This is a genomic window from Methanosphaera sp. (assembly GCF_022768985.1).
Classification (GTDB): Archaea; Methanobacteriota; Methanobacteria; order Methanobacteriales; family Methanobacteriaceae; genus Methanosphaera.
Genome location: NZ_JALEKL010000008.1, coordinates 1 through 57,671, shown reverse-complemented (window position 1 = coordinate 57,671; position 57,671 = coordinate 1). Strand labels below are relative to the sequence as shown.

Annotated in this window: 28 protein-coding genes and 1 pseudogene (1 of these 29 running past the window's edge); 13 read left to right on the top strand and 16 right to left on the bottom strand. The window is 27.9% G+C overall.

All coding sequences use genetic code 11. The features are described 5' to 3' along the window. The 3 genes from MRZ80_RS03140 to rqcH all read right to left on the bottom strand — a co-directional run. Positions 1-4,114: the 5' portion of a glycosyltransferase gene (locus tag MRZ80_RS03140; protein WP_292536093.1), read on the bottom strand. The gene continues 794 nt to the left of window position 1, outside the view; the window shows 4,114 of its 4,908 coding nt (coding positions 1-4,114); its start codon is at positions 4,112-4,114; the stop codon falls past the left edge of the window. 180 nt (positions 4,115-4,294) lie between these two features. Continuing rightward, on the bottom strand, positions 4,295-5,203 hold the full coding sequence (locus MRZ80_RS03135; RefSeq protein WP_292536091.1) for a cation diffusion facilitator family transporter: 909 nt from the start codon (positions 5,201-5,203) through the stop codon (positions 4,295-4,297). Between the two features lie 264 nt (positions 5,204-5,467). Further along, positions 5,468-7,498: a ribosome rescue protein RqcH gene (gene rqcH, locus MRZ80_RS03130; RefSeq protein WP_292536089.1), complete on the bottom strand. Its 2,031-nt coding sequence runs from the start codon at positions 7,496-7,498 to the stop codon at positions 5,468-5,470. Between the two features lie 180 nt (positions 7,499-7,678). Between rqcH and MRZ80_RS03125 the strand changes: the two genes are divergently transcribed. After that, positions 7,679-8,158, top strand: a complete 480-nt coding sequence (locus MRZ80_RS03125; RefSeq protein WP_292536088.1) for a hypothetical protein — start codon at positions 7,679-7,681, stop codon at positions 8,156-8,158. 157 nt (positions 8,159-8,315) lie between these two features. On the opposite strand, the gene MRZ80_RS03120 is transcribed toward MRZ80_RS03125, so the two are convergent. From MRZ80_RS03120 to MRZ80_RS03110, 3 genes are all read right to left on the bottom strand, one after another. After that, on the bottom strand, positions 8,316-12,224 hold the full coding sequence (locus MRZ80_RS03120) for a right-handed parallel beta-helix repeat-containing protein (protein WP_292536087.1): 3,909 nt from the start codon (positions 12,222-12,224) through the stop codon (positions 8,316-8,318). 477 nt (positions 12,225-12,701) lie between these two features. Further along, positions 12,702-15,614, bottom strand: coding sequence for a hypothetical protein (locus tag MRZ80_RS03115; RefSeq protein WP_292536085.1), 2,913 nt, complete (start codon positions 15,612-15,614; stop codon positions 12,702-12,704). Between the two features lie 21 nt (positions 15,615-15,635). Then, entirely contained in the window at positions 15,636-16,628 is a 993-nt protein-coding gene (locus MRZ80_RS03110; RefSeq protein WP_292536083.1) for a hypothetical protein, read from the bottom strand. Between the two features lie 450 nt (positions 16,629-17,078). Here MRZ80_RS03110 and MRZ80_RS03105 point away from each other — a divergent pair, with 450 nt between their 5' ends. The 5 genes and pseudogenes from MRZ80_RS03105 to MRZ80_RS03090 all read left to right on the top strand — a co-directional run bounded on the left by MRZ80_RS03105 (position 17,079) and on the right by MRZ80_RS03090 (position 24,423). Further along, a complete protein-coding gene (locus MRZ80_RS03105) occupies positions 17,079-17,339 on the top strand; it encodes a hypothetical protein (RefSeq protein ID WP_292536082.1) in 261 nt (86 codons plus the stop codon). Between the two features lie 73 nt (positions 17,340-17,412). Continuing rightward, positions 17,413-17,751: pseudogene (locus MRZ80_RS07375) on the top strand (hypothetical protein); the annotation flags it as partial. Between the two features lie 105 nt (positions 17,752-17,856). After that, positions 17,857-20,394, top strand: coding sequence for a hypothetical protein (locus tag MRZ80_RS03100; protein ID WP_292536081.1), 2,538 nt, complete (start codon positions 17,857-17,859; stop codon positions 20,392-20,394). A 356-nt stretch (positions 20,395-20,750) separates the two neighbouring features. After that, positions 20,751-23,726: a hypothetical protein gene (locus MRZ80_RS03095; RefSeq protein WP_292536080.1), complete on the top strand. Its 2,976-nt coding sequence runs from the start codon at positions 20,751-20,753 to the stop codon at positions 23,724-23,726. A 178-nt stretch (positions 23,727-23,904) separates the two neighbouring features. Next, positions 23,905-24,423 carry a hypothetical protein gene (locus MRZ80_RS03090; RefSeq protein ID WP_292536078.1) on the top strand — a complete coding sequence of 173 codons (519 nt, stop codon included), beginning with the start codon at positions 23,905-23,907 and terminating at the stop codon, positions 24,421-24,423. Positions 24,424-24,485: 62 nt separating this feature from the next. Here the strand turns inward: MRZ80_RS03090 and MRZ80_RS03085 are convergent, their stop codons facing one another. From MRZ80_RS03085 to MRZ80_RS03060, 6 genes are all read right to left on the bottom strand, one after another. Further along, entirely contained in the window at positions 24,486-27,458 is a 2,973-nt protein-coding gene (locus tag MRZ80_RS03085; protein ID WP_292536076.1) for a C1 family peptidase, read from the bottom strand. 77 nt (positions 27,459-27,535) lie between these two features. Beyond that, complete coding sequence (locus tag MRZ80_RS03080) at positions 27,536-28,099, bottom strand: hypothetical protein (RefSeq protein WP_292536075.1); 564 nt, start codon at positions 28,097-28,099, stop codon at positions 27,536-27,538. 29 nt (positions 28,100-28,128) lie between these two features. Then, a complete protein-coding gene (locus tag MRZ80_RS03075) occupies positions 28,129-28,350 on the bottom strand; it encodes a hypothetical protein (protein WP_292536074.1) in 222 nt (73 codons plus the stop codon). A gap of 226 nt (positions 28,351-28,576) precedes the next feature. Then, positions 28,577-32,845: a C1 family peptidase gene (locus MRZ80_RS03070; protein WP_292536072.1), complete on the bottom strand. Its 4,269-nt coding sequence runs from the start codon at positions 32,843-32,845 to the stop codon at positions 28,577-28,579. Positions 32,846-33,040: 195 nt separating this feature from the next. Beyond that, positions 33,041-36,067, bottom strand: coding sequence for a C1 family peptidase (locus MRZ80_RS03065; RefSeq protein WP_292536071.1), 3,027 nt, complete (start codon positions 36,065-36,067; stop codon positions 33,041-33,043). Positions 36,068-36,227: 160 nt separating this feature from the next. Next, positions 36,228-37,145, bottom strand: a complete 918-nt coding sequence (locus MRZ80_RS03060) for a hypothetical protein (protein ID WP_292536070.1) — start codon at positions 37,143-37,145, stop codon at positions 36,228-36,230. Between the two features lie 549 nt (positions 37,146-37,694). Here MRZ80_RS03060 and MRZ80_RS03055 point away from each other — a divergent pair. Both MRZ80_RS03055 and MRZ80_RS03050 read left to right on the top strand, forming a co-directional pair. Further along, a complete protein-coding gene (locus MRZ80_RS03055) occupies positions 37,695-37,907 on the top strand; it encodes a histone family protein (RefSeq protein WP_292536068.1) in 213 nt (70 codons plus the stop codon). A 232-nt stretch (positions 37,908-38,139) separates the two neighbouring features. Then, on the top strand, positions 38,140-38,352 hold the full coding sequence (locus MRZ80_RS03050; protein WP_292536066.1) for a DUF2180 family protein: 213 nt from the start codon (positions 38,140-38,142) through the stop codon (positions 38,350-38,352). A gap of 895 nt (positions 38,353-39,247) precedes the next feature. Here the strand turns inward: MRZ80_RS03050 and MRZ80_RS03045 are convergent. Continuing rightward, the gene (locus MRZ80_RS03045) at positions 39,248-39,661 is read right to left on the bottom strand and encodes a pyridoxamine 5'-phosphate oxidase family protein (protein ID WP_292536064.1); all 414 of its coding nucleotides are present in this window, start codon (positions 39,659-39,661) and stop codon (positions 39,248-39,250) included. Positions 39,662-39,951: 290 nt separating this feature from the next. Between MRZ80_RS03045 and MRZ80_RS03040 the strand changes: the two genes are divergently transcribed. The 3 genes from MRZ80_RS03040 to nifU all read left to right on the top strand — a co-directional run bounded on the left by MRZ80_RS03040 (position 39,952) and on the right by nifU (position 43,786). Continuing rightward, a complete protein-coding gene (locus tag MRZ80_RS03040) occupies positions 39,952-41,844 on the top strand; it encodes a hypothetical protein (protein ID WP_292536062.1) in 1,893 nt (630 codons plus the stop codon). A 270-nt stretch (positions 41,845-42,114) separates the two neighbouring features. Then, the gene (gene nifS, locus MRZ80_RS03035) at positions 42,115-43,365 is read left to right on the top strand and encodes a cysteine desulfurase NifS (RefSeq protein ID WP_342765197.1); all 1,251 of its coding nucleotides are present in this window, start codon (positions 42,115-42,117) and stop codon (positions 43,363-43,365) included. 40 nt (positions 43,366-43,405) lie between these two features. Continuing rightward, on the top strand, positions 43,406-43,786 hold the full coding sequence (gene nifU, locus MRZ80_RS03030; RefSeq protein WP_292536061.1) for a Fe-S cluster assembly scaffold protein NifU: 381 nt from the start codon (positions 43,406-43,408) through the stop codon (positions 43,784-43,786). A gap of 652 nt (positions 43,787-44,438) precedes the next feature. Here nifU and MRZ80_RS03025 read toward each other — a convergent pair. The 3 genes from MRZ80_RS03025 to MRZ80_RS03015 all read right to left on the bottom strand — a co-directional run bounded on the left by MRZ80_RS03025 (position 44,439) and on the right by MRZ80_RS03015 (position 56,128). Next, positions 44,439-50,975: an Ig-like domain repeat protein gene (locus MRZ80_RS03025; RefSeq protein ID WP_292536059.1), complete on the bottom strand. Its 6,537-nt coding sequence runs from the start codon at positions 50,973-50,975 to the stop codon at positions 44,439-44,441. 507 nt (positions 50,976-51,482) lie between these two features. Next, positions 51,483-51,740: a hypothetical protein gene (locus tag MRZ80_RS03020; RefSeq protein WP_292536058.1), complete on the bottom strand. Its 258-nt coding sequence runs from the start codon at positions 51,738-51,740 to the stop codon at positions 51,483-51,485. 1,046 nt (positions 51,741-52,786) lie between these two features. Then, the gene (locus MRZ80_RS03015; protein WP_292536057.1) at positions 52,787-56,128 is read right to left on the bottom strand and encodes a hypothetical protein; all 3,342 of its coding nucleotides are present in this window, start codon (positions 56,126-56,128) and stop codon (positions 52,787-52,789) included. A gap of 342 nt (positions 56,129-56,470) precedes the next feature. Here MRZ80_RS03015 and MRZ80_RS03010 point away from each other — a divergent pair, with 342 nt between their 5' ends. Then, complete coding sequence (locus tag MRZ80_RS03010) at positions 56,471-57,124, top strand: restriction endonuclease subunit S (RefSeq protein ID WP_292536055.1); 654 nt, start codon at positions 56,471-56,473, stop codon at positions 57,122-57,124. A gap of 17 nt (positions 57,125-57,141) precedes the next feature. Beyond that, on the top strand, positions 57,142-57,671 hold a 530-nt coding region (locus MRZ80_RS03005), incomplete at its 3' end, for a restriction endonuclease subunit S (protein WP_292536054.1).

Sequence of the window (57,671 nt, the reverse complement as noted above, 5' to 3'; positions counted from 1 at the left end):
CTGATTTTGATGTTGTTATAAATTCTGAACAGTTCTCAAACATCTCAGAGACAAGTTCATGCCATGTTTCATTAAATCTTTTAGCAACAGGAACACCAAGACCTAACATAACACTACATTGACCTTCATCTGGATCTTCTGTTGTCATTGGTGTACATATACCATTACAATATTTACCTTTATCATCTATAAGATTATGTGATGGGCATACAAAGTAGAAATCATGGAATGATAAAAGAACTTTAATTCCCATTAAATTTGCAACTCTTGGAAGATCAAATGTATGACGTACAAGATGACGTGTATGAACTAAGTCAATATTTAATTGTTTTAGGACATTAAAGTATATTAATTCAAATTCAGGATTTGATGCTTCAGCTATTGTGTATTTTGATTTGAAATCCCATTGTTCAATTTGCTTTAGATGTTTTTCAAACTCTCTATCATTTTCAATTCCACCATCATCTACAGATACTTTCTGATACTTAAATAGTTTCATATCTCGACGACTTGCAGTTAGAAGATAAATATTATATTCATCAGATACATGTTGCATTAAATCTACTGATGTATAGAGTGTTCCACCTTTTCCTTCATGCATTACATATAACAGATTTTTAGTATCATAATCTTCTATATTTTCAGGCTTTAATGCATCTGAAATATCTGCACGAATTTGAGCATATTTTTCATCATTAACAAGTTGTGTAATTTTAGCTTTATATGTTGGATGTTTTGCATCAAGATATTGTCTGTTTTTTTCCATTAGTTTAAGTTTTTCTTCACCAAATGAACTACTATGATTATGGAATATGTATGTTGTTGTATCTATAACATTTCTATATCCAGCATTTAATGCACGCATTGAGAAATCATTTTCCTCACAATATCCACGTCCAAAGTTAAGATCAAAAAGACCTACTTTATCAATAACTTCACGTTTAATAAACATACAAAATCCATTAGCTGTCGGTGTATCAATTGAATCAGAGCTGAGTTTTTCTATGATATTTGCTGTTGATTTAAGTCCAACTTCAGGTGCAATACAATTTGAATAATTCATAACAGGTACAGAAAATGCACCAGCCTTATTTGAAACAGGTGTTACTGTTGCAATATCACTACTTTCATATGCACAACATTTAAGTTTCATAAGCCATTTTTCTGTAACAATAGTATCACTATTTAGAAGTAATACATCATTATCATCATATTGTAATCCAATATTTACATTTTTTACAAAGCCCTTATTTACTGGATTTGATATAACATGAATATTTTCATATCTTTCCTCGAAGTCACGAAGCATTGGTTCAATACGTTCATCAGGACTATTATCATTAATAAGTAATAGTTCATATGGTAGTTTTGTATTTCTTATCACAGATTTTATACATTTTTGTGTATCATCATATGCATTATATATTGGGATGATAATTGTTGTTGGCTCTTGTAGCTTTGTAAGTATTTGATCTTTAGTTTCATTATCATAACGTAAATGTCTAAGTTTTCCATCAAACTTCTTATTTTTTGTATGTCCAAGTCTTTCAAAGTACTCATTTTTAAAGTAGTAAAGATCACTAAGATCAAATTTAAAGTTATGTTTCCAACATGCATAGTTGAAACTTAACTGGTCACGGTAGCTGTAATTTTTAACTTCATCATACCATGTATTCATTACATCAATAAGTTCACTATCTTTATGTTCACGGAAGAGTATTCCACTTGCAACTAGACCATTATGATAAGGATATCCTTCTTCTTTATACCTGTTAATCTGGTTTTCAATTTTTTCTATTGAATCTTTATTTTGATCTATACATGCTTGAGCTTCTCTATATATACAACGTCTTTCTTCATGTTCTATTGCAAGTAATTTGTTATTTTTATAGTATTTTTTAACATAATCTTTAAGAGATCCGATAGTGTTAAAGTTTCCATCTATCCAAAAGCTACAATCATATTCTGGTAAGTATTTATGTGGAAGTATTTTACATTTACGTGCTTTTCTGATATTGTCAAGATCATCTGAATCTGTAATATATCGTACTTCCCAGAAGTCAGATTTAAAGTCTTCATTATCTGTGAAACATATGTAGTCAAAGTCTTCTTCAACAACAGATGGTATTATAACATCATCATATCCACCTGTTACTGCTGTATATACTGCTACTTTTTTGTCTTTGAAGCTAAATTCATTTTTCTTATCTTCAACTATCTCATCTAGTGATTTAATAGGATTAAGTTTTTTCTCAATTAAACTTAGTAAATCTTCATGATACATTCCTTCATTAATTGTTTTAATTTCTAGTGGTTTTGCATATTTAATAAATTCATTTAAATTACTAAATTCATAACTAAGATAGTACTTAAATTGTCTTATAAACATTAGGTCATATCTCTGATTTACCAGTATATTAAAGTAAGATCTTTGTGCATCTAATTTACTTTTCTGCATTAATTTATTTGAGTATATTGGTGTGAATTTTGAGATTCCATCATATATAAATAATGCCATTCCCTCTTTATCTAATGCTAAAATATGTGTATCATATTTTTCAGCTATTTTGTAGAATTCATCTGTTATGACAGGTTGGCTGTCTTTCATTTCTGTAACAAAAAGTATTTTTTCTCCATTAGAATATGGCATTACATTCTTTTTTATCTTCTCTAGTGTATCTTGTAGGTGTGGTGTTTTAACAAAATTATCCCACATGTCATATACTTCTGGGTATCTTTGTTGTATTATTTTCTTGTTTCGTGCTTTGTAGTAGTTTGATTTTTCTGATGTGAATGATGCATGGCGTCTGTGGTATATGAATACATCTAGTACTCGTATGTTTTTCCATCCTGCCTTATGTGCTCGGCTTGTGAAGTCTGTTTCTTCTCCATATCCTTTTTCAAAGATTGTATCAAACATTCCTAGTTTTCTTATTGCTCCTCTTTTTACATATAAACAAAATCCATTTCCTGTTGGACTTTCAAGGTATGAGTCATAGTCTATTTTTGATACCTGATATGCATTTTTATTTAAAAAGAGTTGATCTTTACTCTCACCAAGTGATGGTACACTTATGTCTGATGCACTTGATAGTGGTGTTGCTGTTGCTATTGTTGAGTCACTATATGCTGCTGTTACCATTTTTGATAGCCAGCGTGGTGTTACTATTGTATCACTATTTAGTAGTACAACATCGTTGTCTGCTGCAAGTACCATCCCCTTGTTTACATTTTTTACAAATCCCTGATTTTCTTCGTTGTGGATTATGCGTACATTTTCAATTCCTTCGAGGGAATCAAGTAGTGGTTTTATGCGTTCATCAGGGCTTGCATCGTTTATTATGATAAGTTCATAGTTTGCATCAGTATTTAGTAGTACACTACGGATACAGTCACATGTTTCTTCATATGCATTATATACTGGTATTATTATTGATACCTTTTTTTCTAGGTGTTCTAGTATGTCTTTTACTGTTCCTCTTGGATATCTTTTCTTTGATATGAGTCCTGTTTGTTTGTCAAATTCATTGATAACTTTTTTATCTGTTATTTTATCTCCATATTTTATGTAGTGATATAGTGGGTTTGTCATTAGTTTGTCTGTTTTATGTTCAAGCAAGTATTTTTGTGTGTTGAAGTTTTTTGATGGGTTATATCCCATTTGTGCTCCTTTTAGTATGTAGTGTACTATTGGGTCGTATCCTTCAAGGTCTATGTTTCCATTGTGTTTTAGGTAGTAGTTTATGTCAAATAGTGGGGAATTAAATATTGTATCATAGTACTTTTTTACTTCTGCTTTGTTTGGTATGTCTAGTTTTTTAAAGTCTACTGGTGCATATCTGTATAGTCTGTCTTCATATTGTCCAAAAAGCAGGTAGTGCATGAGTGGTTCTATGTTGCTTTTTTTCACGTCTTCATAGTGGTTTTTGTACCATCCTGGGTGGAAGTATTGGCTTGGACATCTTAGTTGTGTTCTGTTGTTTTCTATGTAGTATTTTGCTGCATCCTCACCTATTGGTAGGTCTTGGTTGTGTTTGCGGTAGTAGTCTTCATTGAAGAGTTTTGTATCTTTTAGTATATGTGATAGTTTTGTGTAATTTTCATCTTGATTCATATTTTTTTATTCCCCTTTATTAAATTATTTGAAAAGTTATCCTAAATTTGAATAGTATTATTATATTTGTTTAATATTTCTATTAAAATTTTAAGATTTAATGTAAAAAAATAGTGAATTTATAGGTATTGAAAATTTTAAAAAAAGGTATAATAAGGGGGATTATGTATAGTACACACTTTATTCGTAGTGTATTTCATCTTTTAGTCCTTCTTCTGATTCAAGGTGTACTACGATGTCTTTTATTTCTGGTATTTTATCTTTTATATTTTTCTGGCATTTGCATACTATGTTATATGCATCTTTTAGTGGTAGACTTCCACATATTACAAGATGCATGTCAAGATATACCATTGCTGGTGTTCCTCTTGTTCTTATGTTGTGTACATTGATGATTTCATCTTCTTCATAGATTATGTTTCTGATCTGGTTTTCATCTAGTACTGATTTGTCCATTAGTATGTTTATGTTGTCTTTTAGTATTTCTAGTCCTGTTTTTAGGATTATTATTGCCATTACTATTGATAGTATTGGGTCAAGTATTGGAAATCCTAGTTTTATAAATACCATTCCTATTAGTATCATTAATGTTGCATATATGTCTGATTTTGTATGTTTACTATCTGATATTAGTAGGTCACTTTTTAGTTCTACTCCTTTTTTGTATTCATAACGTGTGACAAATACATTAATTAGTAGTGTTATGATTAGTACTATGAAGCTTATTAGTGTTATGTTTGGTATTCCTACTCCATAGAATCTGTCTATTGCTGATTTTACAATTCCTGCTGATACTATTAGTAGTAGTATTGCTATAAATATTGATGCAAATGTTTCAGCTTTTGAATGTCCATACTGGTGTTCTTTATCTTCTGGTTTTCTTGCAATTACTAGTGCTATTATTCCTGTTATGTTTGATATTCCATCAAAGAAGGAGTCATATCCATCTGACATCATACTTAGTATGTTAAATACTGCTCCTGTTATTATTTTTGCTGCTGCTACTATTAGGTTAAGTATTAAAATTAAAATCAGAATTTTGTTTACTTCATTGTAGTATCCATCTTTTTCATTGTTTTGATTTATCAACTTTGCTGATCCCTCCATTGATAATTTTTTAAGTATGTTTCTGTTTTATATATTTATTATATAGGGGCTTTATAAGTGTCTTTTTTTAAGTATGCTTAAATTTATATTTTAGTTGGAGTTTTTTAAAATTATACATGCTTTTTTAGTTAATTTAATTTGAAATTTAGGTTCTATTAAAAATATAACTCCGTTAAAATTAAGTTATGCCTAAAAATTATCATGAAAAGTAATAGAAAAAATAGAAAAAAAAATAAAATAGGGTGGTTAATATTTACGTAAGTATTTCTGTTCATATTCACGTTCATCTAAAATATCACACTTACCACTAGGTAGACAACGTACAACATCATCTAGCATAAATTTATGTTCAGGATCAATAATATGAAGAATTTCCTTAGATATTGCCTCTTTTTTGGTAAATCCTGGCTTAATAATTACATAATTTGCACACATCACCTTTATACATTCAACAGGACCTGCCATTACATGTTCATTACCATCATATTGAACAATTCCAATAGCAATGAGTAGTGGAACATTACGTACATAGTTACGTTTTCCACGAATAATAAATGATCCTTTCTTTATGAACTCTCCACTTTGAGGAGTTTTAGATACCTGATCCATACCTACCCAGTATACATCATATGATGAAAAGCCATCATTCCATGCACTACTATAGCTTCCAGCAAGACATGCAGCATCATAGAGTGTAGTTTCTGGAATTTCACCACCCTGGGTGTTTTGTATAACTGTTGATGGAGCACCATGAATATCACAGTGGAAGTAAATATCATTATTTGTTGAATGCTTATTTACAACCTGTTCATTACTTATTGCATCACGTCCTGCAAGAATCATGTAGCCATCACGACTAATACACCAGCGGAACTTTTCAAACCATTTAAGTTTACGTTTCTGGTTACGTTTTTTCTGTGTTTCTTCAAGTTTTTCAATTGCAACAGACTTCTTCTTTTGAAGCTTTTCAATTTCAGCTTCTGTATTTGCAATTGCCGTATTTACACCACTAATTTTACCTTTAGCCTTTTTTGCCTTATTATAGTATATGGCAGCACTCTCAGCAATTGGAATATTTGCATCAACATCAAATACTACATCATCATATTTTAGTGTTAAAACACCCATCTTACTTACAGATTCAATATGTTCAAGCTCTGCAATACCATTTTCCTTATCTTTTTTAGATTTTTTAATGATTGATGCAATTTCCTGCCAGGAATGATTAGAACGTGCCTGGTTAATAATAGCAAGTATTGATTCAATATCACTATAGTATGCATAGATCATATTTCCACGTTTCTGTGATTTTTCAATGGTATCATAAAATCCCTGCTTGGTTTCTTGTTGCATTTTAAGTCTTTTTTCAAACTTACCAATACGTTTTGCCCATGCTTTTTCTTCCTCTGATTTTATATCCTTATTTATCTGTTTGCTGTAAAATTCATCAGCTGCCTTGTTAAATGTGTCAAATGTAACACTTCTAAAGTCTGCGTATTTATTTAGGTTTATTGCAACAAAATCCTTATTTTTAGAGTTATCATCATTTGATTCTTTGATGATTTGTGCATTAAAATCATCTTCTATTTTATTAAATAATGTAGCAACAGCATCACTTAACTGTTTAATCTGTGCATCTGTAAGTTCATTTGCCATGGCATTCTTGTCAAGATCTGTGTATGTTATAATTTCTTCTGCATATAGTCCTCCAAGACCATTTGTTGCAAGAGTACGTACAATATCACGGTCAGATTCCATACAAATACTTTTTATTTCATCAAAGTTTGTATCACTTATAATAATACCCTTTTCTGGTGGATATTTATATTGCTGGTGTGCTGTTATTTTACGATCCTGCCATTGTTTATGTTTAAGTGGTGAGATAATATTCTTATCACCATCAAGAAGAATTACATTTCCTTTACTGAAAAGCTCAACAATAATGGTGTACTGTGTATCCTTCTTTTTAATGTTTATTTCTACAATTCTATCAAAATCATGCTGTTTTATTGATGTTATTATTCCACCACTAAGATGTTTTCTTAGAAGCATTGGAAAGTTTGGTGGAATTGTAGGATTTGGCTGAGGATAGTCTGTAAGATGTATACGTACACCTGCTTGCATTAGTAGGTCAACTCTTCCTTCTCCTGGTTTTCTGAGTTTTATACGTATTGTATCATATGATGGCTGATATGCCTTATCAACACGTGCTCCTGTAATTTGTTCATTTAATTCCTTAACTATTGTGTATATATCTACATTTGACATTGACTTCATAATTAATCACTTAAAAAAAAATAATAAATAAAATAATATGCTTTTTCTGTTTTTTCGTTTGTATTGTATTTCTATTATAATACATCTATAAAACATTATTAATTAAAGTAATTTAAATTTAGAAAAATAAATGATAATACTAGATAAAGTAATTAAAAAAATTAGATGAGGATATTATATATGAAAACAAAGAAGCTTGAAGTTCTAGAAATTGATGACATACTAAATGCTAGTAATGAAAACTTAAATAAAAACACAAATCACTACCTTAAAATGGTACTTTTTAATATAAGAGTAGTATTTAGACACAACAAAGATGAAATAGATTCACTCATCGATGCATACTATGAAGTTGAAGACATGCTATGTAGATGTAGGTGTGGTATTTCTGAGATAAAACAGTTAATTAAAACATTAACAAATCTAATGCTAGATGATAATAAATTTAAAGGAGAACTAGTAATATATGAATCAATCAGAAACCTAATAGATGCACTCTACATAGAAGTTGAAAACCATAAAATAGATCAGCAAAAAAGCGAAAATCCAGAATATGCAAGTAGTTTAAATAAAATTGATCCTGAAATTGAAATAAATAATCCAAAAAATCCACTAGAATATGCACAAAATCTAGCAAAAACCATGCACAATGGAATCTAATACAAAATTAAATAATGAAAAAAAGAGAATGGGGGGAAGATGAGAAGTTAGGGGGAAAGAACTTTTTCTTATTTTGAAATTTTAATTAATTAGAAATTTTAATTTTTATCATCACCACTTTTCATCCAATTCCACCCTCTTTCCTTTTTTTAAGATTTTATTCAACAGTGAGTGGTACTTCCACAACTTTCTTATTATAGACTGTATTTTCTCCTATTACTAGTGTTATTTTATGATTTCCAGATTTTAGTGTTTGTGTATCAATTGTTTTATTGATGAGTCCTGATGTAATTTCTACTCCACTTAGTTGTGTTTTTCCATCGACTTTTATTGATATTTTTGATGTTCTTGCTATTTTTTGTCCATAAATATCTTCAAGTAGTGTAGTGATTGTTGTATTTGATCCTTTTGTTATTGTTATTGGTTTTATTGTTGGATCTGCAAGATCTGTTTTTTGTGCTTTAAATGTTATGCTTGCTGCTGATCTTTCATATCCAATTGCTGAGTGTACTAGTTCTATTTTGTAGTTTCGATTTATTGTTACAGGTAGTTTATATGTTGCATCAACTACTCCATTTCTTACTTCGAAAAATACTGGTTTTAAGTTTTCATCAAGTTGTGTTTTTCCATTAATTTTAAAGAGAACACGTCCATCTATAGGATTGCCTTCCATGTCTTTTATTAGTGCATTTACTGGTATTAGTTGTGTTGTGTGTATGTCAACTATTGGTTCAATTTCAATGTTTACTTTACGTATTTGCATGTTTATTGTTGTATTTAGTGATAGGTTATTGTATATGGAGTTTTTACCAAGGATTATTTTTAGTGTGTATGTTTTATCTGCTCTGAATCTCTCTGATGATATGTTAAATGCTAGTTGTCCATCTTTAATTTCCATTTTCTGGTAGGTTTTTCCATTAAGTTTCACTACAACTTTTGTATCTTTAATTAATTTGTTACCATTTTCATCAACTATTGGAATGTTTACTGTTATTTTTTCGAGTGTTTTAGCTGTTATTGGATTAAGTTCTCCTGTAATGTCTGTTAGAAGTACGTTGAATTTAGTTGTATTTATTGCAGTGTTGTAGTATTTATTGATGTATTTTGCTGTGATATTATGCATTCCTGCTTTGTATAAGCCGAGTAATTTATAATTATATTTTACTACTCCATTTTCAACAGGGAGTTTTATTGTTTTATTATTTGTATCTTTTAGTGTTTTTGAATTGATTAATAAAACCACATATCCACCATTTAGTGGTGTTGTATTTTCATTAACATTTACTGTTATTTCAAGTTCTTCTAGTGTTTTTGGAGTGTTTGTTATGATGTTTACTATTGCATCACGATTTTCTATTGTGAGTTTTACTGTTTTATCAAGAGGATTATATTTTTCATTTCCTTTAAATTTAAATGTTAGATCATATTTTCCTGCAAGGTATTTGTCTGTTGGAATTGTAATATCAAGTTTTGAGTCTCTTGTTGTTGTATTTAAAACAGACACATTACCTAGGAATACTTCAACGTCCATATCTTGTGTTATTATATTTCCCTGAGTGTCTACTACTTGTGTGTTTATTGTTGTATTTTGTAGTGTTTTTATTGTAATATCTTTAATTTCAGCATTAATGTCATATTTTTCTACATTGAATGCTTTTGTTGTTTCTGCATAGTTTGTATATTTATCAATATATTGAACAGTAATGTCTGATTTTCCTGCTTTTATTGTTGATGGAAGTGTGTATTCTATTGATGTTTTTCCATTATCTATACTTATTGGCTCTGAGATCTGTGTTCCATTTACAAGTACTATTATTTTTCCACGATTTACAAGACCTGTCTCATCACGTATTGTTATGTTTGCTGTAAGTTCTCCTTCTACTTTTGGTGTGTTTGTATTTATTGTGATTGTTGCTGTTCTATTTTTTATTTTAAATGTTCTTGTTGCATTTGATGGATTATATATTGGTGTCTGTTTTGATTGTATTGTGAAGTTATATTCACCTGCAATGTATTTATCTGTAGGTAGTATTATTCTGTAGATTTTACCATCAACTGTTGTTATATTATGTACTTTTACTCCATTAATAAGGAAGTCAACAGGTATCTCACCCACAATATTTTTATTGTTTATTGTTTTTATTGTAGCATCAATTATTGTAAAGTTATTTAGTGTTTTTATTGTAGTGTTATAGGAGTATATTTTTATTTGTGTATCAACAGGACTTACATCCATTATAGCATTAAAGTCATTATTCTGGGTAAAAAGTGAACTAAACTTAACATTTGCAGGAATTATACCTACATTGTAGAATGTATAGTTTATCATTACCATGTTTGTTTTTTTATCTTTTGTTGTTGTAATTGTTTTATCTTCAAGTGTAAATCTAACTTCTTTTATATCAAGATTTTCCATTTGTATAGGTGATGTTATATTTACAGGCTCTGATGCATTTGCTTTATATGTATTATTGATTGTTGTATTTGATATTGTTATGTTACTTGCTGAATTTGTATATAGATATACTGATGTTCCATTCATATCATAATTATTTATAATTGTTGAGTTGTTAATTGTAATATTACAAGACATACCTGTAAATATTGCTCCTTCACGGCTAGTTGCATTGTTATTTTCAATAATTAAACCAGTCATATTCATATTTTCACCATAAATTACAATTGCACCAGCTTTTTTTGCTCTGTTATTTTTAAATATTGAGTTAATTATTGTCATGTTATGCTCAGAGTCAATAGCTCCACCTGAACCATTTAATGCTGAGTTATTTATGAAGGTTGAGTTAATTATTGTCATATTATTATCATTTTTAACAGCTCCACCATAACCATTTAATGCTGTGTTATTTGTGAATGTTGAGTTTATAATTGTTGTATTTGTAACTAACATATGACCAAAAATTGCTCCTGCTATATCAGATGCTTTGTTTCCTGTGAAGTTTGATGAAGTTATTGTTACATTTGATTCTCGGTAGTTAAATATTGCTCCTGCCCAGTTTGCCGTATTATTTATGAAGTTTGAATTTCGAATAATGTAATTTCCATTAGGTGCTTTTATAGTTTCATTGATAATATATAATGCTCCTCCGTTACGAGCCCAGTTATTTGTGAAGTTTGAATTTTCAATAACTGCATATCCACTACTATATATTGCTCCACCTGCACCATTTGGTGCTGTTGTACAGTTGTTTATTGTTGAATTTTCAATTATGAGCTTTGATTCAATATATTGATCACTTTCATAGTATCCACTACTATATATTGCTCCTCCACTTCCATTTAGTGCATGACAATTGTCTATTTTTGAGTTGATTATTGTTAGATTTGCATCGTTTCTTATTGCTCCACCACTAAAGGATTCTGTACTTTTTGATGAACAAGTATTTTTTATAATTGTGTTATTTATTGTGGTTTCACCTTCATTATATATTGCTCCTCCACCATTAGTTGATGTTGAACGATTTATGAAGCAGTGATCTATTGTTATATTGTTAAGATATAATGTGCTTCCTTTTAGTATATGTAAGAATCTGTACTTGTCTTGTCCATTTATTGTCTGGTTGTTTCCATTGATTGTTAGTTTTTTTGTATGAGCGGCATTTCCCCATACTATTGTCTCGGTTATTTTATAGTCTCCAGGATTTAGGTTGATTACTTCCTCAAGATTTGTTGAGTTTGCCTTAATATCTTCGATTTTATTATATAATTCTTGGTAGTTATTTACTGTTGTTTCTTTTATTGTATCTTGTTTTGTTTCTTTTATGGTGTTTAGTTTAGAATTTTTCTGTGTTTGTTTTATTGTATTTTCTTTAGCATTTTTCTGGGTTTTTGTTGTTTCTTTTATATTTTCTTTTTGTGTCTTATTTTGCACAATGTCTTTTTGTGATACTTCTGCTACTGAATCGTCTAATTCAGGTGATAATTTAGCAGTTGTATCTTTTTTAATATCATTTGTAGCATTTGTATCTGCTGCATTTGCTGCTGATATTATCATTATGAAAAATATTAAGATAAATATAAAAGAAAATATTTTTTTCTTATTTATCATTATTTTTTCATCCCACTTTTTTTATTAAATTGTTAAATACTTACCATAGTTTAATTTTAATTTAAGCAAATATTTTAGAAAGTACGATTATTATAAAACTTTAATTTAGTTAGTTTTACTAAAAACTTATTTATTTCTAAAATAAAGCACTTATAATTCTTAAAAATCAACTACAATTAAATAATTTCAATAAAATAATATTTAAATATTTAAAAATAAATAAAACAAGAAAATAAGCTTTAAAAAAGTGTTTAATTATAAAGAGAAAAAATAGTATACTAAAACAAAACAAGAAAAATTATAAAAAATATTTAAAATAAAAAAATAACAAACAACACCATAAACAACAAAAAAATAACAAATCAACACAAAAAATAGATAAAAAAAATCAAATAAAAAATTAAAAACAAAAATAAAATAAAAATTGAAATAAAAAAAGTAAAAAAGGGAGATTAAAGGTGTTATATAATAAAACACCTAATTTTCAACAATAATTGGAATTTCAATCCTAGCAGATGAGTATAATGAGTTTTCACCAAGTTTAACTATTATTGTATGATTTCCAACTTTCATATTGGTTGTATTAACTTTAAGTCTAAGTTTTCCATTTACAATTGCTGTAGTTATAAATGTTTTATCATCTAATTTAACTGTCACCTTGGTTGTTGCTTTAATTTTACTTCCTGCCATGTCAAATATGTCTGAATTAATAGTGAGGTCAGATCCATACTTTACAACCATACAATCAAGTGTTTCATTATTTATTATTGATTTTGTAATTTCAAGGCTTGTTTCAGCTTCTGTGCTTTCAAAGTCACTATTTCTAAATTGTGCACATAATGTGTAGTTTCCAGATCCAAGGGTGGTTGGTAGTTTATATGAAAGTATTGCTTTTGAATCAACAACTTCAGCATAAATCACATTACCTTGTGTATCTTTTAGTGTTTTACCATTAAGTTTAAATGTTACAAATCCACCATTTACACTTTGACCATCTTCTTGTACTATTACAACTATTGGTAGTGTTTGTGTGGTTTTTGTGTTGAGTGTATTTATTTTAATATCAGCTATTCTGTTTTTGATTGTTAAATTTATGGTGCATCTTTGCTGGTTGTAGAGGCTATTTTTATCAAATATTACATCTATTGTGTGTTGTTTTGCTTTTTGTGTTGATGTGTTAAGTTCAAGGTTTAATATTCCATCTGTTGTTTTAGTTTGAATAAATGTTTTATTGTTAAGTTTAATTACAACTTTAACATCTTTAACTATAGTATTTCCATTAGTATCTCTGAGTGTTATGTCAATTATTGTATTTTCACCTTTTCTTATTTCAACTGGTTCAACAATTATATCTTCCATGTCAACTCTTGTAATTTGTGTATTATTTACTGTTTTTATATTACTGTTGTAGTAGTTTTTATCAGAATATAGTGCTGTTATATTGTAGAGTCCTTGTCCTATACTTTCAGGTAGTGTGTAGTTAAGTTGTGCAACACCACTATTTACTGCTACTTTTATTGTATTTCCATTTGTATCTTTTAGTGTACATCCATTGATTTTAAATGTTACAACACCACATTCAACAGATTTCATAGCACTGTAGATTGTTGTATTTATTTGAAGTACACCGAGTACTTTGGGATTGTTGTGTGCTATTGTTATATCTACATCACGACGTGTTATATTAAATTGTGTCATAAATACTTTCATGTTATATGCTACATTTTTAAGTACTATTGTTGTATTATATGTTGCTGCTTTTAGTGTATTTGTTGGAATTTCAATAGTTAAATTACCACCAGTGATTGTCACATTAAGTACTGATTTGTTGCCTATTAGTACTTCAATATTTGAGGTTCCTTTTAGTTCATCTCCATTTACATCAAGAAGTATTTCATTGATTTTAATGTTCTCTAGTGTTTTTATTTCACCTATTATGATTTCATGGTCTGCTACATCAACAGGTGTTATGTTTATTTTGGTCATGTCTTGTGCTGCTTCAAAGTTAGGTGATGTAATTGCAGCTTTTAGTGTATATTCACCAGCTGGAATGGTTCCATTAAGGTCATAGTTTAGTGTTGATTGTGTATCTATGATGTCTGCATATATTGTTGTAATAACATCGGATTTATTAAGTATTGTAAATGCTATTTTTCCATCAAGTTCTGATGGTGATATTATCTGTACTGTTGCTTTGAGAGTGTCAAGTGTTGTTATATTTTTATTTGCTACATCAAGTAGTAGTATTGCATTTGATTTCTGGATATATACTTTAGCCATAAACTCTTTTGCATCATACATGTCATTTTCTTTGATATTTACTATGATGTCATATCCATCAGATTCATTACCTGTTGCTGGTATGTCATTTGGTATTTTTATTGTAAGTTTTCCACTTCTAAATGTTGTATTAAGCTGTCGTTCTACTCCATTTATAATTATCTTTGCATCACAATCTATACTTCCTGCAACTTTTGCTCCATTTGATGTAAGATTTACTTTTATTGTTGATGATGTTGAATATGTCACAGTTTTTGTTTCAATAGTTGGTGTGTCAATCACATTTCTTGTTGCTATTTTTGTTTTATTTGTCTTCATGTTGTAGTAGTCACTTGTATATTCTACACTTATATCATAGTTTCCTGCCCATAGAATATCTGTGTAATTAAGTACTGCTACTCCATTTTCATCTACATTTACACTACCAACTACACTACCATCAACTTTAAATATTACACGTCCTGAATTTATGGTATTATTATTCTCATTATATGTTGTGGTTGTAATTATGATTGGCTGTTTATTTACATTATCAACTCTAAGATCAATTCTGTCTATTTCACGTTTTATCATGTTTAGTATGGTTGTCTCAACTTTTACATTTGAAGTGTCAGGATTTGCAATTACTGCTATTATATACATTCCAGATTTAAGATTTGATGTATCTATAGTTTCATTAATAATACCATTTTTTACTGTTGAATTATAATATCTTCCATTTAGTTGTATTATAACAGGTACATCATCACCTACAAGTATTCCATTATTTGTTATGTTTCCTTTTAGTGTAATATTGTTAAATACTGGTGTGTCATCTATTGTGTTAAGATTTATCGCGTCAATTTCTACTTCAACTTTAACAACTAATGTTATTGTATTATTTTCAGGTAGTATTGGTGATGTAACTTGTATTGTTTTTCTTCCTGCTGTGTTATATGTATAGTCAATATATGATCCATCATCTGAATTTATAGCTGTGATGTTACTACCGTCAACTGTGAAGATTACCTCATCTGTTTCATCTATTCTATTTACTGGTGAATAGATACGTATTTGTTGTTTTGTCTTTGATGTGTAGGTATTTGATATTATATTATTTTTACATACCATGCTACTATCTGCTGTGTTATCTTATACTATGCTAGAATTTTCTTTATCATAGTTATCACTTAGTATACATCCATCAACTAGTAGACTTCCACTATTGTATACTACAGATGCTTTATTTTTTGCATTGTTATTTGTAAAATTTGAGTGTATAATATTTAAATTTCCTATTTTGTTATATAATACTCCACCATCTACTGTTGCATTATTATCAAAGAAGTATAATTGGATAATATTCATAGTACCATTATTTGAATTTAGAAGGGCTCCACCATTATCTGCAATGTTACTGATGAAGTTTGAATCTATAATATTTGTCATTCCACCATCATTATATACACCTGCAGCTGTTTTTGCTGTGTTGTCTTTAAATAAGGTATTTGTAATACTAGCATTTGCCTTGTTATATATTGATGCTCCACTATTAGTTGCATGGTTGTCTGTAAGGTTTGAATTTCTAAGAACTAAAAATCCTTCATTATATACAACCCCGCCACTTGTTGCATTGTTGTTTTTGAAGTTTGAGTTAATAATTGTTAAATTACCACTTGATTTAAATACTGAACCACTACAGTTTTCTAATATGATATTGTAGATATTAAGTGTGTAATTATTTGATATACTCATAAACTGGTATTGTCTTTGTCCATCAACTTTTATATTGTTTCCATTAATTGTAAGTGTTTTTGTTGTATGTGTTGTATTTCCCCAGTTTATTGTCTTTGTAATATTATAGTTTCCAGCATTAAGGTTAATAGTTTGTGATGTTTCATTTGAATTTGTTTTTATATCCTCTATTGTATCATATAATTCATCAAAACTTGATACATTACGTGTTTGTTCTTTTTTTATATTTTTTTGCATCTTTATGTTTTCATCTACTTTTATATCTGGCTGTGATACAACAGCTGTTACTACTTCACTACTTTTATGTGACAATTGAGTATTATTGCCTGTATCATCTATTTGTGCTGCATTTACAGTTGTTATTGCCAGAAAAAATAATAAAATAAACATAAAAGGGATTAATTTACTTCTTTGTATCATGTTAATCATTTATTCATATCTATTAAATTAATTAGTTCAATATTAAACTTATTATAGTTGTAATGTTTATTATTCTTAATTAATTATAGGTTATCATAATAAAAGAGCTAAATTGAAGCTTAATTGCCTTAAATATAGTAGAATCTAAAGAAAACTAGTGTAACATATTTACTTTCACACACTTTCTAGAAAATGCACTTAACTTTATTTTTTATAATTTAATCTTACTAATTTCTATATAAAATATAAATTAATAGTTATATCATATATAATATTATAATATCTTAAATTTAGTTAAAATAATTGTTTTATTTTAGTTATTTAAAAATTTATTTGATTAAAATATGGAATTTTTTTTATTAATTGTGGGATATTAAAGTTTATTTTATAAAAAAATTTTATGGGAGCAAAACAACTTTTATGAAAACTAAAAAACTATCAATGCTATTTTTAGTTACTTTAGTTGTGATAATACTAGGTGTATCAGCAGTAAATGCTGCAGATATTGATGATAAAAATGAAATATCAACACAAGCACAAATAACAACAGCTGATATGACACCTGATGTACATCAAATGCAACAAAAAGTAGAAAATACAGATAAAATAGCAGAAACTAAAAATATAGAAAAAAAAAGATGTAAAAACACAAAAACAAAACACAACAAAAACAGCAAATAAAACAAAACTAACAACCAATAAAACAACAAAATCCTACCGTTATGTATATGGGTATAATGATCTCTATAATACAATTGAAAAAATAAAAAATAACAATTATTACTACGGCAATTACCATGAAATAATCTACCTAGGCTATGGAAATTACAACATAACAAAACCAATAGTATGGGGAAATTCACGTTATACAGAAAAACTTACAATATATGCAAATAACTACTTATTTGATGGACGAAATAACACCCAATTTATACAAGTAGAAAAAGGATACACACTCACACTTAATGATTTCAAAGTAAGATATGCATCAGCACAACGTGGAAGTGTAATATACAACAAAGGAACATTAAATGTTTATGATTCAATATTCCTAAATAACACAGCATCTAAAAATGGTGGAGTAATATACAATGATCAAGGTAATGTAACAATAGAAAATTCATCATTTTCAAACAACTACGCTACAAATGGTGCAGCTGTATATAATAACAATGGTCAATACAACAACAATGGACAAATGGATATAACAGATTCATATTTCTCATATAACACAGCAGTACGTGGAGGAGCAGTATACAACCTAGGATCTACATATATTAAAAATTCAACATTTAAAAACAATAAAGCAACACAAAATGGTGGAGTAATCTATAATGATAAATTCTACACAGACCTTGAAACATCAACCATATCAAACAACCAAGCATTAAACTTTGGAGGAGTAATCTACACAAACAAGAATGCTGAAACTAAAATTGTAGAAATTGAAGCATACAACAACAAAGCAACAAACAATGGTGGAGTAAACTTTAACAATGGTAATACCTCAATTTATCGTATAAATGCAACACAAAACATTGCAAAACGTGGAGGAGTAAACTATAACAATGGACAAATGTACATCTACACATCAAATCTTACCTCAAATAAGGCAACAATGAATGGTGGAGTAAATTATAACGATAAAAACTGCTACCTTTATATTAAAAGTACACAACTTAAAGGATATGCAAAAAATGGTGGAGCAAACTACAACAACAATAAAGCAAACCTATACATGGAAAATTCAGTATATGAAGATGAATACTATGAAATGACAGGAGAAGCAGAAAATGGTGGATTTAACTATAACAATGGACAAATCACCATGGAAAATATAGAAATTGAATCAGCAAATGCAACAAATAAAGGTGGAGTAAATTATAACTCACAAGGTTCAACAATAACAATGCAAGGTGATACACAAATAAACTACTGTTATGCAAAAATAGGTGGAGTAAACTTTAATTGTAAAGATGCAACAATAACAATGAAAAATATAACATTTGGACGTAACAATGCAACAGATGGAGCAATAAACTACAACTATGGAACAATCAATTCATATAATAACTACTATGGAAAAAATAATGCAAAAAACAATGGTGGAATAAACTACAACTATGGAACAATAAACTCAGAAGCTGATTCATACTTTTATAATTTTGCACAAAACAATGGTGCAGTAAATTACAATAAAAGATCAGCAACAATAATAATGAATGGTGATGACTCCTGGATAAATACTAACAGGGCAACACGTGGAGGAGTAAACTACAACCTTGGAACATTAAAAATGAGAGACTTTGAAATATATGGAAACTTTGCAGAAGCAAATGGTGGAGTAAACTACAATGATGGAGGAAATCTTACACTAATTAATGTTACAGCAGGAAATAATGAAGCAATAAGAGCAGGACTTACATACAACAACAAAGGAACACTAACAATAGAAGACTCAACAATATCAGATAACAATGCAACATATGAAGCAAACACAATCATAAACTATGGTGGAAACTGCTACATATATGGCAATGAATTCACACAACCAACTAGAACAGGAATTGAAATATTAACAGATAAAAAAATGCAACTAGAAAACAACTACTTCACACTAAATAGTACAAAACAGATCATGACAGGAAATCAAGTTACAATAACCTCACCAATAAAAGATTCATCACTATCAAGAAATGCATATGTTAAATTCAACATAGGATCAACAACCTACTCAGTAAAAAAATCAAGCAACAACCTTGTTTCAAAAACACTTACATTCACAACCTCAGGACAAAAAATAGTGACAATATCATATCCAAGTGATTATACAAATACAATAGAAATCAACTACAACGTTAAAAAAGCAGGAGAAATTAATGTATACACAGAAAATGACTTCTACAATGCAATAAACAATGCAAAAAAATCATCAAAAGATACAACAATAAATGTAATGAATGACATTTATGTATATGATGAAATAACCTGGAAAAATTCATACTCAAAAACACTTACAATCAAATCACCAAATAAAAGTACAATAACAGGAACACACAGTCACAGATTTATGAACATAGCAAAAGGAAACAAAGTAAACATAGAAAACATAGAAATAAAAGGATGTGGAAAATACAGCTCAGAAGTATATAGTGACTATTCAACACGTTATGATTATGTTGGAGGAGTATTCTTTAATAATGGAACACTTAACATAAAAAATTCTGAATTTACAAGTAACTATGCTTCAGCAGGTGGAGTAATCTATAACAATAAATTTGTAACAATAACAAACTCCGAATTTAATAATAATGAAGTTTACTACTCAGGAGGAGTAATTGATAGTGGAAACTTTACAAATAAAGCAAATGTAACAATAACAAACTCAAACTTCTCTTCAAATAAAGCAGGAACATATGGTGGAGCAGTATCAAATATACAACTTCTAAGTATTAAAAACTCTACATTCCAATCAAATTCAGCAGAATGTGGTGGAGCAATATCAATAGAAGGTTCATGGTCAGGTGATGGTACACATGTAGAACCTGATAAATCAATAATTAAAAATTGTACCTTTAAATATAATAGTGCTTCAAGTTATGGTGGAGCAATATGTGAAGAATATGCTCGTGGTGAAATTTCAAACAACAGAATAATTAGTAATAGCCCATCATATAACCAAATACCCGAATCAACTGATGATTTAACTGTGAGAAATAATTATTATTATTATTAAATTTTAATTATATTTCTCCCCTTTTTTTTATTTTTTTTTTCATAACTACTTTTTTTTTAAACAATTTATATTCAATTTTAAATTAGATAATATCTAATTTCTTCACTCTTTTCTTTTTTTTATAAGGTTTTTTAAGTCTTTTTTTCTTATTTAGGTAAGATTTATATTGTTTTTTTAATAGATATATTAACTATAAAATTTAATTTAATTTAATTAAAAGAAGTTTTATTTACTTTTAATTATTATTCATTTTACACTTATTATTTTAATATTTTTAGGTGTGGAGTGTTTTGTTTTAAATTAGAATTTTTTTTTTAATCAAATATAAGTAAATTTTTTTTTTAATCGGTGAATTTATGTTAAAAAATAAGAGAGCATGTATTCTCTTTTTAACTGTTATTTTCGGATTAATTATTGGTCTTTCAGCAGTAGCTGCTGATGATTCTAGCGATATGGGTGATGCAAGTGATATTGTGCATCGACATGCTGTTAGTGGTAATGAACAACCTTCTTATATAGGTGTTTATTATGAAATATCTGATGGAACACCAAAGACAACTCCGAGTGATGACATAAAAAGTGATATACAAACAAAAGATAACAACAATGATAATGACGATAGTAAAAATTCAACAACAGTGACAACAACTAAAAATAATACAACAGTAACTAATACAACACCAAAAGCTAACATAACAAATACAACTAAAAAGTATTCTAATGTTTCAAGCTTTGATGAATTATACAATTCCATTGAAGAGGCTAAAAAGCTTAAAAATACAACAGAGTACATTATTAACTTAAATCCTGGTGATTATAATGTTACAAAAATCTTAAGTTGGGGTAGTTCATCTCAGAAAACTAAGATCTTAACAATTAATGGTAATAAAATTACAATTGATGGTAATGGTAAACATTTAATTAATGTACGTAGTGGATTTACACTTAACTTAAATAATGTTACAGTAGTAAATACAAGATCTGATCGTGGAAGTGCAATTTATAACAATGGTAATGTTAATATTGAAAATTCAACATTTAAAAATAACACAGCAACACTTCATGGTGGAGTAATATACTCAGATAAAGGTAGTATAAATATTATAAACTCAAAATTTATTGAAAATACTGCAAATGAAAATGGTGGAGTAATATACAACAACAATGGTACAGTGTTAATAAATGGCTCAGACTTTATTGCTAATATTGCAACACGTGGTGGAGTAAACTACAACAACCGTTACATAAACATCATATCATCACATTTCATAAATAACTCAGCATCTAAAAATGGTGGTGTAAATTATAACAATAAATATACAATTACCATTTCTAAATCTGAATTTATGGGTAATATTGCAAATATGGGTGGTGTAAACTATATTGGAAATAACACCATGGCATCAATTAATCAGTCAAAAATGATAAATAACACAGCTAAATCATTTGGTGGTGTAAATGTTAACTATGGATATCTTGAAGTAATATCATCAAACATCTTCAATAACACAGCTGTACGTGGTGGTGTAAATTATAATGCTAATACACTTATAATTTCAAAAACAACAATGAATGAAAACACAGCAACACATGGTGGTGTAAATTATAATGATAAACTTAACACTACAATGATTGACTCAACACTAAATTACAACAAAGCAACAGAAAATGGTGGAGTAAACTACAACAACAATGGAAGAATACAGATTATTAAATCAAAACTTAACAATAACATTGCAAAACGTGGTGGAGTAAACTATAACAACAATGATATTGCAGTTGCAAATTCAACATTTAATAATAACTATGCATCATTCCATGGTGGAGTAAACTACATCAACAAAAAATACATGACACTTATCAACTCAACATACACAGCAAACAGAGCACAAAAAGAAGGTGGTGTAAACTACCAAAATAAGAATACAACACTTAACATTACACACTCAGCATTTAAAAATAATGGTGCACTTAATGGTGGAGTAAATGCAAACTATGGACGCATAGATATTAACATGTCAAACTTCACATACAACAGTGCTGATAAAGGTGGAGTTAATTTCAACAACAAAGATATAGTATCATCAAGTTCAATATACAACTACAACAAAGCAATAATTAATGGTGCAGTAAATTATAACAATGGTGCAATGATAATAAACACATCAACTTACTCAAATAACACAGCAATACGTGGTGGTGTAACATACAACAATGGTAACATGTCACTTAACAATTCAAACTTCACAAACAACACAGCAAAAGCAAATGGTGGAGTAAACTTCAATGACAGAACCAAACGTATGAACATCTACAACTCAATATTTATAAACAATACAGCTGTAAACTTTGGTGGAGTAAACTACAACAATCCTAATGGAACATTATATATTGACACATCAAATCTAAATTATAACGTTGCAAAATATGGTGGAGCAAATGCAAACTTTGGTCTAATGCAGATAAAAAACAGCTATGCAGACTATAACAATGCAACAGATGGAGCAGCAAACTACAATGGAAAAACATTATATCTTACAAACTCTAAATTTTCATCCAACAAAGCAACAAACAATGGTGGAGTAAACTATAATGATAAAAACTCAGCACTTATCATACAACAGTCAACATTCAGATACAACAGAGCAACAAACAATGGTGGAGTAACATACAACAATGGAAGTCTACAAATATATGGTGCATCATCAACTGGTAACTATGCAAACCGTGGAGGAGTAACATTTAACCAGGCAACAGCACAGATGTATAACCTTGCAAGTGAACAAAACATTGCAGGATATGGTGCTGTAAACTACAACAATAAATCAGCAGTAATGATCTTCATGAATTCATATTCAAAAGCAAACCATGCAGAATATGGTGGAGATACACTAAACAACTACGGTACACTCTATATTAACTCAACATCATTCATTGACAACTCAGCAGATAACATGGCAGATGTAATAGTAAACTATGGAAATAACACACTTATCATCAACTCAAACTTCACAAAATCAAACTACAAAAACAACATACAAATATATTCAAATAAACCATTAAGAATACAAAATAACACATTTAACCTAACAAATCCAAACAAAGTAAATCGTGGAGTTAGAACAAAAATTGTATCACCACTTAAAGAAACAACAATCTCACCAAGACTTGCAATACCATTTAATGTAGAATCAAAAACATATGGTGTAACAAAATCAAAAGATGATACATTTACACTCAACTATGCATTTAAAAACCGTGGAAGTCAGATTGTGAAAATTACATATCCATCATCAACATATAAAATACAAATTAAGATGACTGTAATATAATCATACACCCCCTTCTTTTTTTCTTTTTTTTATATTTTTTTTAACTAATTTTTCTACTATAAATTACTAAATTTTTAAATATTTAACTAGTCCATATAATATTAATTACTAATAAAATTTCATAGAAAAAAAAATTAAAAAATGGTAATGAAAATAATAACTAGGAGAGAAAAATATTATGGCACATAAACATAACCAGGTAATAGAAAACAATGAAAATATGGGAGAACTAATAGATCTTCTTGCAAAATCCAAGGAAAGCTTTATAAAATCAAACTTATCAATACATCTTCACAGTCGTGAATTAACACTAATAGCTGACATAAAAAAACACAACAAGCCACACCACAAAAAGGCAAGAGTTGCAAAATATGCAAAAATGATGCAAGATGAAGATGGAATATGTAAAAAATATGAAATGCATAAGAAAATCTACCTTAACAGGTATAAAAAACTAGAAAATAAGGGATTAATAACAATAAAGATGGATGTAGATGATCTACCATATGAACTTACATTTACAGATAAAGGAAATGAAGTACTAAATGAAATTAGTGAACTTTCAAAAACATGGGAAGATAAAGTATGTGCAGACTTTGATGAAAAATCAGAACTAATAGCACTACTTCAAAAAGTTTCAAAAAATGCAATAGCATACAGCTATGCACATGAAAAAAATAAGAAATGTGTATTATAAAAAAAAGTAATTAAGAGGAGATGTAGATTCTCTCTTTAATCTAAAACTCCTCTTTTAAAGATCTAGTTTTTAATTGTGATAATTTCACTATCACGACAATTTGGATAGTAGTATGGACTACTGTATATTACATCAAATTTGTATTGTGTATTTTTAGTATTTGCAGGTATTTTATATACATATTGTATCTTGTTGTTTTCGACTTTGATTTTTTCTGGTTTTCCTGTTTTATCTTTGATTGTACATCCATTAACTTTAATTATTACATAGTCATCATTATTTATCATGGTATTTTCTGATTTTTTTGTTGTTTCATTTATTGTTGCTGTTATTATAGCTTGTGTCATATTTTTTGTAGTATTTTGTATTATGTTCATGTGTATGTCTGCACATCTTTTTGCAATTTCTACACATATTGGCTGTGATGTTGCATTATTATAGTAACTTGATCCACTATAGACTATTGTAAGATTTTTTGCATCACGCATCTCTTTTGTTGCAGGAAGTGTTATTGTTACAATTCCATTTTCTACTGATACTTTAAGTGGACTTACATCACGACTAAATGTTCCATCCTCTTTTAGTGTTACATTATTAAATTTAAATACTACATTTCCACCAGTGAATGTGTTTCCATTTTCATCACGAAGTATGGCTTTTATTGTAATAGTATCACCTATTACTCCTTTAATTTCCTGTATTTCAAAGTTTATGTTGAGTTTATTTACTTTAAATGATGATTTTATATCTGATTTCTGATAGTTTTCATCACCGGCAAATGTTACATATACATTTCTAAGTCCTGCCTTAGGTGAGGTGTAGTTAAGTGAGTATTGTCCATTTTTATCAGTAGTTGTTGTGTATATCTTGTTATCTATTTGTATTGTGATGTTTGCATTTTTTATTGCCTGATTTTCTGAGTTAACTAGTTTTCCTCGTATTGCGATTGTCTGGTTTATCTTTGTATCTGTTATGTTTAGTGTTATTTTTGTTGTATCTTTGAAGATATTCATGTTTATTGTGTAATTTGTGCTATCATCACCATAACCTGTGTAGTAGAATGTTATTTTAGGTGTATCATATTCTGATAGGTTTATCTTTGTTTCATCAGATTTTACATCTACCACGTCAAGTGTTTTATTGTTATATTTTAGTGTTATTTTTCCATTGTTTAATGTTTTGAAGTCTTTGTCTGTTATTTTAATTGTAACTTCATGATCTCCTGTTGTTTTTACTTGCATATCTGTCTTTTTGGTGTTTGTGTATAGTTTTAGTGAAACTACATAGCCTTCACAGATTTCATCTTCTATTTTTGAATTGTTTGTTGATATTATATGTTGATTGTTTGCAATTGAAACAGGTACTCCTACAATTTCATTACTTTTTAGTGTTAGTCTTATAGTTGCCACATCTCCTGCTTTTACATCTACTGGATTTGCGAGTTTTATAGTCTGGTAGTAGTAGTTTTTACTAAATACTCCCTTTTGTGTAGTTTTAAGTTTTCCATTTACATAGATTTGAGCTGTGTAGTTGGTCTTTACTGTAGGATTATAGATGTATGTTCCAAATGCCTGTATTTGTTCATTTTGTTGTATTTCATATTCATTTGAATAGGTGATATTTTTACTATTAAATGAATAGAAGTTACAACCACTTATATCATAGAAGTATTGTTTATCAAAGTTATTATTATCAAGAATAAATGTCCATATTTCTGATGTATTTATCTGACTTATAGATTTACAATTTATTGAGGTGTCATAGTATGATATATAGTAGAATTCATTATCACCCTTATCTCCCCAACTATTTTTAATAATAAATGCTCCATCACCTGCTGGTGTATTTTTAAAGTTATAACGACTATAATTGTCATCCCATCCAACAATCATAACTAAGTGGTTAATATTTGTTGTATTATTTACATAGAAGTTATGTCCTAGTTGTGAATCATCAACCATTATTGAACATCCTAATGCTCCATATTTTAGTATTGCCTGTTTTATTGCATTATTGTCTGTTGCATTCATACGTTGTGGTAGTTTGTATATATTTGATACTTTCATTATATTTTTAAGTTCTGATGAAATAATATCATGTGGATCATATACATCATCATCTTCTAGTACTGGTCCTAGCCAGTTAATGATATATCCAACACCCATTGTTAATCCAAATCCACCCATGTTTTGTACACTATTTGCTCCATATTTTGAATATAGTGCCATTAGGTTTTTAAGGTTGTTTTCAGATAGGTCGTATGTTTTTCCTGTAGCTTTAAGTATGTTTGACTCTAGTGCTGATAATGTTGAAAATGCCCAACAGTTTCCACCATCTAGCTGATCTTTTGTTGGTGTTATATATCCATCATCATTAAGATTATAATAGCTTGGTAGTACATCAGCTATTGTCATATTATAGGTGTAGTTGTTTGTATCAATATCATTAGTTTTTATGATAAATGTTTTAATTATTGAATTATCACGTGAATATGTGTTGTTTTCATCAATAAATCCAACATTATATGGTATGTACATGTCAACTACTTTTTCTGCAACATCTTGTATGTAGTTTGTATTTTGTTGTATAATATCTGTTTCATATGCATATACTGTTATATTTGCAATATTTTTTATGAAGTTTGTATTGTTAAGTGTGAATTTTACTTTATCTGTATAGATTGCTGATGTATCTTCTGCAGTGTTGTTTGTGAAATTTGAATTGTCAACTACAATATTTGAATATTCATCATATATACATCCACCAGCTTTTGTTGCAATATTGCCATTAAAGTTTGTATTATAGATGTATGTTTCAGATGGACATTCAATAATATTTACATATGAACTTACTGCTTCTTGGCTTGTTCCATTTACAATTACTATTGCTCCACCATATTCTGCAGTGTTGTTTGTGAAGTTTGAATTGTTAACTGTTAAATTTGAATTTATTGATGCTATTGCTCCACCTTCACTTTTTATGAAGTTTGATATAAATTGACTATTGTTTATATATGCTACTGATTTATTAAGCATTAATGCTTGTTTGTTTTTAATGAAGCGTGTAGTATCTATATTTAGGTTTGATCCATTATGTAGTATAATTGTTGAATTTACTGCCTTGTTTTCTTCAAATACTGAATTTCTAATTGTGAAGTTTGAATAATATGATACAATTGCACCTCACTTGGTGTATTTTTAAGCATATATACTCCATCAAGTAATACATTTGATGTATTTCGTAGTGTTATTATGTTTTTTATGTTATCTATGTTTTTAAATGATACATTCTCAACTTTTAGATCTGATTTTTTAATATCTAGAAATACTGTGTTTTTATCAACATTACAGTTGTTAAATTCTGTATTTATGATTTCTATGTTTTTTCCTGTAGCTGATGATTTATCAGTTATAATATGTTGTGATGAAATTGATGTGAAGTTTGAGTTTCGTATTGTGATATTTCCATAGTTTTCAATTATGTTTGCTCTTGAATTTCGTACTGTTACATTTTCTAGTATTACTGTTCCATAGTTTCGTATTAGAATTCCTTGTTGTCCTTGTAGTGTTAGATTTGTCAGTGTAAGTTTTTTATCTCGTCCAATATCAAATAGTATTGAACTATCATTTGTGTTATCTGCATAGATTATTGTTTTGTTTCTGTCTTTTCCATGCATTATTGTATCTTGACGTATGTTTTGTTTGTTTAATATGCTTTTCTACCTTCAGGTAGAATTAATGATATTTCACGTCTAGTTTGTTCTTTTTTTATTATTTTATTATCACTATTGTTTCTACTATTTTCATATTCATTAATTTGGGATGTTGTTGTATATTGTTTTTCTAGTTCTGGATTAACAGTATTATCTGTAATATTGTCTTGTGCTGCTGTAGTTGCTGTCATTGTTAATAGTAGAATTGTTGTCATTGTAAGAAAAATTGATATTTTCTTATTTAAAATATTATACTACCTCCTCCCATAATTTCCTATAAAAAATTATAAAAATAATACTTATAGTTATATACTATATTCTTTTGTTTTTCCATATATTAAAGGTTTTAGTAAAAACTAACTAAAAATTAGTTTAAAAAATCTTAAAAAATAAATTAAAAAAGAAAAAGGGGGTTAATTGTGTATTTTTAAATTATTTAGTCTATATTATTGTTTTAATTGCCTGTGTATTTCGTGTTGTTTGATAATACTGTGAATCTTTAAGAATGATTGTAATATTATTATAATTATTTGATTTTGGTATTATTAAATTACTTATATTGATAATTCCATTTTTTGCTTTAAATATCATGGTATTATTGTCTTTTGGATCTTTCAGTGTTTTATCATTAATTTTAAGAATATATTCAACACCACCAGATATTGTCTTGCAATTATATGTATCATATATTGTTGCATTTAATGATAATGTGTGTGATGTCTTATTTACCACCGCATTTGTATTTATAATACTTGTAGGTGCTAAATTAACATTGAATGTCATATTACTTCGTGCTGTTGGATAGTAGTTATTGTTTGTATATATCACAATGACTTCATGATCTATATTTTTACCATCTGTTGTTTTTGCTTTCATTGGATATGGCAGTTCATATATGTATTGGGCTTTATTGTTTTCAACTTTAATTTTCAGCTGATTTCCATTTTTATCTTTTAGTGTACATCCATCAACTTTTATCATGATATATCCACCCTCATCTATAAGGCTACGATCAGATTTAGGTGTAATATCATTAATTGAAGCTGTAATTTCAAGTTTATCTCCCTGGTTGAGTATTTTTGTATTAACATTTATGGATACATTTGCATATCGTTTTGCAATATCTACAACTGATACATTTGATGTACATCCATTATAGATGCTACTTCCACTATATGTGGCTGTTAGATTTTTTGCATCACGAATATATATGGTTGCAACAATTACTTTACATACACTACCATTATTTACATTAAATTTCATAACAGGTGCTGTTTTGTTAAATGAATCATCACTTTTTAGTGTTATTCCATTGATCTTAAAGACCATATTTCCACCATTTATGTAGTTGCCATATTCATCAATAAATGTTGCATTAAGTATTATATCCTCACCTACAGTTGAGTTAATCTTTGTTAGAATAATTTTTACATCAAGCTTCTGTGTTATAAAGGATGTCATGTTAGTTGATTGTTCATATACTTCATTACCATTGTATGTTACTGTTATGTTATTTAAGCCTATGGTTGTTGTTTTATATTTAAAGTTGTAGTATCCATTATTGTCTGTTGTTGTTGTATATGTTTTATTATTAACTTTTATATTTAAGTTATAGTTTCCCATACTATTGCCATTTGTAGTATCGAGTAGTTTTCCATTTATATTAATGGTTGTATTGTATTTTACTGATTCAATTGTATTTATTGTAATTTGTGTTTGTCTTTTATCTGTAAGTTCTATTGTTGATGTTGTATTATAGATACCATTGTTATATTCTAGTATTATTTCAGGTGTCATATATTTTGATGTGTCTAGTGTTGTATGTTCTTCTATAACATCTATTATATCAAGTATTTCTTCGTTGTATTTTATGGTTATTGTTCCATTATCTAGTATATCATAATCTGGGCTATATACTGTTATGGTATATGTGTTATGGTCTGTTTTTTCTGTTTGTATGTGTGTTTGTGTCTTTTTTGAATATAATTTTAGTGATACTACAGCATCAGTATATGATTCATTATTTATCTTTGAGTTGCTGTTTTTAATGAAGCGTGAGTATGTATCAACTTCTATTGGTACGGCTGCAATTTTATCAGATTTAACTGTTAATTCAATACATACCACATCTCCTGCTTTTGTATATACAGGTTTTTTCAAATCTACTCTTTCATAGATGTAGTTTTTCATAAAACATCCACTTTGTGTATATCTTAGTTTGTTATTTACATAGATTTTTGCTGTATAATTTACATTTGATGTTATATCATAGATGTATGTTCCAAATGCACTTATTTGTTCATTTTCAACTGTTTTATATTCATTTGAGTATGTGATTGTATTGGTGTTCTCACAAAACCATGTATTGTATCCTGAGTAGTCATAGTGGTATTGTTTGTCAAATTTCATGTTGTCAAATGTGAATGTGAATCCTCCACAGCCTGTCATATCATCAATACTGCTTAGTATTGTTGTGTCATAGTATGATACATAGAAGTATCCATGATCTCCTGCATTTTCACCCCAACTATTTTTGATAATAAATGCTCCATCTCCTGCCGGGGTATTTCTGAAGTTGTAGCGGCTGTAGTTATCATCCCATCCTATTATTGTAATTGCATGGTTAATATTTGTTGTCTGATTATAAAACAGGTTACATCCATTATATGAATATGATGTATATATTGGTGAATATACAGCACCATACTTCATTATTGCCTGTTTTATTTGTGTGTTGTCTGTTGCATTTTTTCGTGTTGGTATTCCATATACATTTGATAGTTGTATTATATTTGATATTTCAGATGATATATAGCCATATGGATTGTATTGATCATCAACTTCTAGTACTGGTCCTATCCAGTTTAGTAGATAGCCTAGTAGCATATCATCAAATCCACCATCATTTGTCTGTTTTATCCAACCATTTTTTGAATATAGTGCCATTATATTTTTCATATTATTTTCAGATAAGTCATATACCTGACCTGTTGATTTTATTAGACATGATTCAACTGTTGCAATTGCAGCAAATGCCCAGCAGTTACCACTACTTACCTGGTTTTTTATTTGTGTTATATATCCATAATCTGCAAGGTTATAATATTGAGGTAGTGTTTCTGGTATTGTTATATTTTCATTGTATATGTGATTATCCCAGCTTTTTTTAATTATTAAATCAAATACTTTAGAATTACTACTTGTATATGTATTGTTGTTGTCTTTAAATTCAATATTATATGGCATATACATATCTGTTGCATATAATGCAGTATTTTCATCATAGTTACAATTATTTTGTGTTATATTTGAGTTATAAAAGTATGCTGTTGATATATTATATGCATTATTTTGTGTAAGATTTGTATTATTTAATATTACCCTACTATGATCTGTATATATTACAGCACCATTAAGTGCACAGTTTTTTCTAAAGCTTGTATTGTTAACTATTAAATCTGCATATTCAATATATAATACACCACCCATATATTTTGCAGTATTTTCCATAAAATCTGAGTTATATATTGTTATTTTTGATGGTTCTTTTATTATATTAAAATCATCATCTGCTGATCCATTAACTGCAACAATAACACCACCATCTTTTGCACTATTTTGTATAAATTTTGAATTATTTACAGATAAGTTACTATTATATGATAATATTACACCTGCTGCATCATTTACTGATGTGTTATTTATAAATTCACATCCATCTATTATAATATTTGACATATCAGATGTGATACATACAGCAGAATTATTTGCCTTGTTATTTTCAAATTTTGTATTTATAATGTTCAGTGTTGCTTTTTGAGTATTTATAATTGATTTTAAAATACTGTTCATCTTAAATGTTGAATTTTCAATAGTTACATCGTTTGTATCTTTAAATATTATGAGATTTGGTGTTATATTACTTATATGATTTTCAACTGTTGTATTAGTCATAATAAAATGACTTTTTTCTATTCTAAATAATGCTGCATTATACATTGCTGTATTGTTTTTAATGTTTGAATTTATTATTTTAATGTAGTTATCTGGTGTTTGTGATACATCATTTATTATTGATGATTCATGATAGAATATATTTGTAATGTATGAATTGTTTATTGTTATATTTGCATAGTTTTTAATAAATCCATCTGATATATATTCTCCTGTTGAATTTGTAAGTATCACTCCATCTAGTGTTAAGTTTCCATAGTTTCGTATTGTAAGGTATTGTGAATTTGTTATTGTTAGATTGGTAATTTTAAGATTTGCATTATTTTGTATCATTGCATTTTTGTGTGTATTTTTATTTACTATTATTGTATTGTTTTGTGATTGTCCTATTATATGGGTATTTCTTGTAATATTAAGAAAGTCATAGTAGTGTATTCCATCTTCAAGATAGATTATATCATCATAGCTTTCATTAGTATTAACTTCTGTATCTGTTGTATATTTTGCTTGTTTTACCTGTTGTATGCCGGATTTTTGTGTTTTTATCTCTACATTTGTATGTGCATTTATTTTATTACTATTATTATCTTTAAGTTTTATTTCATTAACAGCATTATCACATACATCTTGTGTTGTTGTATTATGTGATATTATAGATGATGTTGTTGTTGTGTTTATCTCATCTGTTGCTGCTGTTGTTGTTGAAAGTCCAACTATTATAATAATAAGAGATAGGAAAATTAATATTTTCTTCATAATAATCTTGATTCCCATATTATATTATATAAAATTTTAGGAGAAAGGTTTTTATCCTCCCTATTTGTTGTATTAATATCTAAAATAAATAATATAAATAGTTTTCAAATAATTAAAGTAACATAAAATATTAATTTTAAAAAAAAAGTAAAAATTGGGGGGGGGAATTATAAACAGGGTTTTTCACTACTACTACTAATTTACAGTTTTTATTTCTTCTGTTATTCTATCTGACTGATAGTATGGTGAATCTTGAAGTATAATTGTTATATTATTGTAGTTGTTCTGCTCTGGTACTGCTACATTAACATCAATTATTCCATCTGTTGCTTCAAATTTAATTGTCTGATCTTCTATATCTTTAAGTGTTTTGCCGTCAATTTTTATTATATGACTAATTGATTCTTTAACAAGTATGATGTCATCAGGAAATGTTGAATCTCTAATTATTGCTTTTAGTGTTAATTCATTGTTTGTTGTATTTACTGTTGCATCTACTTCATCAATTTCAACTGGTGTTTTATTTACTGTGAAGTATGTTGTATCTCTTGCTGTTGGATAGTAGTTGTTGTTTGTAAATATTACAACAATTTCATGCTGTATCACTTTACCATTACTTGTTGATTTCATATTACCAATATTATATAGGTACTCTGCTTTTCCATTTTCAACTTTGACTTTCAGCTGATTTCCATTTTTATCTTTTAGTGTAATTCCATCAACTTTTATTATTATATATCCATTTACATCAACAAGTGAATTATTTGAATTTTTTGTTGTGTCCCATATATTTGCTGTTATTTTTATTGTCTGTCCCTGATTTATATTTTCAACATCTGTTGTTGCTGTAATATTTGCATAACGTTTTGCAATATCTACAACTGATACATCTGATGTACATCCATTATAGATACTACTTCCACTATATGATGCTGTTAAGTTTTTTGCATCACGTATATATATTGTTGCAACTATTGTTTTTGATATTTCACATCCTTCAACATTAAATTTCATTGGACTGCGACTTTGATTAAAGGAGTCATCATCTTTTAGTGTTATTCCATTTAATTTAAAGACCATATTTCCACCATTTACATAGTTTCCATTTTCATCAATAACTTGGGCACTAAATGTGATGTTTTCTCCTACTGTTGCATATATTTTTTTAAGTATAATATGTACATCTAGTTTTTGTGTCATGAATTTTATTGTTGTATTTGATTTTTCATATTCTGCATCACCAAGGAAGTATATACTACCTTCATATTTTCCCATTGATTTTGCTGTGTAGTTAAATGTATATCTACCATTTTTATCTGTTTTTGTTGTTGTTATGTTATCATCTATGATTAGTATTATTTTTTTATTTGCAACTATTGTATTGTTTTCATCTGTTAGTGTTCCTGTTATTTGTATTGTTTTGTTAACTTTTGCATCTTCTATTTCATCAGTTGTTAGTTTTGTAGTTTTTGGTGTATATTCAAGTTCTACTGTTTTATCTGCAATGTAATTGCTTTGTGCATAGTTATAATTTATTGTTATTGAAGGTTTGTCATATACTGTTGTATCTATTATTGTTGATGTTGAATTTACAGCTATTTCATCAAGTATTTCATCTTCATATTTTATCTGTATTTCTCCTTCATCTACTGGTTCATAGTCTGGATTTATCACATTTACTGTTATCTGTGTTTCTGTGTATTCTTCTATGTTTATCTGTGTTGTTGCTTTTTGTGAATATATTTTAAGTACTGCTATTGTGTCAGGATATGATTTATTATTTATTTTTGAAAGATTATTTGGCACAAATCTTGAATAGTATGCACTTTCAACTGGAATTCCTGTGGTTTTATCTGATTGTACTGTTAATTCAACACGTACCATATCTCCTGCTTTTGCATTTACAGGATTTATATTTATTTTCTGGTATACATAGTTTTGATCAAAGCTTCCAATTTTTATTGATTGAAGTTTGTTATTTAGGTATATTTTTGCTGTATAATTTACATTTGCTGTTATATCAAATACATATGTTCCAAATGCTTTTATTATTTCATTTTCTTCTATTTCATATTCATTTGAATAGGTTGCAATGTTATCAACTGGTATATACCAGTCTGATATTCCTGAATAGTCATAGTGGTATTGTTTGTCATATTTTTCATTGTCAAATTTGAAGGTTATTCCTCCACATTCTATCATGTTATCTATACCTGTAAGTATTGTTGTATCATAGTATGATACATAGTAGTATTCAGATGTTGTTTTTGATATTCCCCAACTATTTTTTACTATGAATGCTCCATCACCTGCTGGTTTATTTTTGAAGTTTTCACGACTGTAGTTGTCATCCCATCCTATTATTGACACTGCATGGTTTATTGATGATGTGTCATTTCTGTAGATGTTATGATTACGATCTGATACATATACTGTTGTATATACAGCTCCATATCGCATCACTGCTTTTTTTAGCTGTTCATTATCTAGTGGTCCTGAACGTATTGGTACTCCATAGATGTAATTTACTTGTATTACATTTTCTAGTTCTGATGATATGTGATTGTCTGTGTTGTATTTATCATCATCTAGTACTGGTCCTAGCCAGTTTATTAGGTATGATATTTGCATGTCATCAAATGCACCAGTATTTGGTAGTTTGTTCCACCCATTTTTTGAATATAGTGTCATTAGATTTTTCATGTTATTTACAGATAAGTCTATTGTTTTACCTGTAGCTTTTATGTAGCATGTCTCTAGTGTTGATAGTGATGCAAATGCCCAGCAGTTTCCACTTTCTATTTGATCTTTTGATGGTGTTACATATCCATAGTCTGCTGAGTTATAATGTGATGGTATTATTGGTGGTATTTGATATGATGTGTCATAGTTGTTTTCATCACTGCTTCTTTTTACTATGTATCTTTTTATAACTGAATTGTTATTTGTATATGTTATGTTTGTTTCATTTATTGTTGAAAATGGCATGTATATGTCACATGCAATGAGTGCTGTGTTTTTTGTGTATTTTGTGTTTTGTTGTGTTATATTTGCATTATATGCATATAGTGTTGTTATGTTTTGGGCTTTATTTTCTTTGAAGTTTGTATTGTTTATTTTAAGTTTTGTATATTCATTATATATTGCTCCACCATAATTTCTTGCCGTGTTATTTATGAAGTTTGAATTTTCAATTATTACTTCTTTTGGAACTTCTATCATATCATAGTATTGGGCTGTTCCATTAAATGATACAATTGATCCTCCATCTTTTGCACTATTTCCTGTGAAGTTTGTATTGTTTATATATAAATTTGAGTTATGTGCTGTTATTGCACCACCAATATCATCAATTGATGTGTTATTTTCAAATACTGAATTGTTAATATATATATATATTTGAATCTATTGCACAGATACATGATGAGAACTGTTTTACTTTATTGTTTATAAATGTTACATTATCAACAGTTAGTGTTGTATTTTCAACATATAGTAGTGATGTTGTTATTTTATTTGATATAAATTGTGTATTTCTTATTGTTGCATTTTGTGTATTGTTTAGATCTATTAGTTCTTTGAATCTTGTTAGATTTTCATGATTCATTATTAATGAGTTTTCCATTGTAAAGTTAGAATTTCTTATTCTGAAAAGTCCTGCATGGTCTCGTACATGGTTATTTATGAATGTTGAATTGTTTATTGAAATTTTATTTGTATGTTTTGTTGATTTATCATTTATTATTGCATTGCTATAGAAGGATATGTTTTGCATTATTGTATTATTTATTGTTACATTTCCATAGTTTTCTATGTATCCATATGTATTGTCTTGTGCTGTTATGTTTTCAACAACACAGTTTATTAGTGAGAAATTTCCATGATTTTTAATAAGATCATCTTTTGATCCTATTACTGTAACATTTACAAAGCTAAGACCTTTATTTTCTTTTATTTCTATTGTATTTGATACTGTTATTGTTGTTTTATCAGGACCTTGTCCTACAATTGTTGCTTTTTTGAATGGTTCTCTTTTAAATGATTCAAATTCATAGACTCCATCTTGAACAACATGTACTATTGGTGCTTTTTTAAGTTCTTCATCTGATGGATCAAAATATGAATTACTATCATCTTCTAGTTCATTGATTGTTTTTATATTTTTAAAGTCATCTTTTATATCTGAATTTATATCTTTATATTGTGGGATTACATCACTTAGTTGATCATCTTCACCTGTTATACTACTTTTATGATTATCATCTATATTTCCATTATAAGGATGTACTACTTTTTTCATCTATTTTAACATTATCATTATTTGATGCTGTTGTTATAGGAATTAATAGTAGTATGATCATAAGTAATAGAAAATATGAAACTTTTCTTTTCATAATCTAAACCCTATTTATTTTAATTTCAATTTTCTAGAAATTGTTTTATTGTATTTTTTGTAGTAGTTACTTATTTTTTTAGATAAAAAAAATTTTATATAATATTTTATATATGAGGATGTGAATATATATTTTAATATTAGGGTATTTTATCAAAATAGAATTTAATTCGATTATATACGAATTAAAGTCTTATTTAATTATATTTTAATTTTTAATAATTTATAATTAAATATTGCTAATTTTAATTGTTTATAAAAAAATATTTTCATTTAAACACAAATAATTTAAATAATACTTTAATCACCAATTAAAAAATGTAGAATCATTTATATTAATTTCTATTTGATAATTCATAGCTTTTTTATTTTAAAAACTATTAAATAATTTAATTTAAAAAAATAAAGATGAATAAGGAAATTTTAAAAATTTCAATAAAAAAAGGTGAAAAAATTATGACTGAATTACCAAAAGCAACAATGGGAAAATTACTAAAAAATGCCGGAGCAACAAGAGTAAGTGAAGGTGCTAAATTAGAACTTGCACGAGTACTTGAAGAAATAGGTGAAGATGTAGGTAAAAAAGCAGTACCATTTGCAAAACATGCTGGACGTAAAACTGTAAAAGTAGAAGATATTAAACTTGCTGTAAAAAATAGTAGAGAATAAAAAAAAAATATTATAAAATTTTCTTTTTTTATATTAAATTTTTTAGGAAAAAAATCCTAAAATTAATAGATTTTTCTCATTTAAAATAAAATATTAAACAGTTTTTTATCTTTTTTCAAAATAAACCCCACTTTTTTCTTATTTTTTATGTTATTTTTTAATTATATTACTATTAAATATCTAAAACTATTAAATACTATTAAATACATACAAACAACTGGAGGCATAAATTATGAAATGTTATGTATGTAAAAGTATGGGGAAAGACACAGAAGCAGTAGCAATATGTATAGTATGTGGTATGGGCTTATGTGAAGAACACCTTGTACATGAAGAAATTGAAATGTGGAGCGGAGGATATCCATTCCCAGCAGAAAAATTAGATGTAACACTACCAAGGATCTTATGTCAAAGATGTTATGAAGCACTTCAAGCATCAAAATAAGACTATAACATGTTAGATTTAATTTGAATGAATACAAAAAAAAATGATAGGAATATAAAAAGAGAAGATTAACATAGAAAGGAAATTTCAGATAAAATAATATTCTTCTTTTTTTATATATACTAAAATCAATAAAAAAATGTTTTTTCTAAAAAAAATGATGAGAATCTAAAATAAATTGAATTATTCTCACACCTCACCACCTGCAAACCCTTTTTTTCTATGGAAGATTTATCTAATATACTATTAATTTTTCATATAATATTTTTCTTTGAAAACTAATTCTTTTTTTTTCTTAATTATTCTATAAATTTTATATCAAATGATGTATATGATATGGTTGAAATAATAACAAAAAACTAGTAGTAAAAAAAAGAAGTATTAGTAGAAAAAACAATATCAAAAACCTCTAATAAGCTTTCCTCCTCATAAACTAAAAAAATAAAAACTAAAATGTAACATCCTAAAATATATTATTTATCTAATGTTAATTGGAGGGTGTGGGGGAAATTAAGTGAAAGGAAACATTGAAAATAACAAGTGCCAATTTTTGTGTGAAAAACAGGTAAAATATAATAATGTAATAACATCTGATGCTAATAATACTGGTAAATAAAAGGATGTCTCCTGATGGGAAGTATTACTCAAAAATAATAGTTGTGTAACTTTATTTTTTTTTTTATTTTAAAAAAGAATTAGGTGGACTATAATCCCCCTTTTTTTGGGGGGTATATAAAAAAAGTAAAAAAATTTAAAGTATAAAAATTATTATTATACTCTCTTTTTTTGGGATAATATTATATATTAATTAGGGATTTTTTTGAATTTATTTGAGTTTTTTTTATCTCTTTTTTTTTAACTAAAATATGTGGGTAACTTTTTTTTCTACATACTTTTAGTCTAGGAAGTTGTATGATTTTACTATTCCTGTATGTGTTCTTATTTCTGCTGTTGCCTTGGTTATATGAAATACTTGTGGTTGTCCTGTTTTTCCTTGTAGCATTTTTTCAAGCATTGGCATTTTTTCGAATGCTTTTTTAATTAATGTTTTATCTTCATCTTCATCAAATGCTACATGTCCATAGTATCTTAGGAATTTTCCTCCTGATTGTCCTACTACTTCTATGTTGCTGTTTTTTACCATTTGATTGTAGAAGTCTTTTTTGTTTCCTGTTACAAAATATATTTGTTCATCTTCCATCATTCTAAATCCTATTGGTCTTAGTTTTGGTTTGTTATCTTTTACTGTTGCAAAAAATAGCATTCCTGCTTCTTCCATGAAATCATATACTTCGCTTCTGCTTGACATTTTAGGCTATATCTCCTTTTGTTTTTAATTTTAGGGTGAATGTTTTATTTTTCCCCATATTTGATTATATGTTAATGTTATATAAATGATTTATTTAAATGGTGTATATTTATTGTTATGTGAAGTATTTTTTTTATTGTTGTATTTTTTTGTATATGATTTTTTATTCTTTTTTCATTGTTTTTTGTTAAATTATAAAAAACTATTAAACAAACAATTTTTAAATATATTATATATTAATAAAACATTATTTTTATGTTAAATAAATTTTGAAGGGATGGGCTTTAATCATGCAAAGATGTCGATTTTGTGGTCAGTTAAATGATGATATTACAGATCAGTGTATTTACTGTGGAGAGGATCTATATATTGAGGTAGATCATAGTGATGATTTATCAGAACGTGAGCTTAATCGTCAGTATGCTGCAAAGATTGCTGAGCAGTTACTTGAAGATGAACGTAGAAAACAACAGCAAAAACAGCCTAACTTGTTTGATGATTTGGATGATTTTGCAAAGGAATTACTTTCAATGGAAGATGGTGTTTCATTTGAAGATGATGGTGGTGTGCTTGATGATGAATATCCCACAGATGATGATGTAGGATATGTTGATGAAAAAGCATCTGCTCCTAAGCATGGTCGTCGAGTTGAAGGTGGTAGAAATCCTAAAAAGATGGCACGTGATGTATATCATGATGATGAATTTGATGATATTTATGAAGAGGATCGTATTAAAAAGCCAATGGCTAAGCGTAACATAACATCACAAAGGAAAACATCACAAAATAGCAGATCTTCTAATAATTATTATGAAAGAGATGTTGAAAACACAAGAGGTAGTGCTCAAAGACGTAGTAGTAATGATATCTACCCTGATCATAATGATGACATCTACCCTGATCATAATGATGAATTTTCAGATGAACCTGACATGCTTTATGCTGAATATAAGGAGGCTAAAAGACGTCAAAAACTCAGAAATAAAGCAGAAACTAATGACATCTACTCTGAATCTACTCCCCAACAGGATGTTGATGATGCACTCTTTGAGGAGGAAAATGAAATATACATTGAAGGTAGTGAAGAGGACATCAGTGTAGATCACAGTAGTGATGATGATTATATCTACCAGAGAGATTCTGATGAATACATTACTGATAATGAATTTATTGAAGATGAAGAGTTTATAACAGATGATCAAACATCAGATATTACAATTGATGATAATAGTAATATAATGTCTGATGAGCAAATTATGCACAGACAAGATGTTGATGAGGCTGAAGCTAATCTTAAATGTAAAATTAAGAGAAATAAGCATCTGGAAGATAGTCTTGGTATTGATATTTCAAATGTAGAACTTATACTTAAAGATACAACAGGTCCATTTAATATATTTGGTAATGTTACACTTAAAAGGTCTGCTAAGCCTAAAAATGCTGTTAAAATTACCATTAAATGCTTTAATAGAAATAAGAATGTTCTTTGTGAGGATTCATCTATCTTGCCTGTTGATCACTTGCGTGAGTTTAATGAATTTGATATAACATTTAGTGATGTTAAAATTTGTGATATTTATATTATGATTATTGTTCCAGAACTTATATCTATCACACCTGGTGATGTACGAGGACACCTAAAGGCTAATAAATTAAAGTCTCAATCAAAAGATGATGTTATTAAAGATAATATAAAATCACAACAAGATAATGGTAGTGTTAAATCTAAAGATGATAGACTTAAGGCATCATCACCTGTTGAATCAAAAACAAGAAATGGTGGTAGACAATCTAAGTCTAAACGTTCTATAAAGGATCGTCTATTTAATAATGGTAGTGGTGCAACTAAGAGTAGTGGTGGTGCTTCTGGTATTTATCTTGAACAGATGAAGGATATTGAGCGTAAAATTGGTATGAGTATTGATAATACTTCTGTTCTTATTAAGTCTTCTGATCGTCTTGAGGTTGTTGGTGAAATTCACATTGAAAATCCTGAGAAGTGTCGTGATATAAAAATTGCAACGACTTGTTATGATGAGGATAATCATATTATTGATACAAGATCATCTGTTATTAATACTAAGTTGTTTTTAGGCTTTGATACGCTTCATGTTGTAGTTAGTGATGTTGTTGTGGATGATATTAAAAGAATCAGGCTTTATCCTACCTTTTTTGATGGATAATAGCTTTTAGGTTTTCTTTTCTTTTTTTTATTTTTTTTATAGTTAAGTTTATATACTAAGACATGAAAATATAACATTGTTAATAAGTACATAACAATGTTAATTTTTTTAAAAAAACAATATAACAAGGTTAATTTTTTAGAAAGTTTATATAAAAAAAAACACCCATAACCCCCCACACATTACCCCCAATAACATCCCAAAATGAAGAAAAAAACAACACAAAATAATAACATTACAAAAAAAACATAAAAAGGAGACATAACAAAAATGAGTGAAGAAAAAATAATCTACATGGACAATTCTGCAACATCACCAATAAATCCAGAAGTACTTGATGCAATGCTACCATATCTAAAAGAAGAATATGGAAATGCATCAACACTATATACACTAGGAATACATGCAAAAAGAGCAATAAACAATGCAAGAATCCAAGTAGCAAAACTAATCAATGCACAAGACGATGAAATAACCTTCACAAGTGGAGGAACAGAATCAGACAACATGGCAATAAAATCAACAGCACTAGCACAACTTAAAACAGACAACCCAAAAAAACACATAATCACAACACAAATAGAACACCCAGCAGTACTAAATACATGTAAATACCTTGAAGAATTCGGCTTTGATATAACATACCTACCTGTAAATGAAGAAGGACTAATAAGTCTTGATGAACTAGAAAATGCAATACGTGATGATACAATACTCATATCAGTAATGCACTCAAACAATGAAATAGGAACAATCCAGCCAGTAAAACAAATCGGAGAAATAGCACACAAACACGGAATAGTATTCCACTGTGATGCAGTACAAAGTGTAGGAAAAGTACCAGTAGATGTGGAAGCACAAAACATCGACATACTATCACTCTCAGGACATAAAATCAATGGACCTAAAGGAATAGGAGCAATATACATCAAAAAAGGAGTAAAACTCGACCCATACATACACGGAGGAGGACAAGAAAACTCAAAAAGATCAGGAACAGAAAATGTAGCAGCAATAGTAGGACTAGGAAAAGCAGCACAAATTGCACAAGAAAATCTGGATGATGCAATAAAACACAACCAACAAATACGAGATGCAATAATTGAAAAAACAACAGCTAGAATAAAAGACACCTACGTAAATGGAAGTCTTGATGAAAGACTACCAAACAATGTACACCTAAGATTTTCAGGAGTAGAAGGAGAATCACTCATACTAAAACTTGCACAAAAAGGAATCTATGCAGCAACAGGATCTGCATGTTCAACACACAACCTTCAAGGATCACACGTTCTTGCAGCACTAGGAATAACACCAGCACTATCACATGGATCACTAAGACTATCAATAGGACCAGAAAACAGCATAGATGATGTAGACTACATAGTAGATGCAATAGATGAAACAGTAGGATATCTAAGAAGCATATCACCACTATGGGATAATAAAACAGATGAATACATTGGAGACAGATTTGAAAGACCAATGGATGAAGAAGACGAACACTGCTACCTAGAATAGAAAAAAAAATAAAATACAATATATATGGAGGAATAAGATTATGGATTATACACAAAAAGTAATAGACAACTATACAAACCCACAAAATACAGGAGTAATAGAAGATGCAGATGGAGAAGGAACAGTAGGAAATCCAACATGTGGAGACATCATGACCATCTATATCAAAGTAGACGATGACAACAAACTCGAAGACATCAAATTCAGCACATTTGGATGTGGAGCAGCAATAGCAACAAGCAGTATGATAACACAAATGGCAATGGGAATGGATGTAGATGAAGCATATGAAATAACAAGAAACCAAGTAGCAGACGAACTTGGAGGACTACCACCAGTAAAACTACACTGCTCAAACCTCGCTGCAGATGCACTACAAGCAGCAATAGAAGATTATCGTAAAAAAACAGCACAACAATAAAATATTTAATATATAATTATACTCTTTCTCCACCCCCTATTTATCACTTAAAATTTAGTATAAAAAGTTAAAAAAAAATGAAATGATAAATCATCATCCTAATACTATTAATGTCTTAGGAAAACTCAAATATTATAAGTTAAAGTAAAAAAAAATTTAGATTATATTTTAAAAGGAAAAAGAAGCATCTAAAAAAAAGTCAATATTTAATTTATCACATCACCTAAAATTAATATTCCCTAAAAAAGATAATATTTTAGGAAATAAAAAGAATGCACAAAAAAAATAGATCCTGGGAAAAAAGACTACTATGATGCACATAAAATAGTATTTCTTAAGAAAAAAGATATTTATTACCCAAACACACATAATAAAAAAGTTAAAAAGAATGCACATCTTTTTATTAAGGTAATAAGCCATATAAACCCCACACCTTTATTTAACTCATATTTGCTGGGAGAAAAAAAAACAATTTAAAATCACCATAACTCATCACATATATAATTAATATTTCTCCCAGCAAATGAATTACTCTCTATTTCTAATAAATAAAATTATTATACAAAATATTTTTCACTTAAAAATTCCTCATAAAAAAAGTATATATTTATATAAAAAGGGGGAGGAGAGTGGGGAATGATAAAAACTAATTTTATCCTTCTATTGTAAGTACATCAGTCATACTACATGATTCATATAACTTATTTGCACCTGCAACTACTGTTATGTTATAGTTACTGTTTTTATATTCTGTTAAGTTAAGTGTTATTTGTGCTATTCCATCTGTTATTTTCATTGGTTTTATCACTGTTTTTCCATTAAGTTTTACTGCAATATTTGTATTTCCTACTATGTTGTTTTCATTGTCATCTACTAGTTTTATAGTGATTGTTGTATTTTGTGATCTTTTTACATTTAGTGGTGATACTACTATTTTTGGTGTTGTTTTCATTACTTTTAGTGTTGCATTTTCTGTTGCTTTGTTATATTTATCTGATTCTGTTACTGCTGTTAGTGTGTAGTCTTTTGGTTGCATATTTGCTGGTATCATGTATTTAACTTCTGCAACTCCACCTATTACATCAGCATATAATGTTGTGTTATCTGTATCTTTGAGTGTTTTACCATTAAGTTTAAATACTACACGACCAGTATTAAGAGCATGACCATAACTATCATAGACGTATGCTCTGAGTGTTGCCATGTTACCATTATTTACTACTACATCTTCAACTTCAAAGTCAACATCATACTTCATAAGTGAAAGAGTTGCTGATGCATTTTGTGAATTATAAACACTGCATCCATTATATACAGCTTCTATTGTATAGTTTTTAAGTGAATAACAACTACTGTCAAATACAAGCTGTGCAACACCATTTCGAATAGCTTTAATACCAATAACTTCACCATTTAATTTAAATGTTACATTTCCATCTTCAACAATATTACCATCTTCACCAACAACAATAGAGGTAATAGTAGATGTAATACCATTATTTATAACATCAGGAAGTAAAACTTTACAGCCAAGTTTTTCAATATCAATAGTCATTGAGCTTGCTGCAATTCTGTATGTGAAGTTTGGATCATAAATATATACAGTTACATATAATTTATCTCCTTCAAGACCAGTTATTTTATAGTTAATTGATGCTGTAGCATCAGCTACTTCAACAACTCCTACATTAACACCATTAACATTAAAGATAACATTTCCTGCTGTAATATTACTACCACTTGATGGATTTGCTACATTAACAGATATATTTATTATATCAGATAATTTAGCTGTATTTATGGTGTTGCTAAATACTAAAGCTAAATATAGATATCCTTCAATATCTTTATTGTTTTGTACAAAGTTATTTACTGTATCATTAATATTTTCTTGTAGTATACATTTGTCTCCATCAAGATTTTTTGTTAATATTGTATTGTTTTCTATTCTATTTCCTACTGCTTCATTAAGTTCTATTGCAAATCCTTCAAGTTGTTGATATTTAAATATTGATGCAGTGATTATATTATTATTTGAATTGTCAATAATAATTGGTGTTGTTAAAACATTACTATAATCACTAATTTTAATGAAATTGTTGAAGTTAGAATTATTTTCAACTAGTATTGATGTTGAATTTTCTACTTGATTTGAAGTTAAAGATACTGTAATTGTGTTATTTGAAGAGTTTGATAGTTTTAGAAGTTCTGCTTTAAGAGCATTATTTATTTTAAGAGTACCGCCATTTAGATTTGTTTGAATAAGATTTTGTTTTGAATTATTAAGGTAGATTCCATTTGCATTATTTGAATTTGAAATTGTAATTGATTCATATCTTAGTATGTTTTTATCTGCATTGTTAAATAAAATTCCAATTACATCATTAAAGTTACTTATAGTATAATAACTTGCAATGGATTTTGTAGGTTCTCCAAGTATTGTATTATTGTTTCCTTCTATTTTTAGTAGTGTGATGTTTGAATTTAATTCTTTATTGCTTGTTGCTGTGTATGAATCTATTATAATGTTATTGTTGTTTCCTTCTACTGTAAATGGTGTTAGGTTTAAGGATTCAGTATTTACTATTGAAATATTTGGAATTTCTATGTTACAGTTATCTGCTTTGATAATTATTTTTGTTTTTTCTCCTTCAAATCTTATTCCTGTTATATTTGATGATTTTGCTTGTTGATCTATGATTAATGTTGAGTTTATAAGTGTTATTTGTTCTGATATTATGTTAATTGGTTTTGTTATGTTTAGTATTTTATCTTCTAAGTTTCCTGTTAGTTGTATTGTTATATTTTCTGGTATTTCACTGCGTAGATTTCCATTTTCATCAAAGAATTGAGTGTATGTTTTTTCATTTAAATATAGGTATGATTTAACTACAGGATTATTATGACGTATCATTACATTATTATTTAATTTTTCTATTGATTCATCACCTAGTCTTTCATCTGCATATAATGTATTGTTTTCTGCTCTATTTTGTTGTGATTGTTCATCTATTGTTATTGTATATGGACTTGTTGTGATAATTCTATTGTTTGTAAGTGTGGTTTTTGTTGAATTATTAAGTATTATTGGTGATTTGTTTGTATTTTTTGTTATTATAAAACTATTATTAACTAATACTGTGTTTGTATTAATAAGTTTTATTGCTGATGAATCCATACTATTTAAGTTAATATTATTATTCATTAGAGTTAAATTTTTTGAATTATTAATATAAATTACTGTTGTGTTATTGTTTGTTATTGTTGTTCGAATAGTCCATATTATTATATTTTCAGAATCTTGTATTTCCACCATATTTGATGAACCAGAATTTTCTGATTTTATATTATTACTTGAAAGGTTCAATTGTTTTGATGAATTTATTATTATTGCTGCTGTATTTTTTGCAGATAATGTGATGTTGTTGGAATTAAATTCTGTTGCAGTATTATTTTTAATATTTAATGCACATGCATAGTTTTTAGCTACAACTTCTATATTATTATAACTTGTTGAAGAACTACGTCTAGAGTTAATAGTTTTTATTTCTGGGTTTATTAGTTCTATTGCATATATTTTATCTGATATATTTGCTGTTGTATCGAGTTTTGTTGTTATGTTGTTGTAAGTCATGTTTATAGGTGTTGTATTATACATTCCAATTGACACTACTTTAATATCATTTCCTGTTATTTCTGGTGTATTTTGTGTTGTTATATTATTTTCTTTTATTGTTGCATTTGTAAATTGTGAATCTTTTATTAGTATTGTTGTTGTGTTTTTGTTGTAGTTTGATTTAATGTTATTTCCTACTATTATGAGTTTTGATATGTTTGTTATTTCTATTGCATTATTTTGTACTGTTATGTTGTTATAGGTTATGTTTGCTTCATCTGAGTTGATTATTACTGCTGGTTTGCTGTTGTTGTTTGTTATTGTTATATTTGTTAGGTTGAGTTTTGTTGAGTCGACTGTTGTTATTGTTGTGTTGATTAGTTGTGAATTTTTGTAGTTTGTTATTGTTATTGTTTTGTTATTATTTAGTATGAAGTTTTTATTTGATATTATATCTTTTATTAGGAAGTGTATGTCTCCTGTTGTTTCAATTGGTTTCATTGTTCCATCATTATTAAAGTATAATGAGTATGTATCTTCAGATATTACATAGTTGGTATATGTTGGTGTGTTTGATGTGATATTGTTTTCTTCAATTGCTTTGACTGAGTTATCTCCTACAAGAACATCTGCTAGTAGTTGATTTTTTGTTATAGTGTTATTTTTTGAATTTAGTACAATTGTGTAGTTGTTGTCTGTTTTTAGGTTTGAGTTTTCAATTGTGTTATTTTCACTGTTTATTATAATAACTGGTTGTTGGTTAGTATTTTCTATTATTACGCTATTTATTGTTAGTTTTCCTGTGTTTGTTACTGTTATTGTTATGTTTGTTGAGATGTTTTTATTTGTTTGTGTTATTTTTATTTCACGATCAACTGTAATGTTACGATTGTTTAGTGGTCCTGCAATTTCTATTTGTTGAACTTCATTAAATATTGGACGTAGTGTTCCATCATTGTTGAAGTATTTATTAAATGTTTCATCATCGATTTTTATGGATTTTGTTACAGGTGTGTTGTTTTCAACAGTATTTAATGTGAATGTTGCATTTATTGCTGCATTTCCTGTGTATGTTTTTGTTTGAAGATTGTTGTTTGTTATTGTGTTGTTTTTAGATGTTCTGGATATACTTATAGCATATATATCTTGTGTTGTTGTAATATTGTTATTTGTTATTGTATTATTATTTCCGCTGACTTCTATGATTCTGTCAAATGTGTTGTTTCTTATTATTGCATTGTTTGATTTTACTTCTAATGCTTTTGAATTTGTTCCTTTAAGATCAGTTACTGTGTTGTTTTCTATTATGTAGTTGTATGGTGCATATGCTCTTATTGTAAATGTTATGTTATCTTTGCTTGAAAGTGCATTATAGAGTGATGATCCTATAGGTGAGAGGAATGTATTGTTTGTAATTGTGAAGTTATAATTATTTCCAGTAGTGCTTGATGGTTGTGGTATTACAATTCCTTTTGATTTATTAAAGAGATTGTTTTTAATTATATTATTTGATTTATCAGCATATATGTCTAGTTGATCATTATTAGTAAATGTACATCCATCTATTACTGTTGTAACATTTTCAACATTTCCTCCTTCATAGAAGTTAGTTGAAGCTGTATTTATTGTTATTCCACTACCTGTTTTATATGTACTTCCACCATCATATCCAATATTATCACGTATTGTTGAGTTGATAATTGTCATGTTTTTATCGTTTGTCACTGTTCCCCAACGTGCATAGTTGTTTTTAAATACTGAATTAATGATTGTTGCTGTTCCATTGTTATATATACCAGCACCATAGTTTCCTGTTGATGATGATTTACGGTTTGAATCAAATATTGAGTTATTAACTACTACTGTTGCACCATTATTGTTACGTATACCTGCACCTACTCCACCATGGTTGTAGATGAAACTTACATTGTTAACTTCAAGATTTCCATAGTTATCAACAGTTGATGTATTATATAAGTTAATACTACTTCTACCAGGTGACCAGCAGTTTCTTATTGTTAAGTTTTCTAATTTAATTAGTCCATTTCCACGTGTTATGTTCATTGCCCAGTTTCCTGTACCATTAAGGTATGGCCACCAGATACGACTTGATCCCCAGTAGTATTCATCAAGATCTAGTTTTTCTTTTATTGTGTAGTTTACTTCACCATCTATTGCTGCATCTTCTAATCCTATGAATGTAATTGTAAGATCTCCTGGTATGGTAAGGTTTGTATTTCCCATTCCTTTAAATACTCCTTTAAGATAGATGTTTGATGGTGTTTTTGTCATGTTTACCATACTTATTGCTTTTGCTATTGTTTTAAATGGACTTGATTGTGATCCATCATTTGTATCAGATCCTGTATCTGCATCTACATAGTAGTTGTTTATTGTTACATCTGTTTTTGGCATTTTACTTGTTTTCGGTGTTTTTGCTGGTATTTTTTCAACTACTTCATCTATACTTGCCATGTAGTTGGTATTTTCACTGTATATTGCTGTTATTTTCACATCTTTACCATATAGTTTTTCATCGATTGTGTAGTTAACTGTTACATCACCTGTTGTATTGATTCTCTGGTAGGTTTTGTCATTAATTTTCACTGTTAGTTTTCCACGTACTACTGATTTGTCTGCTTCATTGTTTGTTTTAATGTTAATTTGTATTTTGTTATCTTCTATTTTATTTGATATTGTTGTTTTTGTTGCAGATTTTAGGAGTGATAATGTTGCATCTTCTCTTGCCTGGATAAATTTATCATTTCCACCATATACTACACTTATTTTATAGTCTTTTACTGTGAAATTATCAGGAATTGTATATGTGAGTTTTGCAACTCCATTAGCTATTTTACTATGTCCTATTGTTTTATCATTTATTTTAAATGCTACTTTTCCATTTGGTATTTCTTTATTATCTGATGTTTTAAATGTAGCAACTAGGTCAATAGTATTTCCTGCTTTTGTTGTTATATTATTTAATTGGACATTTGTATAATCCCAGAATATTTCTGATATTTTAAATCCATTTGCAAAGAGTGTTATATTTTCATGGTTTGCTGGAAGTTTTGAAATATCAATATTTACTTTGTAATTATTATCTGGTGATAATTTCATACCTGTTGTATTAATAAGGTCACTAGATGAAGTTATGTTAAGTTCATAATTTATACCAATTATATCTTTTAAATCTTCATAGCTGTATAATTTATTTAATACAAGTTTAACTTCAACATCACTATTTTTCTGATTTATAAGGCTATTTTCATCATTATTATTAATTAATAATAGAAGATTAGTCTTATTAGATCCATCAGCATAATAATTATAGTCTAATCCACGACATCCACCAAGATTACCTATATTATTTTCAAATACACAGTATTTTGTAACCATTTCAGAATCTTCAACTGGATTTAAATTTGTTATATTAGTAAATACTGTTGAAGTTGATTTTGTTGCTGTGTTATTTTTAAAATAACAGTTACTAATTGAGTTATTTCCAAGAGTGTAAGATCTAGCATAAATTGCAACACCATCAATGGAACGTGTTATTGATGTTGAAATCATATTATTTTTAAATGTAGAAAATTTAATATTAATAGTATTATCATTTGTTAATTTATAAATACATCCACCTTGAGCACTAGGATATTTAGTTGTATTACTTATTAAATTTCCAGTAAATGATGAATTATTTACAGATAGATTACCTATAGTGTAAATAACTCCACCTTGTGCTGAGGTTCCTGTAGCATATATTGAGTTATTGGTAAATTTACAATTTTCTATGCTTAAATCAGCTTGATTATATATTGCACCACCTCTTTTTACATTGAATCCATTTGTAAATGTGATGTTGTTTAGTTTTATTACTTGGTTTGTTGCATTAAATGTGAAGAATCTTGTCTTGTTTGCTGCATCAAATATTGTGTTGTCTGTATCTTCTCCATTTATTGTGATGTATTTTGAATTTGTTGTAGTTGTTGATGTTAGCTCTTGTGTAAAGTCATATTTTCCATTTTTTAGGTTGATTGTGTATTGTGTTGTATTATCACCATCTGCTTGGATGTTGTTCTATGCATTTTTTAGTGATTCATAGTCTGTTGCTGTTTGTGTTGTTTCAACTGCCTTTTTTGTTTGTTTGTTTATATTTTTAGGTGTTGATTTTATATCATCATCTAGTGTTGTATCATCTACATTGTGTGTTGTTTTAATTGAATCTGTAGCATGAACTGTAGTGTTGCCACTATCATCTACTGCTGCTGCAGATCCCATACATACAAGTAGGAGTATCATAACACCTATAAATAAAAACTTAATATTTTTATTCATAAAAAAGAACTTCTCCTTATTTGTTTATTAAATTAAATAGAAACTTAAATATTTCTTTTATTTTTTTTTAAAATTTGATATATTTAAGTTTCAACTATTCAAATAATATAAATTAATATTTAAAATTAATTGAGTAGCTATGTATTATATTTAACTAATAAAATATATAAAAATAATCACAAATTAAAACGCACCATTTAGGATATAAAACATGCCTTGAACCTATCTTTAATCACCTCCTCCATAATATACAATTAATACATGAAATAACAATAAAATAAGAATTAAAATAATAAATAATAAAAAAATAAGTGATAAAACTATAAAATAAGACTTTAAAAAAAAGTAAATAAATTTAAATAGTTAATATTATATTTTTAAATACATTCATATAAATCAAAATCAAAAAAAATACCAACTAAAAACTCCAAAATAGTAGATTAAAATAAAAATAGGTATTATTATATTAAAAAAAAGGTCTAAAAAATAAGAAAAGCACATATAACTTAAAATTTATGTGTATATAAAAAATGTGACACCTTAAAGATATAAAATTTAACAAATCAGATATGAAAAAATTTTATATCTAAAGAAGGTAATTCACATTAAAAAAGGTGTGTTTAATTATGAAATGAATTAAACAAAATTTTTTTTTATCTTTTTATAAATAAAAATGATTATCTACCAAAAAAAATAATCATTTTAATTAGAACATAAATAAACATTTAAAAAGGGCTTTAAAGTTTTAAAAAGTTCTTTAAGTATATTTTAAAAATATACAATTAATATATCTTAATTTTAAACTATATAAACTTAACTTTTAAAAATCTACTCGATTAAATACAACTTTTTTCGTATCATAAACAAATTTATACTAAATAAAAAACACTATTTAATCATTCTAATTACCATATACTATATGAAATAGGCGAGATAATAAAATTTAAAGCTATTAAATTTCATATTAAAAAAAAAGGGGGTGTATGATAATTTATATTAAAAAATAATTTCTCAATAAAAAAAAAATAAAAAGTGAGGGGGGGTGGTTATATTATTTCAAGTGGAATTTTACAATTTTTCTGTGCATAAATATTATTTTCAGATATTAATACATCCATTGTATAATTTCCACATTTCATATCTTGTGTATTTATGGTTATATTTGCTATACCATCTGTTATTGTTGTTGTAAGTTGTGTTTTATTGTTAATTTTTATTACAACTTTACTGTTACCTTCAACAGGATTGTTGTAGATGTCAAATACTTTAAAGTTTAGCGTTGTATTGCTGCCAAGTTGTGTTTCTATTTCAGCAATTGTTGATGTTTTTATTGGTGTTTTATTTACTGTAATGTTTTGTGTTGCTTCTGCTTTCTGGTATGTTTTATCATTTGTATATATTGCTGTGATATTAACATTTCCTGCAGGTTTTATCACATCAAGTGTTGTATTTAAGCATCCATCTGTTAGATTGTATTTTATTGTATTACCATCATTATCTTTTAGTGTATTTCCATTGATTTTAAGTATTATTTGTCCATCACTTACAGGTTCAACACCATCAAATACTGTTATATTTATATCTACTGGATCTTTTGTATATACTTCTGTTGGTTTTACATCTATTGTTACAATTGCTGTTTTTAGTGTTATGTGTAGTGTTGTGTTTGTTTTTATTGTTTCATATTGACTGTTTTGTATAATTACTTCAACTTTGTAGATTCCTGTTGTCATATCTTGTGTGTTAACAGATAGATTTACTACTCCACCATTTACTTTTGCTTTGTCAAGTTGTGTTTTTCCGTTGATTTTTATTGTAACTTTTGTGTTTCCATCAATGGTATTGTTGTAGATGTCATATATTGTGAAGTTTAGTGTCATATTTTCTCCACGTTTTATTGTAATTTCTGGTATTTCTGGTATTATGATTGGTGTTTTATTTACTGTAATATTTTCTGTTGTAGTTGTTTTATTGTAGAGTTTGTCATTTGAATATATTACTGTTATATTACCTGCTCCTACTTTTTTGGTTGTATTTAGTTGTGCATTAACACATCCATTTACTACAGCATATTTTATTGTTTTTCCATTTGCATCTTTTATTGTACATCCATTGATTTTAAAGATTACATATCCACCATTTACAGGTTTCATATCTTCAACTATTGTTATATTTACATCAAGTGGCTGTTTTGAATATACACTAGTTTGTGTGTTTATTGTTATTGTTGCATTTCTTAGTTGTATGTTTAGTGTTGTGTTTGTTTGTGTTATTGTTTTGTTGTTTATTTTTATTACTATCTTGGTTGTTCCTGTTATTTGGTTGTTGTTTGTATCATGTAGTGTATAGTTTAGTGTTAGGTTTTGTTGGTGTTTTATTGTTATGTTATTGTCCATGTCATCTTTTATTTGTGCTTTTGTTATGTTAAATTCTATGTTTTTTGTATGTCTTTTATTATCACTGAGTATGTGTATTATGTTTAGTGTGTATTTGCCTGGCTTTAGGTTCTCTGGTAGTTTGTATTTTAGTTGTGCTATTGTATTTGTGGGCTTTGTTTTTATTGTGTTTCCATTTTCATCTTTTAGTGTGCATCCACCTATTTTATAGATTACATATCCCTGATCTGTGTTGTGTATTGTTTCTACATCTAGTATGTCCATGTATTGTGGTGTATTTACATCTACTGTATATATTGCTGGTCCTTCTGTTGTATTTGTGCCTAGTTTTGTGTTTGGTTTTATATATACATCTATTGTTATTGTATTATTGTTATGTTCATATCCAGCATATTTTATATCAACAGGTATGTGTCCATGTTGTGTGAATGTATAGTTGCATTTTGCCATCATATCTGGTGTGTAGTATGTGGTAATTGTATCATTTGCTATATTAAATAATACACATGTGGTGTTATCTGTACTTTCACCCCTGTAGTATGTCATGTAGGAGTCATTTATAATTATAGGGGCTGTTAGTGTTATGTCTGTTTGATTTGTTATTATTGTATATTTTATGGTGGTGTTTGTTAGATTAAATTCTCCACATTCTTCAATATAAAATGGTGTATTTGTATTATCTGTAATATTTGAGTTATCTATAGATATTATACTTGATGAATATATGCTATATAATATTGCACCTAGTGTTGCATTATTATCTGTGAAATTTGATGTTGTAATATTACATGTTGCATCATTATTAAAGATAACACCACCAAGATCTGATATAACATCACTACTGTTATATTCATATGCAATGTTACTACTAAAACTACAACCATTAATATCAAGGTGTCCATTACGATTATAGACTACTCCACCACAAAGAGCACTACATTGTATGTATATTGTATTAGATGATGTTATAAATCCATAATTATTATAAATTGCACCACCAAAACCATTATAATATCTATAATAGTATGCATTACTATTTTCTATAATTGAGTTATATATCTCAAATACATCCTCATTATAAATAGCACCACCATCCTCAGCATGAGAACTTATGATATTTGAATTATTAACAATTAAACTACCATAACTATTATAAATACTACCACCACAATAAGCAGCACTATTATCTGAGAAATTACAACTGTTTATATCTAATGTGTCATAACTACTAAAAACACCACCATAACCTGCATAAATATCAACAGGATCATCATACACACAAGCACAATTAGATCTAAAAGATGAATTTGAAACATTCAAGGTACCATAATTTGAACAAACACCACCATCACCATATGCCATATTAGATGTGAAGTATGAATTTGTGATAGTAGCATGTGAATCATAATGATTATAGAGTACTCCACCAGATGAAGCTGCCGTGTTATCTGTGAAATTACAATTAATAATTGTAACATTACCATAATTAATAATAACACCACCACAACCCTCAACAATAAAACCATCAGCATAAGAGTCCTCTACAATAGCTGAGTTATTAATAAAAGATGAATTACAGATACATAAACTACCATAATTTATGATAAGACCACCACGAGATGTAGAATTTACTAGATTAATACCTGAAATATTAACACATGAGTTTTCATCAACATATAAAAACCTGGAATTATTACCAGTACCTGTTATATTTTGACCATTACCATCAAATGAATAATTAACACCACCACTACAATTAATAGTACTATTTGAGATATTATAACATCCAGAATCTAATTTATAAGATCTGTGAACTTGAGTGTTACCTTTAACATCATTAACACTATCACATAATTCATCAAAACTATTAACTACAATATTATCATTATTACCGTTTGTAATGCTCTCATTTGTTATATTATTATCAGCTGCATAAAGACACGACAACGACACAAGACAAATAAGCGTAAAAATCCAAATAAACTTACGCATAAAACTATAAACCTCCATTTTCCATTAATAAGTGTGAAAAAACACTACATTATAGTTAGTTAATATTAAAACTAAATACATATAATAAACCCATAATAAATAGGAAAAACAAAACCATCAAAAAGAAAAACAAGAAAATAAGAAAAAATATGAACAAAAAATTACAAAAAAATGAAAAATAAGCAGAAGAAATAGGTTATAAGTAGGTATTATGTGGAAAATTAGAAAAAATACCCCCAAAAATCATAAAAAATTAAGAAAATAATAACACAAAATTTAATTCTAAATATCTAAATAGCAATAAAAATATAAATAAATAATAAGAAAACTTAAGGGAACAAGATGGTAATGAAAAATAACACACTAGATGGATACATCAAAACAAGTGAAATAGGCGAAAAACAAGTAGAACATATAGATGAACCAATACAAAAACAGGGAAAAACACCAGAAATAAGATATCCAGAATACACAGAAGAATGGCAGAAATATAAAATTAAAGATATTGCTAATAATTTTGATAAACAACGAGTACCTATTACTGCTAATCTTCGTATTTCAGGTTCTACTCCTTATTATGGTGCTAATGGTATTCAAGATCATGTTGAAGGATTTACTCATGATGGAGAATTTGTTTTAGTTGCAGAAGATGGAGCTAGTGATCTTATAAATTACCCAGTTCAATATGTTAAAGGTAAAATTTGGGTTAATAATCATGCACATGTATTACAAGGAAAATCAGAAATATGTAATACTAACTTTTTATCATTTTGTATTAATCAAGCAGAAATAAGACCATATTTAGTAGGTGGAGGAAGAAGTAAACTTAATGCAGAAGTAATGATGGGAATTAATTTAAATATACCATCACTACCTGAACAACAACAAATAGGTGAATTCTTCAAGAAAATAGATCAACAAATTCAATTAAATCAAAATAAATTAGAAGATATGAAACAGATGAAAAAAGGATTAATGCAGAGGATGTTTGTATGAATACACTTGATAAATATATGAAAGAGCAATCAGTATCAAATCAGAGTATGAAAGATAGTGGTATTGAATGGATTGGTAAAATACCTATTGATTGGAATATTAAGAAGTTAAAAAGATGTATTATTGAAATTAATGAAAAAAATAATCCAGTTAAAATGACTAATGTTTTATCTTTAACAAAAGATAAAGGTGTTATTCCTTATGAAAATAAAGGAAATCAGGGGAATAAATCAAAAGAGGATTTAACACAATATAAAATAGCCTATAAAGATACAATAATTGCAAATAGTATGAATGTAATAATAGGTTCTGTTGGAATATCTAATTATAATGGATGTGTAAGTCCTGCCTATTATGTGTTTAAATCAAATGAAGAAAATGATTTAAGATTTATCAATTATATTTTTCAAACAGAATCATTTCAAAAACAATTAAGACGATATGCAAATGGAATACTGGAAATACGCTTAAGAATATCATTTGAAAATTTACTATCACAACAAATACCAACTCCTTCCCTTAATGAACAAAGAAAAATAGCAGACTT

Coding starts and splice junctions, on each gene's coding strand:
- rqcH (WP_292536089.1), bottom strand. CDS start 7,498: ATGAAGTCAATGTCAAATGTAGATATATACACAATAGTTAAGGAATTA.
- MRZ80_RS03125 (WP_292536088.1), top strand. CDS start 7,679: ATGAAAACAAAGAAGCTTGAAGTTCTAGAAATTGATGACATACTAAAT.
- MRZ80_RS03120 (WP_292536087.1), bottom strand. CDS start 12,224: ATGATAAATAAGAAAAAAATATTTTCTTTTATATTTATCTTAATATTT.
- MRZ80_RS03115 (WP_292536085.1), bottom strand. CDS start 15,614: ATGGTATGTAAAAATAATATAATATCAAATACCTACACATCAAAGACA.
- MRZ80_RS03110 (WP_292536083.1), bottom strand. CDS start 16,628: ATGTTTATTTTATTATTTTTTCTGGCAATAACAACTGTAAATGCAGCA.
- MRZ80_RS03105 (WP_292536082.1), top strand. CDS start 17,079: ATGAAAACTAAAAAACTATCAATGCTATTTTTAGTTACTTTAGTTGTG.
- MRZ80_RS03100 (WP_292536081.1), top strand. CDS start 17,857: ATGGATATAACAGATTCATATTTCTCATATAACACAGCAGTACGTGGA.
- MRZ80_RS03095 (WP_292536080.1), top strand. CDS start 20,751: ATGTTAAAAAATAAGAGAGCATGTATTCTCTTTTTAACTGTTATTTTC.
- MRZ80_RS03090 (WP_292536078.1), top strand. CDS start 23,905: ATGGCACATAAACATAACCAGGTAATAGAAAACAATGAAAATATGGGA.
- MRZ80_RS03085 (WP_292536076.1), bottom strand. CDS start 27,458: ATGCTTAATAAATCAGTAGCATATATAAACAATAGTCAATTTATATCA.
- MRZ80_RS03080 (WP_292536075.1), bottom strand. CDS start 28,099: ATGCATGGAAAAGACAGAAACAAAACAATAATCTATGCAGATAACACA.
- MRZ80_RS03075 (WP_292536074.1), bottom strand. CDS start 28,350: ATGACAACAATTCTACTATTAACAATGACAGCAACTACAGCAGCACAA.
- MRZ80_RS03070 (WP_292536072.1), bottom strand. CDS start 32,845: ATGAAGAAAATATTAATTTTCCTATCTCTTATTATTATAATAGTTGGA.
- MRZ80_RS03065 (WP_292536071.1), bottom strand. CDS start 36,067: ATGATAGAAGTTCCAAAAGAAGTAATAATTGAAAATTCAAACTTCATA.
- MRZ80_RS03060 (WP_292536070.1), bottom strand. CDS start 37,145: ATGAAAAAAGTAGTACATCCTTATAATGGAAATATAGATGATAATCAT.
- MRZ80_RS03055 (WP_292536068.1), top strand. CDS start 37,695: ATGACTGAATTACCAAAAGCAACAATGGGAAAATTACTAAAAAATGCC.
- MRZ80_RS03050 (WP_292536066.1), top strand. CDS start 38,140: ATGAAATGTTATGTATGTAAAAGTATGGGGAAAGACACAGAAGCAGTA.
- MRZ80_RS03045 (WP_292536064.1), bottom strand. CDS start 39,661: ATGTCAAGCAGAAGCGAAGTATATGATTTCATGGAAGAAGCAGGAATG.
- MRZ80_RS03040 (WP_292536062.1), top strand. CDS start 39,952: ATGCAAAGATGTCGATTTTGTGGTCAGTTAAATGATGATATTACAGAT.
- nifS (WP_342765197.1), top strand. CDS start 42,115: ATGAGTGAAGAAAAAATAATCTACATGGACAATTCTGCAACATCACCA.
- nifU (WP_292536061.1), top strand. CDS start 43,406: ATGGATTATACACAAAAAGTAATAGACAACTATACAAACCCACAAAAT.
- MRZ80_RS03025 (WP_292536059.1), bottom strand. CDS start 50,975: ATGATTTCAACATCAATAACACGTTCCATTGATGGTGTTGCAATTTAT.
- MRZ80_RS03020 (WP_292536058.1), bottom strand. CDS start 51,740: ATGAATAAAAATATTAAGTTTTTATTTATAGGTGTTATGATACTCCTA.
- MRZ80_RS03015 (WP_292536057.1), bottom strand. CDS start 56,128: ATGCGTAAGTTTATTTGGATTTTTACGCTTATTTGTCTTGTGTCGTTG.
- MRZ80_RS03010 (WP_292536055.1), top strand. CDS start 56,471: ATGGTAATGAAAAATAACACACTAGATGGATACATCAAAACAAGTGAA.